This is a genomic window from Acinetobacter lwoffii, assembly GCF_029024105.1.
Taxonomy (GTDB): Bacteria; Pseudomonadota; Gammaproteobacteria; order Pseudomonadales; family Moraxellaceae; genus Acinetobacter; species Acinetobacter lwoffii.
This window is the reverse complement of record NZ_CP118963.1, coordinates 461370-517048: the sequence shown is the minus strand read 5'-3', so window position 1 is coordinate 517048 and position 55679 is coordinate 461370. Positions and strand designations below refer to the sequence as shown.

General features: G+C 44.2%; 65 protein-coding genes, 4 tRNA genes and 2 pseudogenes (2 of these 71 cut by a window edge). 20 read left to right on the top strand and 51 right to left on the bottom strand.

Annotated elements, in window-relative coordinates; genetic code table 11:
• Nucleotides 1-626: the 5' portion of an energy transducer TonB gene (locus PYW33_RS02365; RefSeq protein WP_004645097.1), read on the bottom strand. The gene continues 232 nt to the left of window position 1, outside the view; 626 of the gene's 858 nt are visible here — the first part of the coding sequence; its start codon is at nt 624-626; the stop codon falls past the left edge of the window.
• A gap of 265 nt (nt 627-891) precedes the next feature.
• Between PYW33_RS02365 and PYW33_RS02360 the strand changes: the two genes are divergently transcribed.
• The 3 genes from PYW33_RS02360 (at nt 892) to PYW33_RS02350 (ending at nt 3115) form a co-directional block, all read left to right on the top strand.
• Entirely contained in the window at nt 892-1578 is a 687-nt protein-coding gene (locus tag PYW33_RS02360) for a hypothetical protein (RefSeq protein ID WP_004645096.1), read from the top strand.
• Between the two features lie 159 nt (nt 1579-1737).
• Complete coding sequence (locus tag PYW33_RS02355) at nt 1738-2451, top strand: DUF3108 domain-containing protein (RefSeq protein ID WP_004645094.1); 714 nt, start codon at nt 1738-1740, stop codon at nt 2449-2451.
• A gap of 88 nt (nt 2452-2539) precedes the next feature.
• Entirely contained in the window at nt 2540-3115 is a 576-nt protein-coding gene (locus PYW33_RS02350) for a xanthine phosphoribosyltransferase (protein ID WP_004645093.1), read from the top strand.
• A gap of 312 nt (nt 3116-3427) precedes the next feature.
• On the opposite strand, the gene PYW33_RS02345 is transcribed toward PYW33_RS02350, so the two are convergent.
• The 3 genes from PYW33_RS02345 to PYW33_RS16985 all read right to left on the bottom strand — a co-directional run bounded on the left by PYW33_RS02345 (nt 3428) and on the right by PYW33_RS16985 (nt 5763).
• On the bottom strand, nt 3428-4102 hold the full coding sequence (locus PYW33_RS02345) for a hypothetical protein (RefSeq protein WP_004645092.1): 675 nt from the start codon (nt 4100-4102) through the stop codon (nt 3428-3430).
• A gap of 84 nt (nt 4103-4186) precedes the next feature.
• Entirely contained in the window at nt 4187-5392 is a 1206-nt protein-coding gene (locus tag PYW33_RS02340) for a CsgG/HfaB family protein (protein ID WP_004645091.1), read from the bottom strand.
• Nucleotides 5386-5763: a hypothetical protein gene (locus PYW33_RS16985; RefSeq protein ID WP_004645089.1), complete on the bottom strand. Its 378-nt coding sequence runs from the start codon at nt 5761-5763 to the stop codon at nt 5386-5388. Before PYW33_RS16985 ends, PYW33_RS02340 begins: the two co-directional genes overlap by 7 nt.
• A gap of 847 nt (nt 5764-6610) precedes the next feature.
• On the opposite strand from PYW33_RS16985, the gene PYW33_RS02330 reads away from it, so the two are divergent.
• Nucleotides 6611-7045: a hypothetical protein gene (locus PYW33_RS02330; RefSeq protein WP_016806774.1), complete on the top strand. Its 435-nt coding sequence runs from the start codon at nt 6611-6613 to the stop codon at nt 7043-7045.
• A gap of 47 nt (nt 7046-7092) precedes the next feature.
• Here PYW33_RS02330 and wrbA read toward each other — a convergent pair whose 3' ends face one another.
• On the bottom strand, nt 7093-7689 hold the full coding sequence (gene wrbA, locus PYW33_RS02325; RefSeq protein WP_016806775.1) for an NAD(P)H:quinone oxidoreductase: 597 nt from the start codon (nt 7687-7689) through the stop codon (nt 7093-7095).
• 113 nt (nt 7690-7802) lie between these two features.
• Here wrbA and PYW33_RS02320 point away from each other — a divergent pair, with 113 nt between their 5' ends.
• Nucleotides 7803-9050 (top strand): YihY family inner membrane protein, encoded by a 1248-nt coding sequence (locus PYW33_RS02320; RefSeq protein ID WP_004645086.1) that lies wholly within the window; start codon nt 7803-7805, stop codon nt 9048-9050.
• Nucleotides 9051-9079: 29 nt separating this feature from the next.
• Here the strand turns inward: PYW33_RS02320 and yddG are convergent, their stop codons facing one another.
• Nucleotides 9080-9967, bottom strand: coding sequence for an aromatic amino acid DMT transporter YddG (gene yddG, locus PYW33_RS02315; protein WP_004645085.1), 888 nt, complete (start codon nt 9965-9967; stop codon nt 9080-9082).
• A complete protein-coding gene (locus PYW33_RS02310; RefSeq protein WP_004645084.1) occupies nt 9964-10902 on the bottom strand; it encodes a DMT family transporter in 939 nt (312 codons plus the stop codon). The genes yddG and PYW33_RS02310 overlap by 4 nt, the downstream gene beginning before the upstream one ends.
• Before the next feature lie 104 nt (nt 10903-11006).
• On the opposite strand from PYW33_RS02310, the gene PYW33_RS02305 reads away from it, so the two are divergent.
• Nucleotides 11007-11828 carry an AraC family transcriptional regulator gene (locus tag PYW33_RS02305; protein WP_004645083.1) on the top strand — a complete coding sequence of 274 codons (822 nt, stop codon included), beginning with the start codon at nt 11007-11009 and terminating at the stop codon, nt 11826-11828.
• 52 nt (nt 11829-11880) lie between these two features.
• Here the strand turns inward: PYW33_RS02305 and PYW33_RS02300 are convergent, their stop codons facing one another.
• On the bottom strand, nt 11881-12522 hold the full coding sequence (locus PYW33_RS02300; protein ID WP_004645082.1) for a fumarylacetoacetate hydrolase family protein: 642 nt from the start codon (nt 12520-12522) through the stop codon (nt 11881-11883).
• A gap of 37 nt (nt 12523-12559) precedes the next feature.
• Complete coding sequence (locus PYW33_RS02295) at nt 12560-13057, bottom strand: YcxB family protein (protein ID WP_004645081.1); 498 nt, start codon at nt 13055-13057, stop codon at nt 12560-12562.
• Nucleotides 13058-13215: 158 nt separating this feature from the next.
• Here PYW33_RS02295 and PYW33_RS02290 point away from each other — a divergent pair, with 158 nt between their 5' ends.
• Entirely contained in the window at nt 13216-14514 is a 1299-nt protein-coding gene (locus tag PYW33_RS02290) for a hypothetical protein (protein ID WP_004645079.1), read from the top strand.
• Nucleotides 14515-14619: 105 nt separating this feature from the next.
• On the opposite strand, the gene PYW33_RS02285 is transcribed toward PYW33_RS02290, so the two are convergent.
• From PYW33_RS02285 to PYW33_RS02265, 5 genes are all read right to left on the bottom strand, one after another.
• A tRNA-Arg gene (locus tag PYW33_RS02285) sits at nt 14620-14696 on the bottom strand.
• Nucleotides 14697-14983: 287 nt separating this feature from the next.
• The gene (locus tag PYW33_RS02280) at nt 14984-15589 is read right to left on the bottom strand and encodes a dihydrofolate reductase family protein (RefSeq protein WP_004645078.1); all 606 of its coding nucleotides are present in this window, start codon (nt 15587-15589) and stop codon (nt 14984-14986) included.
• A 118-nt stretch (nt 15590-15707) separates the two neighbouring features.
• Nucleotides 15708-15784: transfer RNA gene (locus PYW33_RS02275), tRNA-Arg, on the bottom strand.
• 49 nt (nt 15785-15833) lie between these two features.
• Nucleotides 15834-15910, bottom strand: a tRNA-Arg gene (locus PYW33_RS02270).
• 16 nt (nt 15911-15926) lie between these two features.
• A tRNA-Ser gene (locus PYW33_RS02265) sits at nt 15927-16016 on the bottom strand.
• 263 nt (nt 16017-16279) lie between these two features.
• Here PYW33_RS02265 and rnr point away from each other — a divergent pair.
• The 6 genes from rnr (at nt 16280) to PYW33_RS02235 (ending at nt 23114) form a co-directional block, all read left to right on the top strand.
• A complete protein-coding gene (gene rnr, locus PYW33_RS02260) occupies nt 16280-18727 on the top strand; it encodes a ribonuclease R (protein WP_016806776.1) in 2448 nt (815 codons plus the stop codon).
• Nucleotides 18728-18811: 84 nt separating this feature from the next.
• The gene (locus PYW33_RS02255; RefSeq protein WP_004645074.1) at nt 18812-19366 is read left to right on the top strand and encodes a hypothetical protein; all 555 of its coding nucleotides are present in this window, start codon (nt 18812-18814) and stop codon (nt 19364-19366) included.
• A gap of 69 nt (nt 19367-19435) precedes the next feature.
• The gene (locus PYW33_RS02250) at nt 19436-21475 is read left to right on the top strand and encodes a M3 family metallopeptidase (RefSeq protein ID WP_004645073.1); all 2040 of its coding nucleotides are present in this window, start codon (nt 19436-19438) and stop codon (nt 21473-21475) included.
• 40 nt (nt 21476-21515) lie between these two features.
• A complete protein-coding gene (locus PYW33_RS02245; RefSeq protein WP_171054337.1) occupies nt 21516-21725 on the top strand; it encodes a YheV family putative zinc ribbon protein in 210 nt (69 codons plus the stop codon).
• A 17-nt stretch (nt 21726-21742) separates the two neighbouring features.
• A complete protein-coding gene (locus PYW33_RS02240) occupies nt 21743-22177 on the top strand; it encodes a restriction endonuclease subunit S domain-containing protein (RefSeq protein ID WP_004645071.1) in 435 nt (144 codons plus the stop codon).
• Between the two features lie 55 nt (nt 22178-22232).
• Nucleotides 22233-23114, top strand: a complete 882-nt coding sequence (locus PYW33_RS02235) for a DMT family transporter (RefSeq protein ID WP_004645070.1) — start codon at nt 22233-22235, stop codon at nt 23112-23114.
• A gap of 61 nt (nt 23115-23175) precedes the next feature.
• Here the strand turns inward: PYW33_RS02235 and PYW33_RS02230 are convergent, their stop codons facing one another.
• The 5 genes from PYW33_RS02230 to PYW33_RS02210 all read right to left on the bottom strand — a co-directional run bounded on the left by PYW33_RS02230 (nt 23176) and on the right by PYW33_RS02210 (nt 28508).
• Nucleotides 23176-25458 (bottom strand): TRAP transporter large permease subunit, encoded by a 2283-nt coding sequence (locus PYW33_RS02230; protein ID WP_004645069.1) that lies wholly within the window; start codon nt 25456-25458, stop codon nt 23176-23178.
• Between the two features lie 197 nt (nt 25459-25655).
• Nucleotides 25656-26228, bottom strand: a complete 573-nt coding sequence (gene rrtA, locus PYW33_RS02225; RefSeq protein ID WP_004281478.1) for a rhombosortase — start codon at nt 26226-26228, stop codon at nt 25656-25658.
• Between the two features lie 67 nt (nt 26229-26295).
• Nucleotides 26296-27336 carry a hypothetical protein gene (locus PYW33_RS02220; RefSeq protein WP_004645068.1) on the bottom strand — a complete coding sequence of 347 codons (1041 nt, stop codon included), beginning with the start codon at nt 27334-27336 and terminating at the stop codon, nt 26296-26298.
• 535 nt (nt 27337-27871) lie between these two features.
• Nucleotides 27872-28258, bottom strand: a complete 387-nt coding sequence (locus PYW33_RS02215; RefSeq protein WP_004645066.1) for a hypothetical protein — start codon at nt 28256-28258, stop codon at nt 27872-27874.
• A complete protein-coding gene (locus tag PYW33_RS02210; protein ID WP_004645065.1) occupies nt 28251-28508 on the bottom strand; it encodes an FAD assembly factor SdhE in 258 nt (85 codons plus the stop codon). The genes PYW33_RS02215 and PYW33_RS02210 overlap by 8 nt, the downstream gene beginning before the upstream one ends.
• 183 nt (nt 28509-28691) lie before the next feature.
• On the opposite strand from PYW33_RS02210, the gene PYW33_RS02205 reads away from it, so the two are divergent.
• Entirely contained in the window at nt 28692-29864 is a 1173-nt protein-coding gene (locus PYW33_RS02205; protein ID WP_004645063.1) for an acyl-CoA dehydrogenase family protein, read from the top strand.
• Between the two features lie 60 nt (nt 29865-29924).
• On the opposite strand, the gene PYW33_RS02200 is transcribed toward PYW33_RS02205, so the two are convergent.
• From PYW33_RS02200 to PYW33_RS02055, 30 genes and pseudogenes are all read right to left on the bottom strand, one after another.
• Nucleotides 29925-31415 carry a flavin-containing monooxygenase gene (locus PYW33_RS02200; RefSeq protein WP_004645062.1) on the bottom strand — a complete coding sequence of 497 codons (1491 nt, stop codon included), beginning with the start codon at nt 31413-31415 and terminating at the stop codon, nt 29925-29927.
• Nucleotides 31416-31635: 220 nt separating this feature from the next.
• A complete protein-coding gene (gene rplQ, locus PYW33_RS02195) occupies nt 31636-32001 on the bottom strand; it encodes a 50S ribosomal protein L17 (RefSeq protein ID WP_004281488.1) in 366 nt (121 codons plus the stop codon).
• 18 nt (nt 32002-32019) lie between these two features.
• Nucleotides 32020-33027 (bottom strand): DNA-directed RNA polymerase subunit alpha, encoded by a 1008-nt coding sequence (locus PYW33_RS02190; RefSeq protein ID WP_004281489.1) that lies wholly within the window; start codon nt 33025-33027, stop codon nt 32020-32022.
• 16 nt (nt 33028-33043) lie between these two features.
• Nucleotides 33044-33670, bottom strand: a complete 627-nt coding sequence (rpsD, locus tag PYW33_RS02185; protein WP_004281490.1) for a 30S ribosomal protein S4 — start codon at nt 33668-33670, stop codon at nt 33044-33046.
• 12 nt (nt 33671-33682) lie between these two features.
• Complete coding sequence (gene rpsK, locus PYW33_RS02180) at nt 33683-34069, bottom strand: 30S ribosomal protein S11 (protein WP_004281491.1); 387 nt, start codon at nt 34067-34069, stop codon at nt 33683-33685.
• A gap of 19 nt (nt 34070-34088) precedes the next feature.
• A complete protein-coding gene (rpsM, locus tag PYW33_RS02175; RefSeq protein WP_004281492.1) occupies nt 34089-34445 on the bottom strand; it encodes a 30S ribosomal protein S13 in 357 nt (118 codons plus the stop codon).
• Between the two features lie 105 nt (nt 34446-34550).
• Nucleotides 34551-34667: a 50S ribosomal protein L36 gene (gene rpmJ / locus PYW33_RS02170; RefSeq protein WP_000867907.1), complete on the bottom strand. Its 117-nt coding sequence runs from the start codon at nt 34665-34667 to the stop codon at nt 34551-34553.
• A gap of 19 nt (nt 34668-34686) precedes the next feature.
• Nucleotides 34687-36006 (bottom strand): preprotein translocase subunit SecY, encoded by a 1320-nt coding sequence (gene secY, locus PYW33_RS02165; RefSeq protein ID WP_171057005.1) that lies wholly within the window; start codon nt 36004-36006, stop codon nt 34687-34689.
• 45 nt (nt 36007-36051) lie between these two features.
• Nucleotides 36052-36492 carry a 50S ribosomal protein L15 gene (gene rplO, locus PYW33_RS02160; protein WP_004281494.1) on the bottom strand — a complete coding sequence of 147 codons (441 nt, stop codon included), beginning with the start codon at nt 36490-36492 and terminating at the stop codon, nt 36052-36054.
• 3 nt (nt 36493-36495) lie between these two features.
• Complete coding sequence (gene rpmD, locus PYW33_RS02155) at nt 36496-36672, bottom strand: 50S ribosomal protein L30 (RefSeq protein ID WP_004281495.1); 177 nt, start codon at nt 36670-36672, stop codon at nt 36496-36498.
• A 6-nt stretch (nt 36673-36678) separates the two neighbouring features.
• Complete coding sequence (gene rpsE, locus PYW33_RS02150; RefSeq protein WP_004281496.1) at nt 36679-37176, bottom strand: 30S ribosomal protein S5; 498 nt, start codon at nt 37174-37176, stop codon at nt 36679-36681.
• A 2-nt stretch (nt 37177-37178) separates the two neighbouring features.
• On the bottom strand, nt 37179-37529 hold the full coding sequence (gene rplR / locus PYW33_RS02145; RefSeq protein WP_004281497.1) for a 50S ribosomal protein L18: 351 nt from the start codon (nt 37527-37529) through the stop codon (nt 37179-37181).
• A 14-nt stretch (nt 37530-37543) separates the two neighbouring features.
• Nucleotides 37544-38077, bottom strand: a complete 534-nt coding sequence (gene rplF, locus PYW33_RS02140; protein WP_004645059.1) for a 50S ribosomal protein L6 — start codon at nt 38075-38077, stop codon at nt 37544-37546.
• A gap of 13 nt (nt 38078-38090) precedes the next feature.
• Nucleotides 38091-38486, bottom strand: coding sequence for a 30S ribosomal protein S8 (rpsH, locus tag PYW33_RS02135; RefSeq protein WP_004281499.1), 396 nt, complete (start codon nt 38484-38486; stop codon nt 38091-38093).
• Between the two features lie 12 nt (nt 38487-38498).
• The gene (gene rpsN / locus PYW33_RS02130; RefSeq protein WP_004645058.1) at nt 38499-38804 is read right to left on the bottom strand and encodes a 30S ribosomal protein S14; all 306 of its coding nucleotides are present in this window, start codon (nt 38802-38804) and stop codon (nt 38499-38501) included.
• Between the two features lie 9 nt (nt 38805-38813).
• Entirely contained in the window at nt 38814-39350 is a 537-nt protein-coding gene (gene rplE, locus PYW33_RS02125; protein ID WP_004645057.1) for a 50S ribosomal protein L5, read from the bottom strand.
• A gap of 16 nt (nt 39351-39366) precedes the next feature.
• Nucleotides 39367-39684 (bottom strand): 50S ribosomal protein L24, encoded by a 318-nt coding sequence (gene rplX, locus PYW33_RS02120; RefSeq protein WP_004281502.1) that lies wholly within the window; start codon nt 39682-39684, stop codon nt 39367-39369.
• 9 nt (nt 39685-39693) lie between these two features.
• The gene (rplN, locus tag PYW33_RS02115) at nt 39694-40062 is read right to left on the bottom strand and encodes a 50S ribosomal protein L14 (RefSeq protein ID WP_004281503.1); all 369 of its coding nucleotides are present in this window, start codon (nt 40060-40062) and stop codon (nt 39694-39696) included.
• A gap of 91 nt (nt 40063-40153) precedes the next feature.
• A complete protein-coding gene (rpsQ, locus tag PYW33_RS02110) occupies nt 40154-40411 on the bottom strand; it encodes a 30S ribosomal protein S17 (protein WP_004281504.1) in 258 nt (85 codons plus the stop codon).
• Nucleotides 40408-40605, bottom strand: coding sequence for a 50S ribosomal protein L29 (gene rpmC, locus PYW33_RS02105; protein ID WP_004281505.1), 198 nt, complete (start codon nt 40603-40605; stop codon nt 40408-40410). Before rpmC ends, rpsQ begins: the two co-directional genes overlap by 4 nt.
• The gene (gene rplP / locus PYW33_RS02100; protein WP_004281506.1) at nt 40605-41018 is read right to left on the bottom strand and encodes a 50S ribosomal protein L16; all 414 of its coding nucleotides are present in this window, start codon (nt 41016-41018) and stop codon (nt 40605-40607) included. Before rplP ends, rpmC begins: the two co-directional genes overlap by 1 nt.
• Nucleotides 40958-41774 (bottom strand): annotated as a pseudogene (rpsC, locus tag PYW33_RS02095) (30S ribosomal protein S3). The gene rplP and the pseudogene rpsC overlap by 61 nt, the downstream one beginning before the upstream one ends.
• Nucleotide 41775: 1 nt before the next feature.
• Nucleotides 41776-42105, bottom strand: a complete 330-nt coding sequence (gene rplV, locus PYW33_RS02090; RefSeq protein WP_001982638.1) for a 50S ribosomal protein L22 — start codon at nt 42103-42105, stop codon at nt 41776-41778.
• A gap of 11 nt (nt 42106-42116) precedes the next feature.
• Nucleotides 42117-42392 carry a 30S ribosomal protein S19 gene (gene rpsS / locus PYW33_RS02085; RefSeq protein ID WP_004281508.1) on the bottom strand — a complete coding sequence of 92 codons (276 nt, stop codon included), beginning with the start codon at nt 42390-42392 and terminating at the stop codon, nt 42117-42119.
• Between the two features lie 19 nt (nt 42393-42411).
• The gene (gene rplB / locus PYW33_RS02080) at nt 42412-43236 is read right to left on the bottom strand and encodes a 50S ribosomal protein L2 (protein ID WP_004281509.1); all 825 of its coding nucleotides are present in this window, start codon (nt 43234-43236) and stop codon (nt 42412-42414) included.
• Between the two features lie 11 nt (nt 43237-43247).
• Nucleotides 43248-43568, bottom strand: a complete 321-nt coding sequence (gene rplW, locus PYW33_RS02075; RefSeq protein WP_004281510.1) for a 50S ribosomal protein L23 — start codon at nt 43566-43568, stop codon at nt 43248-43250.
• Entirely contained in the window at nt 43565-44167 is a 603-nt protein-coding gene (rplD, locus tag PYW33_RS02070; RefSeq protein ID WP_004281511.1) for a 50S ribosomal protein L4, read from the bottom strand. The genes rplW and rplD overlap by 4 nt, the downstream gene beginning before the upstream one ends.
• An 11-nt stretch (nt 44168-44178) precedes the next feature.
• A complete protein-coding gene (gene rplC / locus PYW33_RS02065) occupies nt 44179-44817 on the bottom strand; it encodes a 50S ribosomal protein L3 (protein WP_004645054.1) in 639 nt (212 codons plus the stop codon).
• A 60-nt stretch (nt 44818-44877) separates the two neighbouring features.
• Nucleotides 44878-45189, bottom strand: coding sequence for a 30S ribosomal protein S10 (gene rpsJ, locus PYW33_RS02060; RefSeq protein WP_000070912.1), 312 nt, complete (start codon nt 45187-45189; stop codon nt 44878-44880).
• 272 nt (nt 45190-45461) lie between these two features.
• Nucleotides 45462-46196 (bottom strand): type 1 glutamine amidotransferase, encoded by a 735-nt coding sequence (locus PYW33_RS02055; RefSeq protein ID WP_004645052.1) that lies wholly within the window; start codon nt 46194-46196, stop codon nt 45462-45464.
• Between the two features lie 163 nt (nt 46197-46359).
• Between PYW33_RS02055 and PYW33_RS02050 the strand changes: the two genes are divergently transcribed.
• The 5 genes and pseudogenes from PYW33_RS02050 to yihA all read left to right on the top strand — a co-directional run.
• A complete protein-coding gene (locus PYW33_RS02050) occupies nt 46360-47562 on the top strand; it encodes a PLP-dependent transferase (protein WP_004645051.1) in 1203 nt (400 codons plus the stop codon).
• Nucleotides 47563-47580: 18 nt separating this feature from the next.
• Nucleotides 47581-49131 carry a helicase HerA-like domain-containing protein gene (locus PYW33_RS02045; RefSeq protein WP_004645050.1) on the top strand — a complete coding sequence of 517 codons (1551 nt, stop codon included), beginning with the start codon at nt 47581-47583 and terminating at the stop codon, nt 49129-49131.
• A 153-nt stretch (nt 49132-49284) separates the two neighbouring features.
• The gene (locus PYW33_RS02040) at nt 49285-50046 is read left to right on the top strand and encodes a globin domain-containing protein (protein ID WP_004281516.1); all 762 of its coding nucleotides are present in this window, start codon (nt 49285-49287) and stop codon (nt 50044-50046) included.
• A gap of 97 nt (nt 50047-50143) precedes the next feature.
• The gene (locus PYW33_RS02035; protein WP_016806778.1) at nt 50144-50584 is read left to right on the top strand and encodes an RrF2 family transcriptional regulator; all 441 of its coding nucleotides are present in this window, start codon (nt 50144-50146) and stop codon (nt 50582-50584) included.
• A 105-nt stretch (nt 50585-50689) separates the two neighbouring features.
• Nucleotides 50690-51466, top strand: a pseudogene (yihA, locus tag PYW33_RS02030) (ribosome biogenesis GTP-binding protein YihA/YsxC); the annotation flags it as partial.
• Nucleotides 51467-51753: 287 nt separating this feature from the next.
• On the opposite strand, the gene PYW33_RS02025 reads toward yihA, so the two are convergent.
• The gene (locus tag PYW33_RS02025) at nt 51754-53001 is read right to left on the bottom strand and encodes a dicarboxylate/amino acid:cation symporter (protein WP_016806779.1); all 1248 of its coding nucleotides are present in this window, start codon (nt 52999-53001) and stop codon (nt 51754-51756) included.
• A gap of 174 nt (nt 53002-53175) precedes the next feature.
• Nucleotides 53176-54048, bottom strand: coding sequence for an acyl-CoA thioesterase (locus tag PYW33_RS02020; RefSeq protein ID WP_004645045.1), 873 nt, complete (start codon nt 54046-54048; stop codon nt 53176-53178).
• 282 nt (nt 54049-54330) lie between these two features.
• On the opposite strand from PYW33_RS02020, the gene plsB reads away from it, so the two are divergent.
• Nucleotides 54331-55679, top strand: partial view of a glycerol-3-phosphate 1-O-acyltransferase PlsB gene (gene plsB / locus PYW33_RS02015; RefSeq protein WP_004645044.1) — the 5' portion only. It continues 1219 nt past the right edge of the window; 1349 of the gene's 2568 nt are visible here — the first part of the coding sequence; its start codon is at nt 54331-54333; the stop codon falls past the right edge of the window.

Sequence of the window (55679 nt, the reverse complement as noted above, 5' to 3'; positions counted from 1 at the left end):
TTCTGCTGTTTGGCGGCTTCCGGATAATAGCGGTTACCATAAAATTCCACTTTCTGACGGAACTTTTCCAAATAGGCAGCCGAGACATCCTGCTTGGCCTGGATGCCATCGACTGTTTTAATTTTTTGCTGACGACTGAAGTTTTGCTGGCGCTGTAAATATTGTGCTTCCAGACTCGCCACCATCGCAGCTTTGGCCTGAAACTGGCTTTGCAGCTGTTCCTGCATTTTTTTACGCTGATTTTCTTCTGCCTGCTTTTGCCAGCTCAAGGTAGTCATCAGCACTTTTTCTTCGAAACTCAGCTCCCGTTGCTGTTGCAGCATATCCGGGCTTTCTTTTTGCTCTTCCCCCGCCTGCTGCTCCATTAACGGCGATGGCATATCACTGGACATGCGATGCGCTTCTCGAAACTGACCGGAACCCTGCTGGTTGGTTTGAGCCAGAAAATCAGCATGTTCAATATCTTCATCCGTCTGTCGCAAACTGACGGCGATTTCTTTGGTGCTGGTATCCCGATCTTGCGGCATACCAAATTCCAGGGTCAGCACGATCAAATGCAGAATGCCTGCGGCAAGCATCGCACTGCTAAACACTGGATCTTTCCACCAAGTTCTGACCAGAGGCATGAGTATCATTGTTTTTTCACATTCGCCCAAACTCAGTACTGAGTTCAGTTCCCCAAAAAAAAGTATTTGAAAGCTTAAAAATAAACGGATTCGTCATTTATCTTTTTAAAATGCCAAATCCATCAAATCTTCAACGTTACATAACTAAAACTATAAAAATGGTGCTATTTATTTTGCTAAACTTCAAGCATGAACGCTTGTATTTTTCATACAATTCGACAAGATACATCCCGAGTCAAAAATAAAGTTGCCAGGACGCTTCAGTATGCAAACGCTAATTTCCAATATTTCCAACCGAATCCGCCAAGTGTATCAGAGGGCGGAAGGATTTATTGAAGATGAGCGTGAATTTCCCCTATCGCAAGTCTTCCTGAATGCAACCTTTCAGCGCTTTGTCACAGACAATGTCGATGCATTGAAAGACTTACACGCAGATTTACATGAAGACTGGCTGCGTCTCTACGCAACACTAGATTATAAAGGCTTGATTGTCACTTTATCGGTTGATTTGAAACTGGTACAGATGGAACTGAATAAAACTACCCAGTTGATCGTGTTCGAGCAAATTAGTGATACTCAGCTGATTGAAGCCAAATACCCGAATATGCTGTATAAACTTGGCGTGCGTTTTGGCCTGTTCTTCTATCAACGTGTTTTGAATAAAGATCCTTTGGGAATGATTCTGGAAAAACTGGGCGTAATTAAAGTCATCGATGACTTGCTCTATCTCGATTTAAATCGCTGGTTAGGTAAAAGCCGATCTGTCATTGATACCTTAAGCAAAGTTCATGTGAATCACGCAGTACTTCGTGAAGCCGAACTGGTGGTGATTGGCAACGTCAATCTGGCCGCCCTGTTTAGAAAACTCTCCCAAGATCAGGAAGAGAACTGGGATGAAGACGAGATGGATGATAACCGGGTCACTCCCATCAAACAGAAAGATCCTTCTTAAATCATGCCGAACGTAGTTTTTGAACAAAAGCTCCATAAAACTACATGAAATATACATTTTTGGCAGAAATATCCCTTCAATTTCCATATTTTGCCCAAATAATAAAGGGTGCAATAAGTGATATGTTTTGCCCGTTGAATCAATATAGGAAAATAACTGATGGCGAAGACTGTATTCAAAACTTTAGTGATGACCACGGGTCTGAGCAGCGCGATACTGTTCACTGGTATTTCTAGCCAAGCTTTTGCCATGACTCCTTTCCAGGCCAGTTATCAATTTAGCTATAATGGCAAGAATATGGGTTCTGCAACGCGGACTTTAAGCAAATCTGGCAATAACTGGACTTATGTCTTTGCTGCAAAAGCCGGGGGTATTGCCTCTGCAACCGAAACCAGCCGCTTTACTTTTAATAATGGCAAGATCGGATCAAGCAGTTTCAGTCGCAGCAGTAAAGTACTGGTGCATAACAACACCATGAGTATTAATTTTAATCCTTCCAGCAAAACTATCAGTACCAAGAAAGACGATGAAAAACGTTCTTTTGCCTGGAGAGCAGATGTTCTGGATGAGTTGAATGCAGAATTGCAAATTCGTGAAGACTTAAAAAATTCAGGCCTGAAAACAAATTACTATATCGCTGATGCCAAAGAAATTGAAGGCCGTAAGTTTGTCAAACAGGGTTCAGAGACTATAAGTACCAAATACGGATCTTTTAATACCATTAAAGTGGTGATGAAACATAGCAAACCAGGTCGTGAAACCATTTTCTGGCTGGCACCAAAACTTGATTATCTTCCAGTCAAAGTTTCGCATGTTGACAAGAAAACCTCCTATGGTTTGCTGTTAACTGACTATAAAGGTGCAAGCAACTAAGTTTTTGGCGAATTTCACTTGATTTTTTCCGGGTGCTTTTTACAATACGCTTTTGCTTGAAAAAGCACCTGCTCTTGAGGATTCTCCCGTGCATGCACTAGAACAGAAAATCTTGGCTGAAGGCATCGTTCTCTCTGAAGAAGTTTTGAAAGTAGATTCTTTCTTAAACCATCAGATTGATCCAGTCATGATGCAACTGATTGGTCAAGAATTTGCGCGTCTGTTTAAAGATGCTGGTATTACCAAAATTATTACGATTGAAGCATCAGGTATCGCACCTGCAGTAATGGCCGGCCTAGAGCTTGGCGTACCGGTGATCTTTGCACGTAAATACCAGTCTTTGACCCTGAAAGATGATTTATATCGCTCTAAAGTCTTTTCATTTACCAAACAGACTGAAAGCACGATCGCGATTTCAAATAAACACATCAGCTCAACCGATAAAGTTTTAGTGATCGATGACTTCCTGGCCAATGGTCAAGCCGCTTTAGGTCTTGCAGACCTGATTCACCAGGCAAATGCAGAAGTAGTCGGTATTGGCATTGTGATTGAAAAATCATTCCAGCCAGGCCGTGAGCTGCTGCTTGAAAAAGGCTACCGTGTGGAATCACTGGCACGCGTAAAGTCTTTGACAAATGGCACAGTTGAATTTGTTCGCGACTAAGCTCGCCAATGAATTTTAAAAGAGCGCTGATGCGCTCTTTTTTTATTGTGTTTTTCTGATGATATAAATTTAAAATATCCAGAGCTCGGCTATAGCTCAGCCTAAGTTCTTATTTATTCTTCCAGATTTGCTCCTAGATAAATGGCTTAATCTTAAGCTCCAGGCTATTCAATTTCTGAAATAGAGAGTGTCAAACAAATAAGTACTTTTTTATCCGATGAATAAACAACAATTTATGTGGATGTTATTATAAAATAAAGAGGCCTAACTATCTGCCAATAGTTAGACCTGTGTTCACCTCGAAAAAAGAGTTTATTTAACAGTCACAGTGATACTACCGCTATTCACAGCACCGATAGCGGTAGTTGTGATGCTGTTGTTAATAGCAGTTTGAGTTCCTTCTGTAATAGCACTGACAGATGCATCAATAGCACCCGCATTATAGGCAATATTCGCTACACTATAATTGCTTAAAGTTTCATTGATTTCCTCACTATAGTCAGTACTTAGTGTCGAACTCACAACTTCCGAGATATCTGAACTATCCGCAACCTCTGATAGCTCCTCTAGAGTTTCAGAATTATTAGTTGCACTCGTTACTTCACTGTAGTCGTAGTTATCCGTTGCATCTGATATGTCTGATACCACCTTATTGTAGCTACCCTGCTCAATACTGATACTACCTGTATTCGCGGCACCAATCGCAGTAGTTTCAATTGTACCTTCAATTGAACTAATGGCGTCTGGTGCTTCTCTTGTAGCTTCTGCAATTGCTTCTAAATCGACACTTGCATCAACATCACCTGTATTCACTGCAAGATTCAAAGCAGAACCATTTTCAACCTGCTGAGAAATAGAATCCAGGGTAGCTTGTAAGCCTGTATCTACGGTGACATCAGTAGGTGTTTCACCATCTTGGGCGTATGCCATACCTGCGCTAGACAGAAAGGCGACGGATAAAGCGATTGTTTTGATCGTATTTTTCATCGTTGTTCTTCCTACTTTTGTTTTGAAGTACCTCTCGCTAAGTACTCCTTCTTATAATGGGAGCGAGCCCATTTTTAAATATTCTTAATCACGTTGGGTGCTAGACCAGTAATTTTCGACCACATCAGGATTAACCTCCCATAGCGTTGTGGTTTTTTCATCTTCTTGTTCTTTAGCAGCTTCTTCTTGAGTATCTTTTTCTTCATTCTTTTCATTTGAAGAAGGTTGACGCTGCTTCTTGCTGATATATTTAATCAAGTCCTGTTTACTCATTTCAGGCTCTGCTTCAGGGTTTTGAATCACCTCGGACTCTTTCTGTTTAGGTGGTTTCGTATCTTTGCTTGGGGAGTTGGTTGACTTATTTTTTTCATTAGATGAGTCTGCCTGGCTTGAGACTGACTCCTGAACAGCACTGCTTGAAGCTGTACTATTTTGTTGCTGGTTTTTCTTGTATTTATGCAGTGCAACAGAACTTCGGGTTAAGTTCAATTGACCAAACTCTGGCGGTATCTGCGCACGGCAACTTTCAAATACGGCGGGTGGGACAACCTGACTCAGCAATTCAAAAGTGGCCAGATTCAACATTTGCCGCAAGGCAAAGTTAGTTGCCTCTCGTTCTCCTTTTCCAATCTGAATATTTAAGAGTGTACGACCAGCGAATCTGCCTGCACTTAAGCCATAATCCTGTGCAGCAATTTGCTTCTGCAATGAAACATTGCCCACGACTTTACTGCTGCGGGTATCAGTCAAAGATAAATCCAGACCGACCATAATCCGGGTTTGACTATAATTCGGACCGACACCAGCGATCTGCATGTCAAAACCACCACCCGGAATAAAATCCAGACTGTTAATACTGCCTGTCACATAATAATCAGAAGCTTGGATTTGTCTTGGATCACGAATGCCCCACTTGGCTTCGCTTTCGATAATCCGGGGATCACGCCGGTTCATTAAGCTTACCCCCGCCTGAAACAAGGCAGATTGCACCATATCTCCCGCACCTTGGGTCACCATTTTTCCGCTACCACCATTGGTAACTACATCCTTACCGGTTTGATCCAGAATTGCCCCCACGGAGAAACTCACATCACTACGTAATTGTCCTTTTAGGCAGGATAAAGCCATATCAAAAGGGGTAAAAATATCGGTAATTGGGGGGCCTTGTACCAGGCTAACTGGCTTCTTGTTTGAGGGCGCTAAACCCGTGCAGCCTGTTAAAAAAGAGCTGAAAAGGACAGTGGCACTCACGAAAGATATATGTCTTCTGGTCGAGGAGAAATTCAACATTGTGATTCTCCTGGTCTGTTACTTAAATTAAAACAGCGCTGAGGATTTTGGTTGGTATTTGAATTGACTGGTGCTTCATTCAGCAACTCACTCGTAATATCGATACTGTTGTCTGTACCCTCTACATTGATATTGTTGGTCGGGGTATTTACCGTCCCGATGGAAGTAGTTGAGGTGCTATGAACGGTGGTTTTACCTAATCCGGAATAATAGTCTGACTCCTTAAGTTCGATCAGATTGGCTTGAACTAGATTCTCATTGGAACGGGCACTGGATGATTTCCAACGCTGAGTCCACTCATCAGAGGTGGCATAAGCGTTACTCAGAAAACATAAACCTAATAAACCCAGATTGATAACTAATATTCTCATAATCTTAATATCCTCTGACTTAAGATATTTATTTAATTTTTCATTTAAGTAAGATTAAATTTATCTGAAAAATATTAAATCACATAAAATTATAAAATGTAAAACTTATCCCTATTCACTTATTTTTTTTGTTTTATTTAAAAATATAAATTATTGTTTTTATTAAATTAATATATATTTGTTTATTATTTTTGATTTGTAAGAAATCATTATATAAATTTTTTTTGAATATAAAATTCATCCAAAAAACTTGATTAAGATAATATATTTTTTATATTATCAATAATCAAAAATTTATCTAATAAAGATTAGAATTATTATACTTTTTATATTTTAAAAGTCGTAAATTTTTATTTTATTAGAACTTCTATTTAATAAGGATAAATGTCACGATTTATTTAAAATATAATTAATCAATTACAATGAAGGTGACTTATAAAGAAACGCCAATATTCAGGTGTATTTTGGCTGAAAACTTGAATAGACCTGATAAGAACTCGTTTACATATTTTTCGACTTCCCTTCCTTTTTCATTTCGAATCCAGAAATGGCCTACCTAAGATCGCAATATTTAGACTGATGAGAGAAGAACATTTCTGATGATCTTGAGATTTGCCATTTCCTCAATGACAGGTTAAGAATTGCGTTAATCAACCAAGAAGGCATATATTTACAGCTGAAATACAATGTTTTAGCGTGAACTCAACTAGAATCAAGTGAGTATGCAATGTTTCTGATTTGCGAATTCAAAACTTATCTAGTGTGTTGTTGTATGTTATGAATAAGTGCTGATCAGGGCACACATCCTATTCCCGACAAACCTAAAACAAGCACATCTCAATCCTTGATGGAACAATCTATGCAATGTCCTAAATGTGGCTCAGCTGATATCGAACAGCGCGATCATGAACAGAATTTAAAGAAAATTGGCGGCATTCTCATGAGTTCAGCGGGTGCAACTGCAGGGACTGTGGGTGGCGCTGCTTCAGGTGCATCGATTGGCGCTGCAATTGGTACAGTAGCCGGACCTTTAGGTGTGATTGTCGGCGGAACCGTAGGCACTTTTGTCGGTGCAATCAGTGTCGGGATTACCGGCGGTGTGGTCGGTAATTTTCTGGGGAAAAAAGCCGGGGTTTCTGTCGACCGTAATCTGTTTCAGGATTATCAATGTCTGAAATGCAAATACAGATTTAGTCAAAAAGATCAAAAAGATCAAAAAGATCAAAAAGATCAAAAAGATCAAAAAGATCAAAAAGATCAAAAAGATCAAAAAGAAGCCTAATAAAATTCAGGAAATGAAGTTCATTCTTCATTTCCTGTAAGTGCTTGTCAGACTCGATTGAGTTTCAGTACCACTTCACCTAAACGCTTGCCTTGTACTTCACACAGAATTTTTTCATCCTGACTCAGGCCCTGATCATGCCGTGGGCCGCTGACATGACTAGCGCCATAAGGCGTACCACCAGTTTTGGTATTCGAGAGTGCCGGTGTTGAGTTACTAAGCCCCATGATCATCATGCCATGATGAAATAACGGCGGCAGCATGGTGAGTAAAGTACTTTCCTGTCCGCCATGCATGGAACCTGATGCCGTAAACACGCAAGCCGGTTTACCGTGTAGCGCTCCATTCAGCCACAGACTCGTGGTCTGATCCCAAAAATATTTCATTTCAGAGGACATATTGCCAAAACGGGTCGGTGAACCGAGCGCCAGGCCGGCACACTGCGCCAGATCATCCAGAGTACAGTAAATATCCCCTTCTGCCGGAATACTCGGTTCAGCAACTTTTACCATACTGGAAATATTTGGAACTGTCCTGATTTTTACTGCCACGCCTGCCGCTTCAATTCCATTGGCAATCAGATGCGCCATTTCTTTGGTTGAGCCATATTTGCTGTAATATAAAACAAGGACATAAGGTTGCATCATGGTTCTTATTCATTACTTAAAAAAATAAAACTATACGATACTTTGCAAGTTTTTTGGTTAAGCTGATGATGAAAATTCATGATGATTAAAAAAATTGAGATTGGATGCAGATGATTGTTAAGTATTTAAAGAAATTACCTTTCTATGAAAAACACTGGTTTCAATTTGTTTTATTTGTACTTCGACGCTTTGAAGCAGACCGCTGTCGCGAACAGGCAGGTTCCCTAACCTACACTACCTTGTTTGCGGTGGTGCCGATGCTGACGGTTTTTCTGGTAATTATCTCTTCCATTAAAGCGCTGGAACCTGCGCGGCAGCAATTACAGCAACTCATCTATAGTAATTTTTTGCCCAAAACCACCATTGCCTTTGATAAAGCCTTGAATGCCTTTACCGATAAATCAAGCAATCTCACCATCATTGGTATTCTGTTCTTGTTTGTGACGACAGTATTGATGCTCAGCAGTATCGAAACGGTGTTTAACCGCATTTGGCGTGTGACTGAAACGCGAGGCGGGATTATGGGCTTTATGCGTTACTGGACCATCATTTCGCTAGGGCCGATTTTACTCGGCAGTGCGTTTGTGATTTCCTCGACCGTGGCATCCATGAGCATTCTCAGCAATAACTTTGCCGGTTATGAGCTGGATGGTGCCTTTGTTCTCTGGGCAATTTCCTTTTCTTTGACTGTACTCGGATTTTTCATTTTGAACTGGACTATCCCGAATCGCAGTGTACCGCTTAAATCTGCCTTTATTGCCGGTCTGTTTAGTGCCGTGGTGTTTGAGCTACTGAAAAACCTGTTCGGCTATATCATGTCGAACTTCACCAGTTATGAAATTGTCTATGGTGCCTTCGCCGCCGTGCCGATTTTCCTGCTCTGGATTTATCTGTCGTGGATTATTGTGTTATTGGGGGTTGAAATCAGTTATGCCCTGACAGCGTTTGAATCTGGTCAGGACAATAAACGCCATCCCATCGTCATGCTGCTAGATCTGTTAGAACTCTTTTATAAAAAACAGAAAACCGGTGAAAGCATCAGTGAAGCACAAGCGCTTGAAGTGCTGGGCCGAGATGAAATTGGCCGCTGGCCGAGCTATGTCGCCATGTTTGAAAAGCAGAATCTAATCAAACGCACCGATGAGAATGAATATGTGCTGGTTCGCGATCTGGATCAGGTCAGCTTCTGGAATTTTTATCTGCAATTGCCTTATCCACTGCCACGCAAAAACCATCTCACCAATGCCCAAACTGATGATATCTGGATGCAAAATTTCTCACCTAGATTACAGGAAACCGATCAATATCTGGAAGAAAAACTCAATTTTCCATTATCCGAACTGTTCCGACATAAATAAAAAAATCCTCTCGCTTGAGAGGATTTTTTTTAACTGATAGCGGTAGATTTCCAGCAAACAATCGCACCTACGCTTACCAAGGCTGTCCCGATCCAGAAACTGAGTTCGGGCCTGACATCCAGAATCAGCATCGACATGACTGAAGAAAAAATCGGCATAAAATAGGTGGCTAAAATCAGCACCTTGATATTGCCGAATTGCATGCTCTGATTCCAGTTACTATAGGCGATACCAATCAGACTGCCTACCACCGTAATTCCCAGCCATAGCTTGAATGTGGGCATGATAAAAGGTTCATTTAATCCTAAATGTAAGAGCCATAAGCTGATTACAGCGACCAAAAAGAAAATCGGTACACCATTTTGTCCGCGGCCGTAGGTTCTGGTCAGAACGCAATAGCAAGGCCATAACAAAGCGCCGAGAAAGGCAAAGCCATAAGCCCAAGGATTTTCAGCTAAAACCTGCATAAACTTCGGCAGATTAGTGATTTCTGGATTGACCACCAGCATCAGTCCCATCACAGCGAGCAGAAAGCCTGGAATCACCCAGAGGCGGGCCTGCAACTGTCGGGCAAAAATCGAAAAAACAATCATCAAGGGTGGCCACAGATAATTGATCATGGCAATCAGCATCACCTGTTCACGATTATCCGACCATGCCACAGCAACCAGAAATAGAATCTCATAAGCCACAAATAAAGCGCCACAACCGAGCAGATAACGCTTGGACATTTGCGTGATTTTTGGAAAGCCGGTGAACGCAAAAATCGCCAGACTGCTAAAACTATAAATTAAAGCAATCCCCTGCACTGCACTTGTAAATTCAGTAATCAGTTTCACTACGGCGACCAGACTGGCCCAGATCAGAATAGAAGACAGACCAATCCAGGTCGCTAAATTTACAGACCAGATTTTCATGCTTGCTCTTGAATGCTTTTATTGATATTCGGTTTTTTCAGCCATCCCTGCAAACTCACTAGAATCACACCCAGCATGACCATACAGGTGCCGATAATAAAATTGATTTCGATATGTTCATCCAGAATCAGTACGCCGAACAGCATGCCGAATACAGGGGTCAAAAAGGAAAATACCCCTAGACGCGATGCCAGATAATGCTTCAGCATCCAGAACCAGATCAGATAACTGGCAAAGGAAATCAGCACGGTATGAAAAACCAGACTGGAAATAGACAACACCGTCCATTGAATGGCTGCTTGTCCAGTCAGAACAGCCAGAGGCAATAACAGCATTCCACCTATCAATAATTGATAGAACAAAGTCTGGGTTGCAGGTGCTTCAGCCAGTCGGCTCAGACGTACACTGACTGTAGTGGCTGCCCAGAATACGCCGCCAAGCAAAGCCAGAAAATCTCCCCACAAGGCATCAGTTTGTAAAGTTGATTCTGTCTGTGGACGTAACAGAAAGCTGACTACAATTCCGCTAAAGGCAAAAAATATTCCGCCCCATTGCACAGAAGACAAACGCTCTGCCGGCAATTTCCAGTGTAAACCCAAAGCCACAAAAATCGGCGCGGTATAAAGTAAAACAATCGTATGCGAGGCTGAGGTATAACGCAGTGCCTCACCAATCAGATAGAATTCGGTTGCAAACAACACACCGACTAGTAATCCTGCAGGTAAATAGCGTGCATTCCAGAGTTGACGGCGCACGCTCTGCTGAATCAGGGGATAAACCATCAGCGCAGATAAGGCTGAACGCAAGGCAATTTGCATCAGGGCTGAAATATCACTGGCGGCCCATTTCAATACCACCTGTTGTAAACCCCACAACATACACAATACAAACATGATGGCAGATGCTTTGGCATCTAATGCCTGACGCTGGCTCACATACGGTCCTGTTGCTCATTTGGAAGGTACACTATAAAAGTGTCAGAAATAAAAGATATACTTCAAAGTAGACAAATGATGGTGTTATTCAGGCAATTTCGGTGATGCATAAAAAAATCCAAGCAGATTCAGCTTCGCTCAAGCAACTTCCGACCCATGATCTGATTCAAGCACCGCTCTGGCTCAGTTTCAGGGAGGATCCCGCGCAATCTGTTTATCCGCTGCATGGCCATGCCTGGGGAGAATTTGTCTATGCTTTTCATGGCGTGATGGAAGTGAATATTAATCATATAAATTATGTGACACCTTCACCTCACGGCATCTGGCTCCCGCCAAATTTAGAACATCGTGGTCTGAACCGTACCGCAGTTTCTCATGGCACCCTGTATGTGCATGAATCACTATGCAGCCAACTGCCCACCCAACCCGGCATCCTGCTCAGTGCACCTCTGGTCACCGCTTTATTCACCCACCTGAAACAACTGCATCAGCAAGACCATCCAGCACTCGAGAATTCAGTTGAATATCAGCGTCTGCTACAGGTGCTGCTCGATCAGCTGCAGCAAGCCCAACTGGTCAGCAGTTATTTACCACATTCAGAACATGCATTGCTGAAACAGATTTTAGATTATTTACATCAGCATCCGGCAGATCAGAGCTCGCTGCAGCAACTGGCAGAACGCGTCAATTTAACCGAGCGGACGCTAGCGCGATATAGCCAGAAAGAACTGGGAATGTCACTACATGAATGGCGGCAACGCCTGAAAGTGATGCAGGCCATGTCTTTATTAAATTCAGGTCATAGCGTTGAAAGCATTGCCTTTGATCTGGGCTATGCCAATGCCTCGGCATTTATCAACATGTTTAAACGCTGGATGGGAAGCACCCCTGATCAGTTTCGCAAGCGTTATACTGTTAATGATTAAAATTATGCATATGAAAAAGGAGCCAATAGGCTCCTTTGATTCAAAGTTTTGGTTATTTCACAAAAGTCGTCCAGACATAATCCTGAGACTGACCCTTCAGCGTCATTTTCAGTTGATCACCGGAATGTAATGCTGCAACACCTGCCGGTGTACCAGTCATCACCACATCCCCTTCTTCCAGAGTAAAGACCTGACTGATGTCAGCCAGCAAGGTCGCAATATCAAAAATCAATAAAGCGGTATCGCCTTTTTGACGTAGCTCATCATTGACTTCGAGTGTGTAATGCACATCTTTCCAGTCAGTGACTACATCGGCGACAGGCACCCAGTCCGACAACAAACAAGAACCATCAAAGGCTTTGGCACGTTCCCAAGACTGGCCTTTTTTCTTGAGATCATCCTGTAAATCACGCAAAGTTAAGTCCAGACCTAAAGTCACCGCACCCACAGCTTCAAGTGATTTCACAGGATCGCTTTCTTTGCTTAAAGTCCGGTCAATGCGCAAGCTGAGTTCACATTCATAATGACAATTGCCCCATTCCGGATTCCATTCAATGCCTGCTTCGAGCGAACTTAAGGCACTCGGTGGCTTGATAAACAATACCGGACGATCAGGGATCGCATTGCCGAGTTCTTTGGCATGATCGGCATAACTGCGACCCACGCAAACGATTTTGGATGGACGTGTGCTCATGATCAAAACTTCCCTTTTCCTTTTATAGATATCTGAATTATTTTTTAAATGTATGCTCGAACATACTCTGTTCAGTGCCGTCCTTAAATGCACGCTTCGGCACAATAACCACGGTACGGTTTTTTAATTCCAGCATATAAGTGAGTTTACCGACAGCAAAATTCTGCACTTCGCTATATGGCACCAACTTACTACGATCATTATTAAAAATTTCCGCATAGTCCTGATACAAATCAATACCCTGTTCGCTTTTACCAAACTGATATTTAACAAACTGACGTTTAAACATCATCGGCAGGAACCAGTAACGCATAATACCTTGCAGGAGCAGAAAGAATGCGCCCAAAGCCACGTAATAACGTCCGACGCCATCAAAACCCATCGAGAAACCCCAGATGATGATCCCGATACTGACCAGAGGCGTCAGAAAACGTGAAATCTGCTTTTTACCAAACGTCGCCAGGGCAAAACCATCCTGAGATTCTTCTAAAGTCAGAAAATAACGGGTCGATAAAGTCGGTGCTGACTCAGTCATAGCATCACATCAAAAATAAAATCTTGCCCAATACTATACCAAAATATCCATAGCGCTTATGGCCTGTCGCATCAATTACATAACTTTGCTTTGGAAATACGTGCATTTGGTTTTAAATAAACAGCAATTAAAACAAAAAATACGCAACAGGATGTTGAATGAAAGGATTAAAGCAATGCATGCTCATCGGTGTTTGTTTGGCAGTTTCTGTCCCAGCACTGGCCAAGATTATTCCTTGGAATGCCGAATTGCCGAGCAGTCTGAGTGCTTATCAGGGCAATGCCCAGCAACTGGCAGAATTAACCGGCGAGCGGATTCTGATTTATGCGCATCCAACCAGTAAAACCCAGCTCCCCACCTTAAACAATAATGCAGCCAGCAAGACACAGTTTTATAGTGCAGCTGTGGTATTGCCTGTGGCTGAAGCTCAAGTTGAAAAATTGCTGCGCCATTATCCAAATTATGTGGGTCTGTTTCCAACTTTAAAGTCAGCCAAAGTGCTAGAGCAGCAGGGTTCGATTCAGCAGATTAAATATCAGGTTCATATCCCGACCCCGATTCCGGTGTTAAACTTTAAAGAAACTGTAGTGATGCAGCATCATCTGGGCGAAAATAGCATCAGCACCTTAATTATTGATGCGCCGATTCCCTATGGTGCGGGAAAACTGGAATGGTTTGCACTGGGTCCGCATAGAACGCTGGTGACTGTCACCCAATGGGGCGACCTGAACCAGCCCAAAGGCTTTTTATTCAGTAAAATCCTGAATGCGCTGCCTGAAGCCAAACTCGGCATTCCGCCGAGCACCAATGCATTTCTGCTGGAAGCACTACAACAACGCTTTAAAACCGAGCATACAGCAGCACTAGCAACTCCGATTCCGCAACTGAGATTCAACCCTCAACAGCTACAAAAAATTGCCCAGATCAGCCAGAAGTCTGGTCAACCGGTCAGTTTCATTTTGCCGAGCTATCAGGTCAAAGAAGGAAAAGTCTCAGAAAATTTAAGATTTAGTAGCACCTATCAATATTTTGCGCATCCGGTCGAAAAATTGCGGCCGTGGTTAGCAGCTGAAGCAACCCAGCAGCTTTTCCCCCGGCAGATCAAGAAGGTCGAACTTAATCCGGTCAATACCCAGAATATAGATGCCAACTATAAGGTGTCGGTCGGTTTAGGGGTGATTCAGATCCTGTTTAATTTCAAGATGCGTTTTTACCAGCCTGATGCCCTGCAAAACCAGTTTAATGCCAATGGTGGCGACTTGAAGTTTGTGAAAGGTGGCATGCGCTTATTACCGCAGTCACAAGGTACCTTATTTCAAATTACCAGCAGCATGAAGATTCACGATCAGGCGCCATTCTTATTAAGAGCCATGCGCAGCATGCCCTATCACGATGTTTTACCTGCGGTAGGTGGCAATACCGTTTATGCACTGAAAGTGCAGCAGAAATTAAGATGAGCAGGAAGCAGAGAGTTATTGGTTTTTTATATGAAAAATAGTTAAAAATCACAGACGTAAAAAAACCGCATCAACGTGCGGTTTTTTCAGAATTCTTATCAAGATTGGTGCGCTCAGAGAGATTCGAACTCCCGACCCCTTAGTTCGTAGCCAAGTGCTCTATCCAGCTGAGCTATGAGCGCGACGTCTTGATGGGGTGCATTATACGAGCTTTTTCAGTCTTGTTAAGTGTTTTTTAATAAAATCACAACTGAATGTACAGTAATTAAACGATGCATCAAAATTTATAGTTTTCTGCTGAAAACTTCTACGGATTTAGAGCTAAAAGCACTTAATTAATTCAACCAAGAAGCCGGATTTTCCAAAAAATTCCAGCACTACGCAATGGGTCAACCTTAAGTATTCTCAACCAGGTATCCAGCCAGAATAGAATTCGAATATAAAACAATCGTCACCCTTGTACGCTTTATCACTCGCCTATTGTTCCAGTCTTTACTGCTCCTGCTCTTTGATAATGCGTAAACACAATACCATTTGAGCTGGCCAAGTGATCTATCAATTGAAAAGCGGCGGGTATTGATTCATGGCTAAACAGGCGTTTGCCAACACCCAGAATGATTGGAAAAGTCAGCAGACGAAGTTCATCCACAAGCTCATATTTAAAAAGCGCCTGTACCACTGCAGCACTGCCATAAACTCGAATATCCCCCTCTCCTGATGCTTTAAGCTTGATTACCTCATCAATGCTTTTCAGAAAAAGGGTATTTTGCCAGTCGGAATCCTCCAGACTGGTAGAAAGGACATATTTATTGACGTCATTAATTCCCAGCCAGTCTTCAGTATGTGTGGGCCAGTAAGATTCAAAAATCTGAAAAGTATGTTTCCCTAAAAGAATATCGGAGGGCTGCATCCATTTTTGCATAATGAAATCAAATGCCGGATCAGGTTCCCCGTTAAAATACGGTGCCACCCAGCCACCATATTGAAAACCACCAGATAGATCTTCTTCCGGGCCGCCGGGCCCCTGCATCACGCCATCGAGGGTCAAAAATTCCTGGACAATGATTTTTCTCATCACGATTGCCTTTATTTTTATTCACTCGCCTGAGACTTATTTTTAGCACGTGCTGTCTGGTGTTTCTGTAAATTTTAGGCACAAAAAAACCGCAACATGTGCGGTTAATTGTTCAAGTTGGTGCGCTCAGAGAGATTCGAACTCCCGACCCCTTAGTTCGTAGCCAAGTGCTCTATCCAGCTGAGCTATGAGCGCGTAACTTGTGTGCCTAGGTTGGCAATACGTTTTTTCTGCTTAACTTACTTGGTGCGCTCAGAGAGATTCGAACTCCCGACCCCTTAGTTCGTAGCCAAGTGCTCTATCCAGCTGAGCTATGAGCGCGCGACGTAAGTAAGCGTGGCGGTGAGAGAGGGATTCGAACCCTCGATACAGTTACCCGTATGCGTCCTTAGCAGGGACGTGGTTTCAGCCACTCACCCATCTCACCGTAACGTGCGGCCATAATACAAATTTCGGCATGGCACTGCAAGCGCAGCATCAAAAAAAAGTGCATATTTTTGCTCGTTTAAATACTTTTTAAGCAATTCCTCGATTTTTCGTGCATTTTGATAGTAAAAAAACTGCATAAATTTCCAGTTATCGAAAATTAACAGAAAATTGAAAACTTAAATGGATTATTGCAATCATTTACGTGCAGTCTGCGCACACATGTTTTATGCTAAACCTATCTCCTAAGATAAATTTAAAGACATGATGAAAAACTGGGTCGATCCTGAAGCAAAAGCTGAAGCCGAACGTTATGACAACCCTATCCCTAGCCGCACGCTCATTTTAGAAACCATCGAAAAGAACAATGCCCAGTCCCATGCAGACCTGGTCGAACATTTTGAAATTGCAGATCAAAAAAGTATTGATGCCCTGAGCCATCGTTTAATTGCGATGGTGCGTGACGGGCAACTGATGAAAGACGGCTACAAGTTTCAGATTGCCGTCGAGCAACCTGAATCCGAAGCGACGGTTTATATCAATTCCCGGGGGATGGGAACTGCCAACATTTCCGGCCAGGACGACCTATTACTGGCTGAGCGTGAACTGCGCCTGGTCTTTAATGGTGACCGCGTTAAAGTGCGTCAGACTTCGGTAGACCGTAAAGGTAAGGCCTGGGGCTATATTACTGAAGTTGTGCAGCATCGTGTCAAACAGATCATTGGTAAAGTGTCAGAGTATGATGGTGAATACTTTATCCAGCCAGCCAACCCGAATGCACATCAGCCAATTACCCTTGAAAAAGAACTGATTGAACATGCCCAAGTCAATCTGGGTGACTCGATTCGTGTGGCGATTGATACCTATCCGACCCGTGAAGAATTCGCGACTGGGCATATTGTGCAGTCCATGGCAGACAAGGCCGATACTGAAATCATCATTCCACAAACCATTTTAGAATATGGTTTGCCTTATGAATTCCCGGAAGAAGTTGTTAAAGAAGCCGAGAGCTTTAAAGAACCAACGGCCAAAGACCATGAGGGTCGTGTGGATCTGCGTGATTTAGCCTTAGTTACTATTGACGGTGAAGATGCACGTGACTTTGATGATGCCGTTTATGCCGAAAAACGTCCCGGCGGTGGTTATCGTGTAGTCGTAGCCATTGCCGATGTCAGCCATTATGTGCGTCCAGGCAAACCGCTGGATGATGAAGCGCAGGAACGCGGGACGTCAGTCTACTTCCCGCACTTTGTTTTACCGATGCTGCCTGAAGCATTGTCGAATGGCCTGTGTTCGTTAAATCCGAATGTTGACCGCCTATGTATGGTCTGTGATTTAAAACTGTCACGTGCTGGCCGTGTTACCGGTTTTGAGTTCTATCCATCTGTTATGCATTCCAAGGCACGTTTGACCTATGATCAGGTCGCACAGTATCTGGAAGGTGACAGTCAAGCCATTACCGAAGACCGTGAAGTTCGCAAGTCGATCAACACCCTGTTCCAGCTTTATCAAGTTCTTAAAAGTTTACGTGCTGAACGCCATGCCATGGAATTTGAAACCGTCGAAACTTACATGACCTTCGACGAACTGGGCGGAATTAAAGAAATTTTGCCGCGTAGCCGTAATGATGCGCATAAGCTGATTGAAGAATGTATGTTGCTGGCCAACGTGGCAGCCGCAGAATATGCATTGAAAAATGAAATGCCAATGTTGTACCGTGTGCATGAGCCACCAGAGTTCTCACGTATCCAGAAAGTCCGTGACTTCGTCAAGCTGCTGGGTTTGAATTTCCCGGAACAGCCGACTCAGAAAGATTATCAGGCGGTGATTGAAGCGACCAAAGAACGGATTGATGCACCAAGTATTCATGCCGTGTTATTACGCTCCATGATGCAGGCTTACTATGGTGCGAGTAATGCAGGCCATTATGGTCTGGCTTATGAAGCCTATACACATTTCACTTCACCAATTCGCCGTTATCCGGATTTGTTATTGCATCGTGCAATCAAAGCACATTTAAATAACAAGCCATCTCCGCTTTCAGGCGGTGCTTTAGATGAAGCTGGTGACCATTTCTCTGCCACAGAACGTCGTGCAGATGAAGCGTCGCGCTCGGTGACGACCTGGTTGAAATGTCATTATATGCAGCAGCATCTGGGCGAAGAATTTGTCGGCATTATTAGTGCAACGGCAGAATTTGGCCTGTTTGTCACGTTAAAAGATCTGTATGTCGATGGTATGGTGCATGTCAGCCAGCTAGGTGATGACTTCTTTGTCTTTGATCAAAGCAGCCAGAATCTGATCGGCCAGAACCGTGGTCAGGTCTTTGGTCTGGGTGATGAAGTCAAAATCAAGGTTGCCGGTGTCAATCTGGAAGAACGTAAGATCGATTTTGAACTGGTGCAACAACTCAGTCATGCCGGCCGTGCAGTTCGTGCCCGTGCACCGCGCGTGAGTGAGAAAAAACCAGTATCACGTCCAGCAGCGACAGAAGAAGTGTTTGGCAATAATGAACGTGAATCTAAATCCAACTTGAGCGCCGATGGAGAACAACCCATACGACGCAAAAAAGGAAAAGGAAAACCCAGCTCTTACAGTAAAAAGTCTGCTAAACCATCTGCAGGAAAGTCTGAAGCAAAGGTTAAAGATAAAGTAAAGAAAAAGGCCAAGGTCAAAAAGAAAAAGTCGAATGCAAAAGCCAAGACTGAATAATTTTTGATGGTTTAAAAAGAGCGCTATGGCGCTCTTTTTTATTCATAATCAAAATACTAACTAGAAATAAAAAGGAATTATAAATTGGAAGTTATTAATATTCTAACATTAATCATTTCTCTTATGGCTCTGCTCGTAACCTACGCAGTATTTAAATCCGATCAGCAACCACAAATTATTATTTTTGCTACGCCTCATTATGGGAAAGAATCCGTAATCCAACTTCATGTTAAAAATATTGGAAAATCCATCGCTCATAATGTAAAAATATCTAGTGATCGACCGATCCCTCGCGCGGCATTTGGAATTGAAAAATTAAATTCTGAAAAACAAGATTTTGAAACTGGTATTTTTAAAAATGGAGTCAAAGTATTCCCACCCAATCAGAGCTATATATACGATTGGGGGCAATATGGGGGCTTAAAAGATTCATTAGATAATTCCCCTATAACATTCACTATTACATATTTGTATAAACACCCTTTGAATCTTTGGAAAACAAAAATCACTGACATCTCTACAATTGATATAAATGAATTAGAATCACTTCCAGCATCCAATGGAGGATTATTAGAACAATTAAAAAATATCAATAAATCATTAACAACCTTAAATCAAAAGATCGAGAAAAAACTGTAGATAGCTTGATTTCCTAGCTCATAACCCCTACATCTAGATTTAACATAGGAAATAAATCGGCAGACCGACATGACTTTAGAAAAGGCAACTTTGCCTGTTCCACAATTTGATCAGATTACGCTGGCTGAGCTAAAACAAAAAATTGAAAGCTGTATCTCTGAAGGGCAAAAGTTCCTGAATGACCTCACCGAAACGCCTACTACAGTACAGGAGCAGCTGACTACTCTGGAACATGTCGACACGCTTGAAAACAATATGAGTGAGTCTTGGGGCATCTTGTCACATTTAAATGCCGTGATGAACAATGCCGAAACCCGTGATGTCTACCAAGCACTTTTACCGGGTCTTAGCGAATATTATACGCAACTGGGTCAACATACGGCGCTGTATCAGACCTATCAGCATATTTATGATGCGTCGATTTATAGTGAACTGCCGGCAGCGCAGCAAAGCGCTATTAAACTGGCCTTACGTGACTTTAAATTATCTGGGGTGGCGTTAGAGGGTGAAGCGAAAAAACGTTATGCGGAAATTTCGGCACGTCTGTCCCAATTATCTTCCGACTTCTCCAACCATGTGCTAGATGCGACTCAGGCCTATTTCAGACCGCTGAATGAAGATGAGTTAGCGGGTCTATCTTCAAATAATATTGAGCTGTTAAAACAATATGGTCAGCAACGTGAGCTGGATCAACCGGTGGCTACGCTGGATTTCCCGTCTTATCTGGCGATCATGACCCATTCAGAAAATCGCCCTCTGCGTGAAGAACTCTATAAAGCTTATACCACGCGTGCGTCAGATCAGGCTGAACAGAGCGAGTTTGACAATACTGCACTGATCGAAGAAATTCTCAGTTTGCGTCTGGAAATGGCAAAACTGCTTGGCTTTAATAATTATGCGGAATTGTCCTTAGCCAGCAAAATGGCACCAAGTGTAGAGGCCGTAGACGAATTCTTGCGTGATCTGGCAGAGCATGCCCGCGCGCCAGCAGAGAAAGAAATTGCAGAACTGAAAGCGATTGCTGCTGAAGATGGCATCCGTGACCTGCAACCGTGGGACAGTGGCTATTATTCTGAAAAGCTGAAAATGCAGCAATTTAACCTGTCACAGGAAGCGCTTAAACCTTACTTCCCTGCACCGAAAATCCTGCAAGGCCTGTTCAGTATTGTTAATCGTCTGTATGGCATTCAGGTGATTGAACGTGAAGCGCCTGTATGGCATCCGGATGCACGTTATTTTGAATTAGAAGATCAGGGTCAGGTGATTGGCGGTTTCTATTTTGATCTATATGCACGTCAGGGCAAACGTGGCGGTGCATGGATGAGCGGTTTCCGTTCCCGTATGCAGACCAGTGATGGCTTGCAAAAACCGATTTGTTATATGGTCGGTAACTTTACTCCACCCGTCGGCAATCGCCCTGCACTCTTGACCCATGATGAAGTCATCACCTTGTTCCATGAATTTGGTCATGGCCTGCATCATATGCTGACAGAAGTGGACAATATTGCGGTAGCAGGTACCCATGGCGTGGCTTGGGATGCGGTCGAACTGCCAAGCCAGTTTATGGAATTCTGGGCCTGGGATCAGGAAAGTCTGGATCTGCTCAGCGAGCACATTGAAACTCAAGAATCCTTGCCGGCAGAGTTGCTGAAAGCCCTGCTCGATGCACGTTTCTTCCAGTCTGGCATGCAAACCCTGCGTCAGCTTGAATTTGCCCTGTTTGACCTGAGTATTCACCGAGCCAATCCGGCTTTAAATGCAACACAGGTTCAGGCTACTCTGAATGAGATCCGTGAAAAGTATGCGGTCCTACCGACCACCGACTATAACCGTTTCCAGCACAGCTTCAGTCACATTTTTGCCGGTGGTTATGCAGCAGGATATTATTCCTATAAATGGGCCGAAGTTTTGGCCAGTGATGCCTTCGACCGCTTTGAAGATGAAGGTATTTTTAATACCACTACCGGAAAGCAGTTTCGGGAAAATATCCTCGCAGTTGGCGGAAAAGACACAGCACTTGACGCATTTATCAATTTCCGCGGACGCGAGCCAAAAATAGATGCGTTGCTGCGTCATCAAGGTTGGACGAACCCCTCTAAAAACGCTTAAACTAGCTTTTTAAGTTGATCACAAGGTGAGTATGATGACCATTAAACGTCGTTTCATTGCAGGCGCAAAATGTCCAAAATGTCAGGCGTTAGATCGCGTCGTCATGCTGACCTCTGGTGAAGATGAATGGATCGAATGTATTGAATGTGGTTATGAAGAAAATCGTCCCACACATGTTGATCAACCAGAAACACCAGCTGTTCCAGATGAAGTTGGCGTGATTCAGTTTAAACCTCGTTCAGTAAAATAAAAATCAAGGTTCAAGCTATGTCAGTAGAACAAAGAAATAACCCCAAACTTTTAATGGGGATTATGGGGGCTTTAGTTACTGTCGTTGCATTGGTATTGCTATATCAGTGGTTGAATGCCTCTTCCGGTGAAGCGGAACGCATACATCAGGAAGATATCGCGGCTGTTCCGGCAGCAAAACCTGCGGCGAAAACTGAAGAAGATACGGCGGCAGCGAAAGCACCTGAGACGATCGAAGCTAAAGCACTGGTATCAAATCAGCTGTTAGATGCACCAGTGCCGGAGAATGCCAGTTTGGTCAAAGAAGAAGTGGCTAAATTAGATGACATCCAAGTTCAGCTCAATGAACAAAAAGCCACACTGGATGCGCAGCATAGCGATGCCGACCAGTTGGTCCAACTGAAAGAGGAACAGATCAAGTTACTTGAAGCACAACTTGCTCAAAGCCAGTAAATCTCGACAGCATTTCAGCTAGAATATCGTCAGATCTTCTAGCTCAGTTGTTTCCATGTCTGCCCCAGCCGCTCCGCATCTGCTTAAAGCCATTCTGTTACTGACCTGCTCTGCTTTTCTCTTTTCAGTCATGGGCGTCTGTATCCGTTATGCCTCAACAACAATTGATAATGCTACCGTGGTCTTCTTTCGCAATTTTGTTGGGCTGTTTATTTTCCTGCCTTTCATTTTCAATAAAGGCATTGGTTTTTTCAAAACTGAAAAACTATGGATGCACACTTGGCGCGCAGTGGTCGGCCTGACTGCCATGTACGGCTTTTTCTATGCCATTGCTCATTTAAAACTCTCCAATGCCATGGTCTTCACCTACTCTTCCCCGATTTTTATTCCTTTGATTGCCTGGCTATTTCTCAAGGAAAAAATCACCACAAGCATGTTAGCCGCAGCTCTGATTGGTTTCATCGGCGTACTCTGTGTTGCCAAACCGGATTCGGGTTTAATTAACCTGATGTCGGTCATTGGTTTGGGTGCAAGTTTTCTGGCGGCGATGGCGTTTGTCACGGTTCGAGCGCTGACCAAAACCGAGTCTCCGGAAAAAATCGTATTTTATTTCTGCTTTATTGGCACCCTGATTTCAGTAATTCCGATGTTCTGGCTATGGCGACCTTATACTCTGACAGAACTCAGCTATCTGATTACTGCTGGCATCCTGGCCAATTTCAGCCAACTGTTCATGTCAAATGCCTACAAGCTGGCTCCGGCAGGACAAATTGGACCGGTCAACTATGTGGCGATTTTCTTTGCCGGCATGTGGGGCTTTCTGTTCTGGCATGAGGTTCCAGACCTTTATAGCCTGATTGGGCTGGGGCTGATTTTCTGTGCGATTCTACTGTGTAGCCCGATTCTACAAAAGCGCCTGAATTCATCCAAGATTTGATCAAGATTCGAAATCAAAGCAATAAAAAAGCACCCGTAGGTGCTTTTTTATTGCTTTTTTCTTATTGATACCAGCCGAACAGTTTAAAGATATAAGGCACATAGGCAATGATCAGCATCGCAGGCAGCAATACTATCACTGGTAAAATCCAGCGTTCATAACGATAGTAAAAAGACAGATGGCGAACTTCCGCATCCGCTTCAGCCACCTCAGCATCGCCAATCGACTGTCTGGCCAGCAGATGATTCAGCGCAACCGGTGGCGTCACATAACCCAGCTCAAAACCAATCAGGGTAATCATCCAGAAATGAACTGGATGAATGCCATATTGGTAAGCCACTGGAGCCACGGTTGCCGAAATCAGAATCACCGCGCCAAATGGATCCATGATCATCCCGACAAAAATCATCAAGCCGACAATCAGTGAAATCACCAAAATAGTACTACTGATATCGGTCGGGAAGGCTTCCATAATTTCAATACGTTCCAGCAAGCCACCGACACTCACCGAGAGTGCCATCAGAATGACCAAGGCACCAATATGGCCCACGGTCTCACTGGTCGAAATATGCATGGACTTCCAGAAACCGACTTGACGTAAAATTTCGGTCGCCTTTGAGCGCTGCACAGCATGATCAACCACCAGTTCTTTGCCTGATTGTTCGCTATGTTCAGCTTCACGATATTCTGCATTGGCCGCAGCACCGGCTGTTGCCAGTTCAGGTGTCGATCTTGAGTTTAAAGTTGCGGTCAAAGTTTCATCCCAATGCCCCACTGCCGGCAACGGCGCAGGTTCATGACGCAACTTGTCGAACAAGACAATCATCAGCAGAATGACTGGCATCATCACCGGTGCGGTAAATTCATTCAGGTCAGTCGACAAGGCATATTTATAGAATAACCAGATCAGAATGAAAATCACGATATATGGAATAATCGCAATGAAGGCGCGACCGGATTGAGGAGCAGCCACAATAGGTGCAGCAATCCGGAATTTGTTTTCTGCAAAGAACAGGGAAATTACCAGGAATAAAGTCGAACTGAGCAGGAAGACATAAATCCCGTAGTGATAGAGTAAGTCGGTGGTCACTTCTTTATTCAGTGATGCCACAACGACAATCAGCAAGCAAGGACGTAAAACCACGCCCAGTGAACCAGACATTGCAGTGGCGGCCAATGCAAACTGACGGCGTCCGCCCGCATTCCAGACTTCCTTGTAAATAATCGCACCTGCGGCAATTACGAAAATCCCTGATGCTCCGGTATAGGCGGTCGGTAATGCAGCTGCCAGCAAGATTAACCAGGTCAGGGTTTCAGGGGCCAGATTCCATGGACGCAGAATATTCAGGAACATGTCCACGACACGGGTCTGTTTCAGCAACATACCGGCCCAGATAAACAAGGCCAGATTTAGGAAAATACTGGAAAACTCTACCAATTGACCGAGGTAAATCCCCTGTCCCATTGGATAGTCCATAAAAAAGGTGAAATTTATTCCGGTAGTAATGGCCATATAGGCATACAGCGGCACACTCAAAAAGGCCAGACCAAAACTGCCACCTTCGCGCGTTGGTTTTGGCTGTTTGATCACCTGATACAGGCTGATCAAGGTGAGTGTGCTGAACAGAATCATCCACAACCAGTAGATGTACTTCATCTCCCCCATCGGCACGCCCGAGTTCAATACGGACTGATATTGGCTATAGGATGAAAATGCCAGGAAAGCATTAGCGACCAGCATGGCGACCGAATAAACTTTAAAGTCGATACGCGTGCTCGGGCTACGTAAGCCAATATGATGGGTTTTTAGAGTGGCACTGATCGCAGCAAAGACCACCATGATGACCAGAAGCAAAGCCCGGTTTTCCGTACCAAACTTGAAGATTCCAAAAAAAGAGGTTTCAAACGTCCGATAAGCCCGAATACTTGGATGAGCTTGCACATGTTGAATGGCTTTATCATAAAACAGGTAGGATTCTTCACAGACCTGCTGTGCCTGTAACACCGCAGCACGGACATCCGCTTCCGAACGCACCCCGAAGAAGTCGGCATATTCATCGGCTGCATCGGCTTTTATCTGCTGCTGAACGCGTTGATCAACATTAATATTGCGTTCACATTGTGGACGCGTCGGCTCAGCCCTTAAAAATGAATATTGCATTCCTGTTGCCGGATCGCCGTAAATACGCTCCCCCATACGCAGCAACTGACCGTGAATCATTTCCCCGGTGCCAATAATCAAAGTGAGCAAAAGTAAAACCAGCACGACGAAGGTCGAGATCCACTCTGTCCATATATAACGCAACAGACCTAATCCTGATCTGTTTTGATCATTATTTTGCATGTGTATTCCTATTTTTATTTTAGCGGCCTGATGCTTGGTCTAGGACGCTGATCTTCCCTTCTGCCTAGAAAATTCCTTTTCAAAGGTCAGGATCTTTATTCTATGTTTTGACTTTGCATGAAAATTGGCACAATAAAAATGACAATTTATATTTTCTTTTTGTATTTTCTGCCAAGTAAATTATTTATCTCTGCACTTTAATTATCCCGAAAATAATTGCTCACAATATAGATCAGCGCCAGAATCACGCCCCAAATCACCCCAAGTAAATGTGCCTCAACCAAAACCGGACTACCGATCAGCTGCGCCGTTCCGACATTGCCAATGGTGTTTTCCCAGACCAGTTTGGCAAAAATCAAAAATAATACCAGCGCCGCAAAGCCGCGTTCCCGCTTATACAGCAAATGTACACAGGCTACGGCGACATAGGCACCATGCAGCACGCCCGACAGGCCAGCATAGGCTTCAATATTGGGTAAGAAAAAATAAAAGCTTAAACTGATCAACGGTGGCAAGATCAGCAAAATGGCACAGAAATGCCAGACGGTAGCGCGTGGAAAAATGAAAGGTAAACAGATAAAGGCGAGAATGTTTAGAAAGTAATGAATCCAGCTCACATGTACCCAGTGCGCTGTCCAGAGTCGCCAGAATTCACCCAGCAGACTCTCTTGCCAGTAGATAAAATGATCCTGAAAAATTTGCAGACATGCAGAGAGAGAGACAAAAGCCGCTAGAAAAATAATTTTTCGTCGAAAATGTTGATCTAGCATCGGCCTGTTGTCCTCCCTGACCATCTAATTTGACTTCATCCCTGAAGCTTCATGCATAGTATCTGCATTACAGATCCGCACTGAACAGATCATCGAGCTCGGAAGAACTGTCGGATTCATCCCAGAAACGTTGCATGCCATCATCGCCACTACGTATACCAGTATTTTCTGTCCAGTAACGATCTGATATGCCACTGACCATAATCGCGGCCATGCTGTCAATCAGCTTGAATTGCGGATTTACCGGTTTTTCCTCCGTACGGGCCTGAGCAAAGGTTTTCAAGGCATCCCGAACTTTGGCATCATCGCCACTGGCCTGAGCCGCTACGGCATACAAGGCATGAGATAAACGTACACCTTTTTGCTCACCAATTTGTGTAGATTGTTTTAATGTTTGGTAAGGGTCAGGCTTGCCTTCCCCTGCGCCTGGCAACAAAGTCCAGATCACCGCACGGGTGGCATTCGGCGCACCCCAGAATTTCGCGTTATCCAGACACACCATGCCACGCTCGACCACGGCAGCAATATCTTTCGGTACATGCACTGCACCACCCGAGTTAATATCATTGGTCATGGCCTGCAAGCCACTGAGCATACCCAACAGATAAACCGTTTGCTCGATATCACTGTTCATGCGTGGGCATTCTTCACCCAGGGCTTTTTGGTATTTCTTTTCATAACGGCTCTGGAACAGTTGATAACCGGTATATTGACGCTGTGCTGCCAGTGTCGCCCAGCGCTTCTGCTCGATTCGGGCATCTTGAGCTTCTGCCACCTGATTGGTTTTTGAAGCACGTAAATAGCGTAACTCGGCTTCCAGCGCTTTTTGCTCGGCACAAATACCGGCAGCCGAATACATCAGCACGGCCACCCGTGTTGGATCCGCCCCCATTTCTTTGGTCGCCATAATGGCCGGCGTTAAAGAATTCCCTGAATTACACACCATTTCAGCATCATCCATCGCTAAAATCGGCGGTACAATATGGTTTTCGGTGAAACCCAGTGCAACATTGGCACCGGTTTTAATGACCTGAGAACACCCCGTCAAAACTGTTGTTGTTATTGCAATGGTCGCCATACCTTGGCATATTTTACGGACGCCTGACATTTTCCTGTCCTCTATAATTGTGATTATGTCCATCTTTCTGCTAAAGATATCAGAAGCATTTTGTGAATAAAAGAGTATTTACTCTAATTTAGACGAGACACTTTGCCATTAAATAGCCACGCTGCAATTGACTGTATTCAGGAGAATCCCAAATTTTGGGCAAAAAAAAGTAGCATTGCGACGGTTCAGCACATGCTACTTATTAACTGTACAAGCAGAAAAATGATAAAACCCTGCTTGGTTAAGATGAAAACTTATCCTTCAGCACCGTCCCGATTCGTCCTACTACCAAGGCTAAAACAATCGCGACGATCAAATACATCCACACTGGAAATTCCATCAAGGTCTCCCGTAGTTGCTGTTGGTGAGTTAAATGTACAGGCTAAAAATAAAACATAGGGAATAAATTGTCAGACAATTTCTCTAAGTTATGCATTAACCGTAATTTTTGTCTGACAATAAAAATAGAAAGTTGATCTAAATATTTGTTTTATGAACATTTTAATTAAATCATTAAAATGTGTTTGTCTTATAACTAAACTAATTTAGTCAGTACTTTTAAAGACTTCCATTGTTTGAACGGCAATTGATCACACCAGATCAGTAAAGGTCGCGCCTTGGCATGCTGGAAATACACCACAATATACGCCTGATGATCAATGACATGACTGATGAATACCCGACGGGTCGGTCGTGCTTTGGTAGTCAAGGACCATTCACGTCCATCGAGATATTCAAACTGCTCTATCTGTGGCGTCTTACGATAAAACAGCTGATAAATTACCAAGCCTATGACAACACATACTGCCCAAATTGCAATCGGTAATAACTGATACAACAGATACATCAGCAGTGCAAAAATAAACAGCTGAAACGCCAATGCACACAGACTGCGTTTCAGCTTGAAGCAACGATTATCCATGAACGTAAAATTTAAGCTTCTTGATAAAATCTTTTAGTTCAGGGCGTGGCGGCTCGGACACTTCCATAAACCAGTCCAGCAAATCCGGGTCTTCCTGCTCAACCAGTTCTGCGAACATCTGCTTTTCGAAAGGCTCAGCATTCAGGTAGTAGTTTTTGACGTAGGGATCAAAATATACATCCAGTTCTTTTAGACCACGACGCGCACGATAAATCACCTTGCGCTCTTCCAAGCTAATGTCATCAGTCATCGAATTTCCCCAACTCGTTATAAACCCGAATAGTTTACCTGAAGCGCTGGCTGAATTTCGAGGGATTTCATAGAAATGACCAAAAGCATCAACAGATTTAAGTCATTTGAACATTCCGCTCATTGCTGCTGATCTTGGCATGGCCTAAGTTAAACCAAACAGATCAAAATAAGGAATAACAAGATGCAATCTGCAGCCATTCGCCCACTTGCTCCGATGCTGCCGCGCCAACTCTTTACTACCGAACATGAGGCTTTTCGCGAGACGGTACGTAAATTTTATGAGAAAGAAGTCATTCCACATACCGAGCGTTATGAAAGTCAGCAGCATGTAGATCGAGAGCTGTGGAATAAAGCCGGTGAGCTTGGATTGCTCTGCGCTACCATGCCTGAGGAATATGGCGGTTCTGGCGTAGACCGGCTGTATAGCATGATTTTGATTGAGGAACAGGCCTATGCCGGAGATTCAGCGACTGGGTTTTCGCTACATTCGGATATCGTCGCCAATTATCTGCTGAATTTTGGCAATGATCGCCAAAAACAATATTGGCTACCCAAAATGGCGTCTGGAGAGGTCGTCACCGCGATTGCCATGACCGAACCGGGAACTGGCTCTGACCTGCAAGCAGTCCGTACCTCTGCTGTATTGGATGGCGATGACTATGTGATTAATGGTTCCAAGATCTTCATTACCAATGGCTATCTCTGTGAGATGGCGATTGTGGTCTGTAAAACGGGGAATAGTGACAAAGGCTCGGCCAATCTCTCATTAATTATGGTCGAAGCCGACCGAGCCGGATTTAGCAAAGGTAAACCGCTGAATAAAATCGGCATGAAAGGCCAGGATACTTGCGAGCTGTTCTTTGATAATGTCCGTGTCCCCAAAGAAAATCTGCTGGGAATGCAAGGCATGGGTTTTATGATGCTAATGAAAGAACTGGCCTGGGAGCGCCTGATTGTGGCGATTATCTGTCAGGCAGGCGCTGAAGCCGCTTTCGCACATACAGTGAAATATACCAAGGAGCGTCAGGCATTTGGCAAGAGCATCAGCCATTTTCAAAATACCCGTTTTAAACTGGCAGAACTACGTACCGAGATCGATGTGTGCCGCACTTATCTGGATCGCTGTATGCAGCTGCAACTCAATCACGAACTGGGCGTAGATGCCGCTGCTGCGGCCAAATACAAGATTTCAGAAATGTACAGCAAAGTCGTAGATGAATGTCTGCAATTGCATGGCGGCTATGGTTATATGCTGGAATATCCGATTGCCCGTGCCTATATCGACAACCGTGCCAATCGGATTTACGCGGGTACCAATGAAATCATGAAAGAACTCATCGCCCGTTCACTTTAAAATGGATTCATAAAAAAGGAGTCTCTTAGGACTCCTTTTTCTGTATGCAAAAATATAACTTTAAGAAACCAGACGCGGTTTATGCTTTAAAGCATTGCTGTTTTTTCTAAATTTCAGCACCCCATCTTCAAAGGAAGCCTGTTTGAGTTCCTTGCGGTCTGCGAGATAATTATTGCTGACTTTCCACGGAGCATGTTTACCCTGCTTTGGCATCACATCCGCAGCACGGGCAATATAACCCGAACTGAGACTGCCCATGACGGTATCCTGAAGCAATTCGCTCTGATCTCCCTGAGGAATCACCTGCGCATAACCTTGCTGATCCATATAGTTCAACAAACGGCAAATATACTCAGCTGCAATATCGACTTTAAGCGTCCAGGAGGCATTAATATAGCCAATAATCAGCGCCATATTTGGTATATCACTGACCATGATGCCTCTATACAGCATATGCTGTGAGGTATCGATAGGCTGACCATCCATCGTCGCCTGAATCCCGCCGAGGATTTGAATATTCAGACCCGTTGCAGAAACAATAATATCAGCATCCAGATGTTGACCTGATTTCAGCTGAATTCCAGTTTCGGTCAAGGTTTCTATCTGATCCGTTGCAACCGATGCCTGCCCTTCACGTAAAATTTCAAACAGATCCCCATCCGGCACCACACAGAGACGCTGATCCCAAGGTTCATAATTCGGGGTAAAGTGCTTCATGTCCACTTTACCTTTCAGCTGGAATTGCACCGATTTAAGCAAAAGTGATTTTAATAATTTTGGCTGTTTCTGTGCCAAAGCATAAATCCCGCGCTGCATGCCGATATTACGCGCACGTGTCAGCTTGTAGGCGACCTCCTCAGGCAGATATTTACGCATTTTTGAATAAATAAAATCGACCGAAGGCACAGAGGCAATATAAGTCGGTGAACGCTGCAACATGGTCACATGACCTGCTCCACCTTTGACCATCGCAGGAACCAAGGTAATCGCGGTCGCACCACTACCAATAATGACCACCTTTTTGCCTTTATAGTTTAAATTTTCCGGCCAATGTTGCGGATGAATAAACTCACCTTTGAATGCAGTTTGATTTGGAAACTCCGGCTGAAAACCCTGATCATAATTATAATAACCGGTACAACCCAGTATAAAGTTGGCGATCCAGATCTGCGTCTTACCCTGTGCGTCCACAATCTCTACTGACCATTTGCAGGTGGCAGAATCATAATTAGCACTCAGAACCCGATGCTGGAAATAGATTTTTGGCTGAAGTTTAAACTCTTCTACCACTTCAGCAAGATAATTTTTGATGGATGCGCCATCGGCAAGCACGCTTTCTTTCTTCCAGGGTTTGAAATTAAAACCAAAAGTCGACATATCCGAATCAGAACGGATTCCCGGATATTTAAACAGATCCCAAGTTCCACCAATACTTTCGCGGCGTTCAATAATCTCAAAAGAGCGTTGCGGACAATGTTTAGAAAGATGCGCTGCCAGACCAATCCCCGAGATCCCCGCACCCACAATTAAAATATCTACCTGCTTTTCCATGTTGTTTTTTTACCTAAGCGATGCTATCTGTTTTTATTAAATCACAAAACTGACAATACACAATGTCAAGTTTATTAAAAAGACGTTATTTTTTTATCTTTTGAGGCCAGATCCAGTTATACGAGATTAAAAGTCAGACTAAATTAAAATATACAGACAATAAAAAAGGCCGGTTTATTCAACCGACCTTTTCGAACAACTTGCGTTATTCTTCACGAAATTAGTTAACTTCGCGATCTACTAGCTCAACGTAAGCCATCGGTGCAGCATCACCTGCACGGAAGCCCGCTTTAAGAACACGTAGATAACCGCCGTTACGCTCTTTGTAACGAGGGCCAAGAACGGTAAATAATTTACCAACAGTTGCTGCTGAACGAGTACGAGCAAACGCCAAACGACGGTTTGCTACTGTATCGTTTTTAGCTAAAGTGATTAAAGGCTCAGCTACACGACGTAACTCTTTTGCTTTAGGCACAGTTGTTTTGATCAACTCGTGCTCGAACAAAGAGTTAGCCATGTTTTGGAACATCGCTTTACGATGACTGCTTGTACGGCCTAATTTCACACCACTATTACGATGACGCATGGTGATAGTCCTACTTAATTAACGGCTACGATAGGCGAAACGATCGTCCATACGGAGACTAGCCGGTGGCCAGTTCTCTAAACGCATGCCGAGTTGTAAGCCTTTAGAAGCCAGAACATCTTTGATCTCAGTAAGCGATTTTTTACCCAAGTTAGGAGTTTTAAGCAACTCAACTTCGGTACGCTGTACAAGATCACCAATGTAGTAAATGTTTTCTGCTTTCAAACAGTTAGCAGAACGAACAGTTAGCTCTAGATCATCTACTGGGCGAAGCAAGATTGGGTCAACTTCTTCACGAGGCTCTTGAGCAACAGGTGCTTGATCTTTCTGAAGGTCAACGAAGATCGCAATTTGTTGCTGCAAAATAGTTGCAGCTTTGCGGATCGCTTCTTCAGGATCTACAGTACCATTGGTTTCAAGATCAATGATCAGTTTATCAAGGTCAGTACGTTGTTCTACACGCGCGTTTTCCACGGTGTATGAAACACGTTTGATTGGGCTGTAAGAAGCATCTAACTGCAAGCGACCCACTGGGCGAGTTTCGCCTTCTGGGAAGCGTGAATCAGAAGTCTCGTAGCCACGACCTTGAGCCACTTTCAGACGCATTTTCAATGAGCCTGAGGCACTTAAAGTACCGATCAAATGTTCAGGGTTAACCACTTCAACATTATGAGGTAAACGAAGGTCAGCCGCAGTTACGTCGCCTGCACCTTGTTTCTCTAATGTCAAATATGCTTCATTTTGATCGAACAGCTTAATCGACAATCCTTTTAGGTTCAGCAAGAGCTCGACGATGTCCTGCTGCAAGCCTTCCAAAGTACTGTACTCGTGCTCGACCCCTTCAATCTCAACTTCTACCACAGCTGCGCCAGGTAGAGAAGAAAGAAGGATGCGACGTAAAGCATTACCAAGAGTATGACCAAAGCCACGCTCTAATGGTTCTAGAATAACTTTTGCCGAGGTCCCGCTTGCCGCTTCGACCTTGATCGCTTGCGGAGTTAGAAACTCATTTGCAGTACGCGTCATATTGCTTCCTCAAGGATTATTTAGAATACAATTCTACAATCAAGCTTTCGTTGATTTCAGCAGGTAAATCAGAACGATCCGGTGCAGCTTTGAACGTACCTTCTAATTTAGAATGGTCAATTTCCATCCAAGAAGGCATACCACGTTGAGTAGCTAATTCAATTGCGTTTTTGATACGTAATTGTTGCTTAGCGCCTTCGTGAACTGCGATCACATCACCTGCTTTAACTTGGATAGACGCAATGTTAACACGACGGCCATTCAAAGTGATGCTACGGTGAGATACTAACTGACGAGCTTCTGCACGAGTAGAACCGAAACCCATACGATAAACAACGTTATCAAGACGGCTTTCAAGTAGCTTCAACAGGTTTTCACCAGTTGCGCCTTTAACACGAGCAGCTTCTTTATAGTAGTTACTAAATTGACGCTCTAAAACACCGTACATGCGACGTACTTTTTGTTTTTCACGTAATTGTAGTGAGTACTCAGATTGTTTACCACCACGAGCCCCGCCGTGTTGGCCAGGAACTTTCGCATGTTTTTTTGTCTTAACATCAAACGGTTTAACGCCTGATTTAAGTTGCAGGTCTGTCCCTTCGCGACGAGAGAGTTTGCATTTTGGACCAATATAACGAGCCATGAATGTTTCTCCTTACACGCGACGTTTTTTAGGTGGACGGCAACCGTTGTGCGGGATTGGCGTCACATCGGTAATGCTGTTAATTTTATAACCCACTGCACCTAAAGCACGAACCGCAGATTCACGACCAGGACCAGGACCTTTTACAAGGACGTCCAAGTTTTTCAAACCGTAGTCTAAAGCAGCTTTACCAGCAACTTCAGCAGCTACCTGAGCAGCGAACGGAGTTGATTTACGTGATCCACGGAAGCCTTGTCCACCTGAAGTGGCCCAAGCCAGTGCATTACCTTGACGATCGGTAATAGTCACAATGGTGTTATTAAAAGAAGCGTGAATGTGTGCGACACCTTCAGAGACGGTACGAGTGACCTTCTTGCGTGCGCGAGTATCTTTAGCCATCTTTTAGCTTCCAGAAATCTTATTTCTTAATAGGTTTGCGCGGACCTTTACGGGTACGAGCGTTAGTTTTGGTGCGTTGACCGCGGACAGGCAAGCTGCGACGATGACGAAGACCGCGGTAGCAGCCTAGATCCATTAAACGTTTAATGTTCATGGAAATTTCGCGACGTAAATCACCTTCGGTCGGAACCTTAGCAACTTCTGCACGAATCGCATCAAGCTGAGCGTCATCTAATTCACGGATCTTAGTAGTTGGAGCAATACCAGCAGCAGCTAAGATAGCTTTTGAAGTATGGCGACCAATACCAAAGATATACGTTAGAGAGATAACAGCGTGCTTGTTATCCGGAATGTTTACACCGGCAATACGAGCCATTCAATTTTCTCCAAAAAGGCAGTAGATAATCAACCGCCCCACAAAAATCTTGAGGGGCGGATAATAACCTAATTCGCCTACAGAAATCAACAGGTCTTAATCAGATTAACCTTGACGCTGCTTATGACGAGGTTCTGCGCTACAAATTACGCGGATAACCCCATTACGACGGATAACTTTACAGCTACCACAAATTTTCTTAACAGAAGCTTGTACTTTCATGATGAAACCTCAAGTGCGCTTATCCCTTAGGATGAGCAGTCGTTTTTCTCATTAACGTTTGATTATCGTATTGGTGCGAAGTGAGGTGTGATTGCAGCTGAGCCATAAAGTCCATCACTACTACCACAACAATCAGCAAAGAGGTACCACCCAAATAGAATGGAATACCAAATGAACTTTGCAATACCATCGGCATCAAACAAATGACTGCGATATAAATCGCGCCAATAAACGTCAAACGATTGAGAATATGATCTAAGTAACGAGCAGTTTGCTCACCTGGACGTATACCAGGCACGTAAGCTCCGCTGCGTTTCAAGTTCTCTGACACTTCTTTAGGACTAAATACCAGTGCTGTATAGAAGTAACAGAAAAAGATAATTAACGCACCAAAGAGCACCAAATACAACGGCTGACCAGGCGACAACACCAATGCTACATCTTGCAGGCTACGCTTAATAAATCCAGCATTTGGATCTGCACTACCCACCCACTGACCTAAGCTCGCAGGGAACAAAAGCAATGAGCTGGCAAAAATTGCCGGAATCACACCCGCCATATTAATTTTTAATGGCAAATGTGTCTGCTGTGCAGTAAATACACGACGACCTTGTTGTTTTTGAGCATAGTTTACCGGAATACGACGTTGCGCTTTCTCGATAAACACGATCGCTGCCAAAACACCCAGAGATAACAAACCAAAAATTACCAAGCCAATCAGGCTGGTCTGGCCATTATCTACAGATGAGAAAGATTGCATAATCAGATTAGGCAATCCGGCAACAATACCCGCGAAGATGATCATGGAAATACCATTCCCCACCCCACGCTCGGTAATCTGTTCACCCAACCACATCAAGAACATGGTCCCCGCAACCAATGAGGTTACTGCAGGAACATAAAAAGCCAAACCAGTATTCAGGGTAATCCCCTGACTGATCAGGCCTGCACACATACCTACCGCCTGTACTAGCGCTAAGAATAATGTGCCTTGTCGTGTGTATTGATTAATTTTACGTTTGCCTTGCTCGCCTTCTTTCTTTAAAGCTTCCAGCGAAGGAACCACAGTTGACATCAACTGCACGATAATCGATGCAGAGATGTATGGCATGATCCCGAGAGCAAGAATAGACATTCGTTCTAATGCCCCACCAGAGAACATGTTAAACAAACCAAGGATGGTACCTTGGTTTGCATTAAACAAGTTTTCTAACGCAGCATTATTGATGCCTGGTACTGGAATATGCGCTCCTAGTCGAAACACCAACAACGCACCAATGAGAAACATCATTCGACGAATAATTTCACGGTATTTCACATGAAATGGTTGGCCTTTCATCATGTTGACATGACCTGAAGAACTAGGAGTCATAGACACTGGGGATTACTCCTCGACTTTGCCGCCAGCAGCTTCAACAGCAGCTTTAGCGCCTTTAGTCAATGCAACACCTTGAACAGTGAATGCACGAGTAATTTCACCAGAAAGTACGATACGAGCACGGATCATGTCTTTACGTACAACGTTCGCAGCTTTTAAAGTTTCAAGAGACACGATGTCGCCTTCAACTTTAGCAAGCTCAGATAAACGTACTTCAGCAGTTTTCAAAGCCAATTGGCTAGTGAAGCCGAATTTAGGCAAACGACGATAAAGTGCTGTTTGACCGCCTTCGAAACCTGGACGAGTACCACCGCTCTTACGTGAGTTTTGACCTTTGACACCACGGCCACCGGTCTTACCAACGCCAGAACCGATACCACGGCCTAAACGAAGGTTGTCACGTTTAGCACCTTCTGCAGGTGCAATTGTATTTAAACGCAGAGTCATGGCTTATTCCTCTACACTAACCATATAGTAGACTTGGTTGATCATACCACGGTTAGAAGGTGTGTCTAACACTTCTACAGTATGACCAATACGACGCAGACCTAAACCTTGCAGGCTAAGCTTGTGATTTTTCAAGCGGTGCGATGCAGATTTAGTCTGGGTAACTTTAATCGTTTTCATGATTGATTACCCTTGAATTTGTTCTACTGAAAGACCACGTTTCGCAGCAACCTTTTCAGGAGTAGTCATATCACGCAAACCATTGAAAGTTGCGTTTACTACGTTAGCAGCGTTAGTAGAACCACGGCATTTAGTCAACACGTTACGTACGCCTACAGCTTCTAGAACTGCACGCATAGCGCCACCAGCAATTACACCTGTACCTTCAGAGGCAGGCTGCATGAATACGCGGCTAGCGCCGTGACGTGCATGAATTGGGTGCTGTAACGTACCATCAACAAGGTCAACAGTAATCATATTGCGACGAGCAGCTTCAAGTGCTTTAGAGATAGCAGCTGGAACTTCACGTGCTTTACCACGACCAAAACCTACGCGACCATTACCATCACCCACAACAGTTAATGCTGTGAAAGAGAAGATACGACCACCCTTAACAACTTTGGCTACACGATCAACGGCAACCAGCTTTTCAACAAGACCTTCGTTTTGTTCAACTTTAGCCATGATTAGAACTCCAAGCCGTTTTCACGAGCAGCATCAGCCAAGGCTTTGATACGACCATGATATTTAAAACCAGAACGGTCAAATGCAACTTTAGTAACACCAGCTGCTTTAGCGCGTTCTGCGATTAAAGCACCTACTTTTTGAGCTGCTTCAACGTTACCAGTTGTACCCGCACGTAGAGTAGCGTCTAAAGTAGAAGCTTGCGCTAATACTTTGCCACCATCTGCAGAGATAACTTGAGCATAGATGTGACGCGGAGTGCGGTTTACACACAAACGAGTCGCACCCAATGCACGGATGTGCAAGCGTGTGCTTTTCGCACGACGCAAACGGGATTGTTTCTTTTCGTTCATAAGAACCTCGCGCCTTATTTCTTCTTAGCTTCTTTACGAAGTACAACTTCGTCAGAATAACGAACACCTTTGCCTTTATATGGCTCTGGTGGACGGTAACCACGGATATCTGCAGCAACCTGTCCTAAAGCTGCTTTATCAGCAGATTTAAGAATGATTTCAGTTGCAGTTGGAGTTTCAGCAGTTACACCTGCAGGAAGTGCATAATCGATCGGATGAGAGAAACCAAGGTTAAGATGAACAACGTCACCTTTAACCGCAGCTTTATAACCAACACCGATAAGCTGTAACTTACGTTCGAAACCTTCGCTAACACCTTTTACAAGGTTGTTAAGCACAGCGCGAGCAGTACCAGCTTGCATCCAAGCGTCTTTCGACTCTTGTACTGGAGCAATAGCTAGAATACCGTCTTCCTGTTTAAGCTCGACCAGCGCATGCAGGTTGAAAGACAATGTACCTTTAGTGCCTTTCACTTCGACCTGCCGGCCGTTCTGAGTAACTGTTACACCGTTAGGTACAGTTACTGGGGCTTTAGCCACACGAGACATGAGGAATCACCTATTAAGAAACAAAAGCAATAACTTCACCACCAACGCCTGCAGCACGTGCAGCGCGATCAGTCATGATGCCTTTGCTTGTAGAAACAATTGCAATACCTAAACCTTGCTTAACGCTAGGAAGTGCATCTTTACCGCGATACTGACGTAGACCTGGACGGCTTACGCGCTTCACAGTTTCGATAACTGGTTTGCCTTCGAAATACTTTAAAGTCAAAGTAAGAGTTGGTTTGCCTTCAGCATCCGCAACTTCTACGTTTGAAATATAACCTTCTTGTTGAAGTAAGTTAGCAATTGCTACTTTCAACTTAGAATTAGGCATAGAAACAGTTTGTTTCTTTGCCATTTGTGCGTTACGAACACGTGTTAGCATGTCGGCAACGGTATCTTGCATACTCATCTATAGTGCTCCTTACCAGCTTGCCTTAACAACGCCAGGTACATCACCTTGCATTACTGTTTCACGTAATTTGTTACGGCTTAAACCGAACTTACGGAAGTAACCATGAGGACGACCAGTTAAACCACAACGGTTACGTAGACGTACTGGAGATGCATTACGTGGTAATGCTTGTAATTTCATCATCGCTTCGAAACGTTCTTCGTCTGATGCATTTACGTTTGCAATAACAGCTTTTAATTCAGCACGTTTTACAGCGTATTTAGCAACAGTAGCTTCGCGTTTCAATTCGCGATTAATCATACCTTTCTTAGCCATATCGACCTCTTATTTGAACGGGAAGCCGAATGCACGCATAAGCGCACGGCCTTCGTCATCGGTGCGAGCAGTCGTAGTAATGGTAATATCCATACCACGAATACGATCAATCTTGTCAAAATCGATTTCAGGGAACATGATTTGTTCCTTAAGACCCATTGAGTAGTTACCACGACCGTCGAATGATTTCGCAGAGAAACCACGGAAGTCACGGATACGAGGGATCGCAATCGAGATCAAACGGTCCAAGAATTCGTACATACGTTCGCCGCGTAAAGTAACTTTACAACCGATCGGCCAACCATCACGGATTTTAAAACCAGCGATTGATTTACGAGCTAACGTAAGTACTGGTTTTTGACCAGCGATAGCTTGCATATCTGAAAGAGCACCATCAAGGAGTTTTTTGTCAGCAGCAGCTGCGCCAACACCCATGTTGATCGTGATTTTAGTGATGCGAGGAATCTCCATCACATTCTTAACGCCCAATACTTCTTGTAATTGAGCTTTAAGTTCGTCGTTGTAACGTGTTTTAAGTCTGGCCATGGCCTATATCAACCTATTACTTCGCTACCGCCACTGATTCACCATTTGATTTGAATACGCGAGTTTTCACGCCATCAATCACTTGGTAACCAACACGGTCAGCCTTTTGGGTTGTAGCATTAAAAACTGCCACGTTTGAAATATGAAGCGAAGCTTCCTGAGTTACAACGCTACCTTCAGCGCCTGTAGCACGGTTTGGCTTCTGATGCTTCTTCACCAAGTTAAGGCCTTCAACCTTAACACGGTCATTAGAAACAGACAGAACAGTACCCTGTTTGCCTTTTTCTTTACCTGCGATCACAATTACTTGATCGCCTTTTTTAATCTTAGCCATGATCGCCTCTTATAGAACTTCAGGAGCCAATGAAATAATTTTCATGAACTGTTCAGTACGAAGTTCACGAGTCACTGGTCCGAAAATACGAGTTGCAATCGGCGCTTTGTTGTTGTTCAAAATAACAGCAGCGTTATCATCGAAACGAATCACTGAACCGTCTGCACGACGGATACCGAATTTTGTACGAACCACAACCGCATTCATCACGTCACCTTTTTTAACACGTGCGCGTGGAATTGCTTCTTTTACAGTAACTTTAATAATGTCGCCAACAGAAGCATAACGACGATGCGAGCCACCAAGTACTTTAATACATTGTACGCGGCGTGCACCACTGTTGTCTGCTACGTCGAGCATAGTTTCGGTCTGAATCATTGCCCTACTCCAAAACCGAGCAACACCGGTCGAAATTTCGAAAGGCTCAAAGAGTACTCGAAATTGACCGATGATGCAACAAGAACGTTAATTACTCAGCAGCTGCTTCAACAACTTCAACTAAAGTCCAAGACTTAGTTTTAGAAATTGGGCGGCTTTCTTTAATGGTTACAACATCACCAGCTTTCGCTGTGTTGTTCTCATCATGAGCATGTAATTTTGTTGAACGGCGGATTAATTTGCCATACAACGGGTGTTGAACTTGGCGTTCAATAAGAACAACGATAGATTTATCCATCTTGTCGCTTACAACTTTGCCAGTTAACGTGCGGACTGTTTTATCACTCATTGTCCGTTCCCCTGTTTTTCGGTAAGGAGGGTCTTAATACGAGCAATAGTCTGACGAGTAAGTGCAACTTCATGCGATTTACCCAATTGACCAGTTGCTTTCGCCATACGAAGACGGAATTGGTTAAGCTGTTGCTCATCAAGCAAAGCTGTCAACTCTTCTACCGACTTTTCACGTAGATCTTTAGTTTTCATTACATTACCGTCCGAGTCACGATAGCGGTTTTAAACGGAAGCTTAGCTGCTGCAAGCGTAAACGCTTCGCGAGCCAATTCTTCGTTAACACCATCAATTTCGTACAAGACTTTACCTGGTTTGATTTGGCAAACCCAATATTCCACAGAACCTTTACCTTTACCCATACGCACTTCAAGAGGCTTAGAAGTAATCGGCTTGTCCGGGAATACACGGATAAAGATCTTACCACCACGCTTAATACGACGGCTAATTGTACGACGCGCTGCTTCAATTTGACGCGCAGTCATTTGACCACGTTCAACTGATTTAAGTGCAATAGTACCGAAAGATACTGTGCTACCGCGGTGTGCTAGACCAGTGTTACGGCCTTTCTGCACTTTACGGAATTTAGTACGCTTAGGTTGCAACATGGATTATTCTCCTTTTTCAGCAGAACGATCATTGCGACGACCACGACGCTCTTGACCTTCACCACGACCACGACCGCGTTTAGCTGGACGCTCTTCTGCTGGAGCTGGGTTCATGACTTGTTTCATGCCGCCCAAGATCTCACCACGGAAGATCCAAACTTTAACACCGATCGTACCGTAAGTAGTCTCAGCACGCATAGTCGCATAGTCGATATCTGCACGAAGCGTATGTAGAGGTACACGACCTTCACGATACCACTCAGTACGAGCAATCTCAGCACCACCTAAACGGCCTGAAACTTCTACTTTGATACCTTTAGCACCAGCACGCATGGTGTTTTGTACCGCACGCTTCATAGCACGACGGAACATTACACGTTTTTCCAATTGAGAAGCGATAGCTTCAGCAACTAGACGCGCGTCTAAGTCTGGACGATCAATTTCATTGATACTTACTTGCGCAGGAACACCCATAATAGATGTCAATTCGCGTTGTAGTTTCTCAATATCTTCGCCTTTTTTACCGATCACGATACCTGGACGAGCAGTGCTAATAGTTACTTTAGCAGCGCCTGTAGGGCGTTCGATAAGAATATTGCTGATCATCGCGTTTTTAAGTTTTTTGATCAAAAACTCACGAACTTGAAGATCTTTAAGCAAGTATTCAGCGTATTGTTTCGGATTCGCATACCAGTTAGCGTTATGACGTTTCACAACACCTAGGCGGATACCGATTGGATGAACCTTCTGACCCATATCAAACCCCTACCTTAACGGTGATGTGACAAGTACGCTTAGTAATACGATCTGCACGGCCTTTAGCACGTGGCATAATACGTTTCAGGCTCATGCCTTCATCAACGTAGATCGTAGAAACTTTAAGGTCGTCTACATCTAAACTGTTATTGTGTTCAGCATTTGCAATCGCAGATTCCAACGCTTTCTTAACTAGAACTGCAGCTTTTTTGTTGCTGAAGTTAAGGATGTTAAGAGCGTGCGCAACAGATTTGCCGCGGATAAGATCTGCAACCAAACGAGCTTTTTGTGCCGAGATAGCGGCACCGCGTAATTTAGCAGTTACTTCCATCATAGCACCCATTAACGTTTAGATTTCTTGTCAACACCGTGACCGCGATAGGTACGAGTTGGTGCAAATTCACCAAGCTTGTGACCAACCATGTGCTCAGAAACGATCACAGGAACGTGGTTACGGCCATTGTGTACAGAAATTGTTAAACCAACAAAATCCGGGAGGATCATCGAACGACGCGACCAAGTTTTGATCGGCTTACGGTTATTAGCCGCGATAGCCGCTTCAACCTTAGCGAACAAGTGCGCATCGACGAATGGGCCTTTTTTCAGAGAACGAGGCATTGTCAGATTCCTTTACTTGTTACTTAACGCGACGGTCGCGAATAATCATCTTAGTCGTACGCTTATTGGTACGTGTCTTGTACCCTTTAGCTTTTTGACCCCATGGGCTTACAGGTTGAATACCTTTGTTACGCCCTTCACCACCACCATGTGGATGGTCAACTGGGTTCATCGCCATACCACGAACGGTAGGACGAACACCACGCCAGCGTGATGCACCAGCTTTACCTAGTGAACGAAGGTTGCTTTCTGAGTTAGATACTTCACCTAACACAGCACGGCATTCAACGTGAATTTTACGCATCTCGCCTGAACGCAGACGAACGATAGCGTAAGAACCGTCACGACCCAACAGCTGAACTGAAGTACCAGCTGAACGAGCTAACTGCGCGCCTTTACCGATTTTAAGTTCGATGTTGTGAAGAGTAGAACCGATAGGCATGTTGCGAAGCGGCAAGCAGTTACCTGGACGAATTGGAGCATCGTTACCAGACTGTACTTTATCGCCAGCGCGAAGGCCTTTAGGAGCGATGATATAACGACGCTCACCATCAGCATACAATACAAGTGCAATGTGTGCAGTACGGTTAGGATCGTATTCGATACGCTCTACAGTTGCAGGAATACCATCTTTGTTACGTTTAAAATCAACTAGACGGTAGTGCTGCTTGTGACCGCCACCAACGTGACGAGTCGTGATGTGACCGTTATTATTACGGCCGCCAGTACGTTTTTTAGCTTCAACCAACGGAGAGTATGGTGCGCCTTTGTGAAGGTGATCGTGAACCACTTTCTCTACAAAGCGACGTCCTGGAGACGTTGGCTTACATTTTTGAATAGGCATAATTCTCGTCCTTATTCCGCTGTGCTTTCAGCGGTATCGCCCAAGTCAGCCATTTCAACATCTTGGCCAGCTTTCAGGGTGACGTATGCTTTTTTAACATCAGAACGACGTCCTAATGTTTTACCAAAGCGTTTAGACTTACCTTTAGTGATAGTCGTGTTAACTTTAACAACTTCCACACCAAAGAGTTGTTCCACTGCTTTTTTGATTTCAAGCTTGTTTGCATTTAATGCAACTTTAAACACTTGAACACCAGCAGTTTCACCTAAAACTTGTGCTTTTTCTGAGAATACAGGTCCTTGCAGGACTTGATAGATACGTTCGTTGTTCATCCGAGTTCTACCTCAATTTTCTTAGCAGCAGCTACAGACATAACAACTTTGTCGAACGCAATCAAGCTAACCGGATCGATTGCAGCAGCATCAACCACATCAACGTGTGGAATGTTGCGCGCAGCAAGATACAGGTTCTCATCAACAGCATCAGTAACGATCAATGCGCGAGTCGCATTCAAGTCGTTAAGTTTTGCAAGCAATTCTTTAGTTTTTGGAGCTGCAACAGCAAACTCTTCAACTAAAACTAAGCGATCTTGACGAACAAGTTCAGCTAGGATGCATTGCATAGCACCGCGGTACATTTTACGGTTTACTTTTTGAGACCAGTCTTGTGGACGAGCAGCAAAAGTTTTACCACCGCCAACCCAGATTGGGCTACGAATAGAACCAGCACGAGCGCGGCCAGTACCTTTTTGACGGAATGGCTTGCGACCACCGCCAGAAACGTCTGCACGTGATTTCTGAGCTTTTGAACCTTGACGGCCACCAGCTAAATAAGCTGTAACCACTTGGTGAACAAGAGCTTCATTAAATTCACGACCGAACGCAACTTCTGATAATTCAACAGCAGAGCCGGAAACAGTATTTAAATTCACGTTATTTCCCCTCAGGCCTTGATCGTAGGACGAACGATTACGTCGCCACCAGTAGCACCAGGAACCGCGCCTTTAACAACTAGAACTGAACGTTCTGTGTCGATAGCAACGATCTCAAGACCCTGTGTAGTTACGCGTTCAGCACCTAAATGGCCAGCCATTTTTTTGCCTTTGAATACGCGACCAGGAGTCTGGTTTTGACCAGTAGAACCTAAAACACGGTGAGAAACTGAGTTACCGTGAGTTGCATCTTGCGTACGGAAGTTCCAACGCTTAACACCACCTTGGAAACCTTTACCTTTAGATTGACCAGTTACGTCAACAACTTGACCAACTTGGAACAATTCAACGGTAAGCGTACCACCAACCTCACGACCTTCAAGATCAGCTTCTGTAGCACGGAATTCTTGAACTAGACGACCAGCTGCAACACCCGCTTTCGCGAAGTGGCCTTTCTGAGCGTTAGTTACGCGAGATTCGCGACGTTCACCAGTAGTGATTTGAATCGCTTGATAACCATCAGTTTCAAGCGTTTTGATTTGAGTGATGCGGTTAGGATCAACCTCAATCACTGTAACAGGCACAGAAACACCAGCATCTGTAAAGATACGTGTCATACCGCACTTGCGACCGACTAAACCAATAGCCATGTGCATAAACCTCTAAAAAAGCGGCCTAATTAACTTAGAGTGTTAATTAACCCGAAAGCCTTAACCCAATGCGATCTGAACATCAACACCAGCTGCAAGATCTAACTTCATCAATGCATCTACAGTTTTGTCTGTAGGTTGAACGATGTCGATCAAACGCTTGTAAGTACGGATTTCGTACTGGTCACGCGCGTCTTTGTTTACGTGTGGTGATGTTAAAACGTTAAAACGTTCAATGCGTGTTGGCATTGGAATTGGACCACACACTTGTGCGCCAGTACGTTTTGCGGTTTCTACGATTTCTTGAGCTGATTGATCAATCAGGCGATGATCAAAAGACTTAAGACGGATACGAATTCTCTGGTTAGACATACCAGTAAACTCCAAGCCAAATATATAAAGAATCACTCTTGACGCATCTCACCCCACTTTATGTGGGCAAGTGTCAAGAGCAGTGAAATATCACTAAGGTCATGATCGATGCCACGACTGTAACGATAGTTAACTACTTTATTCGCAGTTAACCCCCTTCCTATTGAAGGGTCGCTTATTATAGCCATTGTTTAATGCATAAGCAAATCTCTTTTATGGTTTTATCCAAGTTTTCAATTTATGACTTAAAACAATAGTTTATTGTGTAAATATTAGGCAGTTTTTGCCAGAACATATTCTATAGCACGATTTAATATCTGATTTCCTTCAATAAATTTTTGCTTCGTGGTTTTTTTTAATTCAAATAAATTTTGCACATATTTTCCTGAAAATTGCACAAGCTCTTCTTCATTTTCCAAAAACAATGCCAGGGTTTCCGGCGTGATTTCAGGATGAAACTGGAAGCCCAATACATTTCTGCCCAACTGGTACATCTGATTACGACAGGCTTCATTTTCTGCCAGATGGACTGCACCTTTGGGCAATTCAAATGTTTCATTGTGCCATTGCAGAATATTAAACTGCTCCGGCAGGCTAAAACACGTCTCTGGTAGATTCGCCACTCTGTGCACCGTGGTCCACCCCAATTCTTGTTCTGGATTGCGACTAACACCTGCACCCAAAGCATTTGCAATCAACTGCCCACCCAGACACAGGCCAATTGCCGGTTTACCATGCGAAAGATAGCGACGCAACCAGCGTTTTTCTATTTTTAACCAAGGGAAATTTGCTTCATCATTCACACTCATGGTTCCCCCCATAATGATCAGCAAATCCACCTCTTCCACTGCAGGCAGCGCCTCGATCTCCAGCGGCCGATCCACGGGTAAAGCAAAAAATTCAGTCGCGGTAATGTGCGCCTGATGCTGCTTTAAAAATTCATAACAACTACCAAAACCTTCACCAGCAATATGCTGAAAATAATGCACTTTTAAATGCGACTTCATGCTCCTCAACCTATTTTTTTAGCTATATAGATTTAGGTTTTGCAAAAATGAAGCCAACTTTTTATAAGACTTGTTGTTTTTAAACAATTCACAACGTAACTGGCAGTGAGTCACAGATTCTCTTAAGCTAGAGTAATATTTGATTACATTTGAGCGCATTCACGTGAAACAAGACTCTCAAACTCGCCTGATTCATGCACCACGAAAGGCTCCTCAAGCGATTTCCACCATTCAACCTCCCCTCTATCGTGCATCGACCATTATCTTTAACAATACCGATGCCCTGTTTAATCGCCATTGGACCGATGACTATGATTATAGTTATGGCACGCATGGCACGCCTACGACCTTTACGCTGGGCGATAACATCGCACAACTCGAAGGTGGTTTATATCACCTGCTCGCACCGAGTGGTTTATCCGCGATTAATCTCGTGAATTCTTGCTTTTTAAGCCAGGGCGATGAGGTTTGGGTAGCTGACAATATCTATGGTCCAAACATGGAGCATTTACGCAATATGGAAAAGCGTTATGGAATTACGGTTAAGGTCTACAATCCCATAGAGCTTGATACATTTCAGCCTACAGATAAAGCCAAACTGATCTGGCTCGAGGCTGCTGGCTCAGTCACCTTGGAATTTCCGGATCTGGCTGGTTTAGTGAAAAAAGCTCAGGCACACAATATTCTTACTGCGCTGGATAATACCTGGGGCGCAGGTCTGGCTTTTGATGCCTTTGATTTTAGTGAAGAGCATTTAAGTGTAGATATGACGGTACATGCACTGACCAAATATCCAAGCGGCGGTGGTGATATCCTGATGGGCTCAGTGGTTACGCGAGATAAGACCCTGCATCACAAACTGTTCCGTGCGCATGCCATTCAGGGCATTAGTGTTTCTGGTGATGATGTGGCACAGATACAACGTAGTCTGGCTTCGATGCAACTGCGATATCAACATCAATCCAGCAGTGCGCTTACATTAATGACATGGCTTAAACAGCAAACCGAGTTTGTGCAAGTACTTCATCCTTCAGATCCGGACAGTGCAGGCCATCAGTACTGGAAAGAAATTTGCAAGCAAGGTGATAGTGCCGGCCTGGTCAGCGTGATCTTTGACAGCACATACGTAATGCAGGATATCCGGAATTTCTGTGATAGCTTAAAACTGTTTAAGCTTGGCTTTAGTTGGGGTGGCCCTGTCAGTCTGGTCATGCTATATAACTTAAAAGACATGCGTGTGCTGGAACATTCACACTTAAAAGACGGCTTGCTGGTTCGTTTCTGTATTGGACTGGAATATCCGGAAGATTTGATTCAAGATATTCAGCATGCACTAGAACAAATGAAAAAACTTAAAAACGAATAATAAATAACAGGAAAAGCTATGGGTAGACCAATTGTTATTGCTAAAAAAACTGCGGATACCACACAGGATATTGTGCTGCATTCCCAACTTGCCAATCGACATGGCTTGATTGCAGGTGCCACTGGTACCGGAAAGACTGTGACTTTAAAAGTATTGGCGGAGAGCTTTTCTCGAATTGGTGTACCTGTATTCCTCGCCGATGCCAAAGGCGATGTGTCCAGCCTGGCCAAAGCAGGTGAAAGCAGCCCCAAGTTTGATGAACGGATTAAAAGTCTCAATATCGAGTCCATTCCTTTTGCAGCCTCACCAGTGGTGTTTTGGGATTTATTTGGCGAACAGGGTCATCCGATTCGCACTACCATTTCTGAAATTGGCCCGCTGCTGCTGGCGCAAATACTGAATCTGAATGACACCCAGGAAGGCGTTTTATCTGCCGTGTTTCGGATTGCCGATGATCAGGGTTTATTGCTGATCGACTTTAAAGACCTGAAAGCGATGCTGAGTTATGTCTCTGAGCATGCGGCTGACTTTAAAGCTGAATATGGCAATCTTTCACCCGCCAGTCTCGGTGCGATTCAACGTAATTTGTTAGCACTGGCTGACCAAGGCGGTGACCAGTTTTTTGGCGAGCCGGCGCTGGATCTGATGGACTTTTTGCAGACGGATAGTCAAGGACGTGGCAATATCAATTTGTTGGCGGCTGACAAGCTGATGAATACGCCTAAGCTATATGCCACGTTCTTACTCTGGATGCTCTCCGAGCTGTTTGAACAGCTTCCCGAAGTCGGCGATCTGGACAAACCTAAACTGGTGTTTTTCTTTGATGAAGCCCATCTCTTATTTGATAATGCCAGCCCTGCCCTGCAAGAAAAAATTGAGCAGGTGGTGCGTCTAATTCGCTCGAAAGGTGTAGGGATTTATTTTGTCACGCAAAATCCGTTGGACTTACCTGAAAGTGTCTTAGGCCAGCTCGGCAATCGGGTTCAACATGCTTTGCGGGCTTTCACTCCCAAAGATCAAAAAGCAGTGAAAACCGCAGCAGAGACTTTCCGAGCCAATCCTGAATTTAAAGTCGATCAGGTGATTACCGAGTTAGCAGTAGGTGAGGCTCTAATTAGCTGCCTGGATGAAAAGGGCATTCCACAAATTGTAGAGCGTGGCTGGGTCATGCCGCCGCATTCATCCTTTACACCGATCTCGCTTGAAGAACGCAAGGCTCTCATGCAGCAAAGTATTGTCGCCGGTATTTATGAGCAGCCAGTCGATCGGGACAGCGCCCACGAAATGCTGCAAAACAAGGTCGCAGAACGCCAGCAACAGGCTCAGGCCGCCGAATTTGCCAAACAACAAAGCAAGGAACAAGAAGCTCTTGCCAAGCAGCAAATTAAAGAACAGGAACGTCTGGCACGAGAACAGCAAAAAGAAGCTGAACGCGCAGCCAAGCAACGAGAAAAACTGACTCAGGATATTGTCGGCACCTTTGCCAAAAGTGCTGCCCGCAGCCTGGGCGGGAGTACTGGGCAGAAAATTGTGCGCGGCTTACTGGGTTCGCTGTTTGGCCGCAAATAATCCCGCTCTTTTTCCGATCATCATCACACTTTTTATGGGATATTCTTATATCCCATAATTTTTTTATGGTTCTATGACTATGTGCTATTGTAAAGCCATTTTAAAAGATGTAATTTAAATATATCTTTTAAAAAACACCTGTAGACGGCTCTCATGACTCCACAACATATTGAACTTGTACAAGCGACTGTTCCTGTTTTACGTGAAAACGGCGTAGCACTTACCACGTATTTCTATAACCGCATGCTGAAAAACCATCCAGAGTTGAAAAACACCTTCAACATGGATCATCAAAGTACTGGCCGTCAACCACGTGCCTTGGCTGCCGCAGTACTTGCCTATGCCGAAAACATTACCAATCCGGGCGTTTTGGCCAAAGCCATCGAACGCATTACCACTAAACATGTCAGCCTGGATATTCAACCGGATCAATATGCGATTGTCGGTGAGAATCTGTTGCACTCGATCAGCGAAGTTTTAGATGTACCCATGGACTCAGACCTGATTGCAGCCTGGAAAGAAGCGTATATGCAACTGGCAGATATTTTGATTGGTGTGGAAAAATCTAAATATGCCACCCTAGCTTCTGAAAATGGTGGCTGGGCGGGCTGGCGCGAATTTGAAGTAGCAGCAGTCAATGATACCGACGCAGGTAAAATCTTTACACTTAAAGCTAAAGATGGTGCAGCGATTGCAAGTGCTGAAGCCGGTGAACATATTTCAGTACGTGTACAGGTGCCTGAACAGCACATTCGTCAACCACAACAGTTTAGCTTTGATCAGGCGCAAAACGAGCAATATCAAATTACTGTGAAAGCGGAAGAAAATCCAACCGCATTCTCGGTTGCACAGACACTGATCGACCACTACAAAGTTGGTGATGTAGTTGAAGTGTCTGCCCCGCTCAAGCTTTAATTGCAAAAACGGTTTAGACTAGCTTCAGATTCTGATTAAAAGCTCCATTCGTGGAGCTTTTAGCATTCAATTCTTTCATTTTCTAGCTGTTGATCTTATGCAACTCAATAAATTCACTGACTATGCGCTTCGGATCCTGATGTATGTCGCACAGCCACGTGATCTCCCCTATACCATTGCAGAGCTTGCCGAGCGCTTGCAGGTTTCACAAAATCATGCCATGAAAATCGTGCACTTTATGGCGAAACAGGACTGGCTGATCACCACACGTGGCAAAGGTGGCGGCATACGTTTAAATCCGGCAAGCCTGAACCTTCGACTGGGACAGATTGTGCGGATCCTGCAACGCGACAGCAATGTAGTGGAATGCAATAGCCCACCCTGCGTATTACGTCCAACCTGTGGTTTAAAAGGCATTCTAGATGATGCGGTGGAACAGTTTTATAGCAGTCTGGACCAATATGTGCTTAAAGATGTGATTACGCCAAAAAATGCACGTTTCAGTACAAATTCTCCGATCGGCCTGATTAATCTTTAAAGTCTTCCGGGTCAGGTCTTGTGACTTATTCTTGCGGCAAAGTTCGCTTGCCTGTGCGACTTCCTTTATAATGTTTCATTGTAGATCATTTATTGAAGTTGAGTTATGCACCACAGCAGAGGAAAATCCAAAAACAGTAAGACAGCCCATGCGCCTAAGCAAAAGATCAGCTATGAGAAAAAAGTTGATTCTGCCATTACTGAATATTCTGTGCGCGCACTCAACTGGCTACGCAAAGCCGAATTTTTAATGAGTGCACCCAAACTCAGTCTTTGTGTAGAAGATACAGGCTATGAAATTGCTTTTGCCGGCCGCTCGAATGCAGGTAAGTCTAGTGCGATTAATGCCCTGACTAACCAGAAACAGCTGGCACGTGCATCGAAAAAACCTGGCCGCACCCAGATGATCAACTTTTTCAGTCTGGGTAATCCGGATCAGCGTCTGGTCGACTTACCCGGTTATGGTTATGCGGCTGTGCCTGAAAAAATGAAACTGGTCTGGCAAAAAGAACTGGAAAACTACCTGATTCATCGCCAGAGCTTACAAGGCCTGGTATTGTTGATGGATATCCGTCATCCCCTGCAACACTTCGATGTGATGATGCTGGAATGGGCTTATTCCCGCCAGTTGTTCGTGCATGTCTTGTTAACCAAGTCAGATAAACTAAACCGTGGTCCTGCATCCAAAGCCTTGCAGGAAGTCAAAGCGGCATTGAAAAAGATGAAGCTGGATTTCTCGATTCAACTGTTTTCCTCCATGAACAAACAAGGTTTAGAAGAACTGGCCAGTGTCATGGGTGGACGTTTGAACTTTACCTTAGATCAAGCTTCTGAATATGATCTGGACAGTATTCCGGAAGCATCAGTGCATGATTTGAATGAATCCGATGAACCGCTTGAAGAACTTGAACTTAGTGAAGCTGATTCTGAGCATGCTGAAGTATCGATGCATGCTTTAAATGAAGCTGAAGAACCACTTGAATTGCTTGATCAGGATCAATCCGAGCTTAAGGCTGCAGATGAGCTGAATCAGAATAAGCATTCAGCGGATTAAGATCCATATCACCGGAATGGTCTGGGATCGTTCTTGATTTATTTAAAATCAGCTAAAACTCACCTTATAAAAAAGCAGGTTAAATACCTGCTTTTTTTATTTGTCTTTTGACTATTTTAACTGTCCGTAACTTGTGGTTCTGGTTCACGCGTATGCCGGTCCACCACCACGCTGATCATCATATCCCCTTGAACATTTACCACTGTACGTACGGTATCCAGTAAACGGTCGATCGGTAAAAGAATGGCAATCGCCTCGGCAGGTAAACCGACCGATTGCAAGACCATAATCATGGTCACCATACCGGCACTCGGAATTCCTGGTGCACCTAAGGATGCAATCATCGCCGTGGCGCAGACGACCAGTTGCTGCCCCAGACTCAGATCCAGTCCCATTAAATTGGCAATAAATAATGCTGCTGCCGCTTCATACAGTGCTGTGCCATCCATATTCAACTGTGTACCAAGTGGAATCACAAAGCCTGCGGTATGTGGACGTACTCCTAAATTTTCCTGTGCGCATTTCATTGACAAGGGCATGGTGGCCGAACTGGAACTGGTAGCAAAGGCAGTAATCAGAGCAGCTCGTGTGCCTTTAAAGAACGTGACCGGATCCATCTTGCCGAAAACCCATAGCAATAAAGGCAAGACCACGATGCCATGAAAAATCGTCGTGCCGGTAACCACCGCAGCGAATTCAGCCAGACGACTGAGGACTGAAACATCTTCAGTGGCAATTAATTTAGCCAATAAGGCAAAAATACCAAGCGGTGCCAGTTTCATCACCCAGCCAATCATCAACATCATGATTTCGAAAAACTGGTGACTCAGCTTGCGCACAGTACGAAACTTATCCCCACCTGCCACCAGTGCCACACCAACAAATAAGGCAAAGACTACCACCGCCAAGACATTGCCATCGGCAAAAGCTTTAAACGGATTGATCAGGGTATTCTGAATAAAATTGGTAAAGAAAGATGAAGGTGTCAGGGTATCTGGCGTTTGATGTTGCGCCATGGCATCCTGGAACATCAGCACATCAACACCCTTACCGACATCAAACAAATGCGCACACGCCAGACCTAAAATGAGCGCCAAGGTGGTGGTGGTCACACAGCACATCAGGGTGATTTTCCAGGTGCGGCTTAGCTGCCCACCCGCCTGCAGATTGGATACGCCGACCACGATCGAGCTAAAAATCAGCGGCACTAACAGCATTTTTAACAAGCCAATAAAAATGCTGCTGACGATACCGATGCCATATAAGCTGACATCAAAAAATGAGGTCTGCGGAAATATCGTCAATAGAAATCCAAACAGCACCCCCAATACGGCGGCAATTAGAATTTGCGTATTTAAGCTCATCTTTTCATGCATTTTTAATATTGATCTTAAGCCGCACTATGCCATGCGAATTCTACAGAATCGAGTAATATTTTATAAACGCGGCGTGAGGACATGATATCAAATGGCCATTTTCATCCGGCTTAAAAACAAAAAGCCGAATCAGGGATTCGACTTTTTGAGCAGGAAGAAAAATTACTGTGTTTCGATTTCACGTAAACGGATCAAGCCTTCCTGAGAGGTACTGCAGACCAGCTCACCGTTCTGCCACATCCGGCCAAAATTCAGGCCACGCGAACTGGCGCTTTGGGTGGCATCCATATCGTAAAGCATCCACTCATCCGCACGGAACGGTTTATGGAAGTACATGGCATGGTCAATACTGGCACATTGCAAACTTGGCGAGATATAGCTCAGACCATGTGGACGAAGCGCTGTGGTCATCAAGGTAAAATCAGAATAGAAAGCAGCAATAGCCTGATGCAAGGAGATCTGATCGACTTCTGCAGCAATACGGTCATGCGTACGGATATAGTGCGCATAAGACGGTGCTTCAGGTTGAGGCTGGAATGGATTTTGCGGATTGACCGGACGAATTTCCACATGACGATCACGAGTGAAAGATGCACGGACATTTTCCGGAATAAACTCAATAATCTGTTTGATCAGTTCCGCTTCATTTTTCAGGCTTTCTGCCGGTGGATATTCAGGCTCTGAAATCTGGTAATTTAGCCCTTCTTCCTGATGCGCGAAAGACACCATACACATGAAAATGGTACGGCCATGCTGAATAGCGCGCACCTGACGGCTGACAAAGCTCTTGCCGTCACGGATACGATCCACTTCATAAATAATCGGTGCATTGACATCCCCGCCAAACAGAAAATAGGCATGTAATGAATGTGCTGGACGATCTGTGGTATAAGACGCGGCGCGTAGTGCCTGCCCTAAAACCTGCCCACCGAACACGCGCTTGCCCACCAGATTCCGGCTGATTCCCCGGAAAATGTTTTCTTCTAACTTTTCTAAGCTAAGCAGCTCGACCAGTTCCTGTGTTAAGGCATTCATAAGCAACCTATCTAATATTGGAGATATCCAAAATGGAAAAACGGATCTAAATAATTGATCTGGAATATTCTGCCACAAAATCAGACCGAAACTCTAAAGTTTGCATGACTGTTCTGTCATACTGATGTCATAAGTGACTAGGAAAAGCACCTGCTTTCACGCTAAAATTGAAGCACTTCTGTTGAAGTTGTTAAAAAAAGATATATTGTTTCGCTTTAGAAACCCGCAAAATAAATTCCCTCAGAAGTCCTGTGGTTTTGGTCAGTAAAATTAGGAGCAGCTATGTCCAAGAATGGCTTTGGTCAAATGTATCGCAAGCTTTCAAGTAAGTTACTTGATCTTGTGGTTACCCCTCATGTTCTTGGGGAAGTACCAAGTGAAGTGACAGCGCCTGAATCTGATCAGACTGCAGCAGAATCGCAGAAACTGGTCTGCTACGTTTTACAGAACCATTCGCGTAGTAATGCACTGGTTGTCGATGCAGAAACGCGACGCTTAAAATTGCCGGCTGCACTTGATCCAATGCAACTGGGCAATAATAAGGAAAAAGCATCGGTACTGTTTTTACAGCATCATGATGAAAATAACCTGTTGAGTTCTCCCCCGCATGCTTTCCCGCCGCGCCTGTTACGTCTGATTGAAATCCTGGAACAGCATCCTGAGCTGGATGTCGAACTGGTTCCGGTAACAGTACTTTGGGGACGTGAACCTGAGAAAGAAGATTCCTGGTTTAAGCTTTTATTTACCGATACTTGGTCTACGCCAAGCCGGGTCAAACAACTGGTCAATATCGGCCTGCATGGTCGCCAGTCTTATTTAGAGTTTCATGAACCGCAATCTTTACGCACCTTGATTAACTTTGCCAAAGAGACGCATCCAAATTCAGCGCCAGCAACTTATATTGTCAGCACTTTAAATGATTACCTGGATGGTCAGCGTGAAGTCATTCTCGGGCCGGATCTGTCCGACCGCCGTAATGTGATGCATGGTCTGATCAAGTCGCCAGATGTACAGGCGGCGATTCGCAATGACAGTATTCGCAGCAAAATCTCGATGCTGGAGTCTGAACGTCGCGCCATCGGTTATCTGAACGAAATCGTTTCCGACTATTCTCATTCTACCGTACGTTTTGCCGACAAGGCCCTGACCCGCTTATGGACCCAGCTTTATGACGGCGTGGAAGTGCATAATTTCAGTACCGTGCGTGAATTGGCCAAGGATTATGAAATTGTCTATACCCCATGTCACCGCAGTCACATTGACTATTTATTATTGTCTTATGTGATCTATCGCCGTGGCTTGATGGTGCCGTATATTGCCGCGGGCGATAACCTCAATATGCCTTTTGTCGGTCAGATTTTACGTGGTGGTGGCGCTTTCTTTATTCGCCGTACTTTCCGCGGCAACGCGCTCTATACTACGGTGTTTAAAGAATATCTGTATAGCGTCCTGTCACGTAATACCCCGCTAGAATATTTTATTGAAGGTGGCCGTTCACGTACCGGTCGTTTGCTACCGCCAAAAACCGGGATGCTGGCAATGACCGTGCATGGTCATTTACGTGGCAAGTCCAAACCGATTGTATTTGTACCGACCTATATCGGCTATGAACGCCTAATGGAAGGTGGTAC

What these genes read in the sequence shown, in the direction of transcription:
- rplV (WP_001982638.1), bottom strand. Translation starts at nt 42,105, where the DNA reads ATGGAAGTAACTGCTAAATTACGCGGTGCCGCTATCTCGGCACAAAAA.
- PYW33_RS02190 (WP_004281489.1), bottom strand. Translation starts at nt 33,027, where the DNA reads ATGACGCGTACTGCAAATGAGTTTCTAACTCCGCAAGCGATCAAGGTC.
- PYW33_RS02055 (WP_004645052.1), bottom strand. Translation starts at nt 46,196, where the DNA reads ATGAAGTCGCATTTAAAAGTGCATTATTTTCAGCATATTGCTGGTGAA.
- PYW33_RS02240 (WP_004645071.1), top strand. Translation starts at nt 21,743, where the DNA reads ATGTCAGTAGAACAAAGAAATAACCCCAAACTTTTAATGGGGATTATG.
- rpsN (WP_004645058.1), bottom strand. Translation starts at nt 38,804, where the DNA reads ATGGCTAAGAAAGGTATGATTAATCGCGAATTGAAACGCGAAGCTACT.
- rplF (WP_004645059.1), bottom strand. Translation starts at nt 38,077, where the DNA reads ATGTCTCGTGTGGCTAAAGCCCCAGTAACTGTACCTAACGGTGTAACA.
- rpmC (WP_004281505.1), bottom strand. Translation starts at nt 40,605, where the DNA reads ATGAAAACTAAAGATCTACGTGAAAAGTCGGTAGAAGAGTTGACAGCT.
- PYW33_RS02235 (WP_004645070.1), top strand. Translation starts at nt 22,233, where the DNA reads ATGTCTGCCCCAGCCGCTCCGCATCTGCTTAAAGCCATTCTGTTACTG.
- rpsM (WP_004281492.1), bottom strand. Translation starts at nt 34,445, where the DNA reads ATGGCTCGTATTGCCGGTGTAAACATTCCGGATAACAAGCACGCTGTT.
- rrtA (WP_004281478.1), bottom strand. Translation starts at nt 26,228, where the DNA reads ATGCTAGATCAACATTTTCGACGAAAAATTATTTTTCTAGCGGCTTTT.
- PYW33_RS02290 (WP_004645079.1), top strand. Translation starts at nt 13,216, where the DNA reads ATGAAAGGATTAAAGCAATGCATGCTCATCGGTGTTTGTTTGGCAGTT.
- rplP (WP_004281506.1), bottom strand. Translation starts at nt 41,018, where the DNA reads ATGTTGCAACCTAAGCGTACTAAATTCCGTAAAGTGCAGAAAGGCCGT.
- rplX (WP_004281502.1), bottom strand. Translation starts at nt 39,684, where the DNA reads ATGGCTAAGATTAAAAAAGGCGATCAAGTAATTGTGATCGCAGGTAAA.
- PYW33_RS02280 (WP_004645078.1), bottom strand. Translation starts at nt 15,589, where the DNA reads ATGAGAAAAATCATTGTCCAGGAATTTTTGACCCTCGATGGCGTGATG.
- rnr (WP_016806776.1), top strand. Translation starts at nt 16,280, where the DNA reads ATGATGAAAAACTGGGTCGATCCTGAAGCAAAAGCTGAAGCCGAACGT.
- rpmD (WP_004281495.1), bottom strand. Translation starts at nt 36,672, where the DNA reads ATGAAAACGATTAAAGTTACCCAGACTAAATCTGCATCGCACCGCTTG.
- PYW33_RS02215 (WP_004645066.1), bottom strand. Translation starts at nt 28,258, where the DNA reads ATGGATAATCGTTGCTTCAAGCTGAAACGCAGTCTGTGTGCATTGGCG.
- PYW33_RS02360 (WP_004645096.1), top strand. Translation starts at nt 892, where the DNA reads ATGCAAACGCTAATTTCCAATATTTCCAACCGAATCCGCCAAGTGTAT.
- PYW33_RS02295 (WP_004645081.1), bottom strand. Translation starts at nt 13,057, where the DNA reads ATGACTGAGTCAGCACCGACTTTATCGACCCGTTATTTTCTGACTTTA.
- wrbA (WP_016806775.1), bottom strand. Translation starts at nt 7,689, where the DNA reads ATGCAACCTTATGTCCTTGTTTTATATTACAGCAAATATGGCTCAACC.
- rpsQ (WP_004281504.1), bottom strand. Translation starts at nt 40,411, where the DNA reads ATGAGTGATAAAACAGTCCGCACGTTAACTGGCAAAGTTGTAAGCGAC.
- secY (WP_171057005.1), bottom strand. Translation starts at nt 36,006, where the DNA reads ATGAAAGGCCAACCATTTCATGTGAAATACCGTGAAATTATTCGTCGA.
- PYW33_RS02210 (WP_004645065.1), bottom strand. Translation starts at nt 28,508, where the DNA reads ATGACTGATGACATTAGCTTGGAAGAGCGCAAGGTGATTTATCGTGCG.
- PYW33_RS02330 (WP_016806774.1), top strand. Translation starts at nt 6,611, where the DNA reads ATGGAACAATCTATGCAATGTCCTAAATGTGGCTCAGCTGATATCGAA.
- PYW33_RS02220 (WP_004645068.1), bottom strand. Translation starts at nt 27,336, where the DNA reads ATGTCAGGCGTCCGTAAAATATGCCAAGGTATGGCGACCATTGCAATA.
- rplB (WP_004281509.1), bottom strand. Translation starts at nt 43,236, where the DNA reads ATGCCTATTCAAAAATGTAAGCCAACGTCTCCAGGACGTCGCTTTGTA.
- PYW33_RS02205 (WP_004645063.1), top strand. Translation starts at nt 28,692, where the DNA reads ATGCAATCTGCAGCCATTCGCCCACTTGCTCCGATGCTGCCGCGCCAA.
- PYW33_RS02230 (WP_004645069.1), bottom strand. Translation starts at nt 25,458, where the DNA reads ATGCAAAATAATGATCAAAACAGATCAGGATTAGGTCTGTTGCGTTAT.
- PYW33_RS16985 (WP_004645089.1), bottom strand. Translation starts at nt 5,763, where the DNA reads ATGAGAATATTAGTTATCAATCTGGGTTTATTAGGTTTATGTTTTCTG.
- rpsD (WP_004281490.1), bottom strand. Translation starts at nt 33,670, where the DNA reads ATGGCTCGTTATATTGGTCCAAAATGCAAACTCTCTCGTCGCGAAGGG.
- yddG (WP_004645085.1), bottom strand. Translation starts at nt 9,967, where the DNA reads ATGAAAATCTGGTCTGTAAATTTAGCGACCTGGATTGGTCTGTCTTCT.
- PYW33_RS02045 (WP_004645050.1), top strand. Translation starts at nt 47,581, where the DNA reads ATGGGTAGACCAATTGTTATTGCTAAAAAAACTGCGGATACCACACAG.
- PYW33_RS02035 (WP_016806778.1), top strand. Translation starts at nt 50,144, where the DNA reads ATGCAACTCAATAAATTCACTGACTATGCGCTTCGGATCCTGATGTAT.
- rplQ (WP_004281488.1), bottom strand. Translation starts at nt 32,001, where the DNA reads ATGCGTCATCGTAATAGTGGTGTGAAATTAGGCCGTACAAGCAGTCAT.
- PYW33_RS02340 (WP_004645091.1), bottom strand. Translation starts at nt 5,392, where the DNA reads ATGTTGAATTTCTCCTCGACCAGAAGACATATATCTTTCGTGAGTGCC.
- rpsK (WP_004281491.1), bottom strand. Translation starts at nt 34,069, where the DNA reads ATGGCTAAAGATACTCGCGCACGCAAGAAGGTCACTCGTACCGTCTCT.
- rplO (WP_004281494.1), bottom strand. Translation starts at nt 36,492, where the DNA reads ATGACTCTGCGTTTAAATACAATTGCACCTGCAGAAGGTGCTAAACGT.
- PYW33_RS02040 (WP_004281516.1), top strand. Translation starts at nt 49,285, where the DNA reads ATGACTCCACAACATATTGAACTTGTACAAGCGACTGTTCCTGTTTTA.
- rplN (WP_004281503.1), bottom strand. Translation starts at nt 40,062, where the DNA reads ATGATTCAGACCGAAACTATGCTCGACGTAGCAGACAACAGTGGTGCA.
- PYW33_RS02020 (WP_004645045.1), bottom strand. Translation starts at nt 54,048, where the DNA reads ATGAATGCCTTAACACAGGAACTGGTCGAGCTGCTTAGCTTAGAAAAG.
- PYW33_RS02305 (WP_004645083.1), top strand. Translation starts at nt 11,007, where the DNA reads ATGCATAAAAAAATCCAAGCAGATTCAGCTTCGCTCAAGCAACTTCCG.
- rplW (WP_004281510.1), bottom strand. Translation starts at nt 43,568, where the DNA reads ATGAACAACGAACGTATCTATCAAGTCCTGCAAGGACCTGTATTCTCA.
- rpsJ (WP_000070912.1), bottom strand. Translation starts at nt 45,189, where the DNA reads ATGTCTAACCAGAGAATTCGTATCCGTCTTAAGTCTTTTGATCATCGC.
- PYW33_RS02025 (WP_016806779.1), bottom strand. Translation starts at nt 53,001, where the DNA reads ATGAGCTTAAATACGCAAATTCTAATTGCCGCCGTATTGGGGGTGCTG.
- rpsH (WP_004281499.1), bottom strand. Translation starts at nt 38,486, where the DNA reads ATGAGTATGCAAGATACCGTTGCCGACATGCTAACACGTGTTCGTAAC.
- PYW33_RS02345 (WP_004645092.1), bottom strand. Translation starts at nt 4,102, where the DNA reads ATGAAAAATACGATCAAAACAATCGCTTTATCCGTCGCCTTTCTGTCT.
- rpmJ (WP_000867907.1), bottom strand. Translation starts at nt 34,667, where the DNA reads ATGAAAGTACAAGCTTCTGTTAAGAAAATTTGTGGTAGCTGTAAAGTT.
- rpsE (WP_004281496.1), bottom strand. Translation starts at nt 37,176, where the DNA reads ATGGCTAAAGTTGAACAAAACGAAGGTCTTGTTGAAAAGCTGGTTGCC.
- PYW33_RS02320 (WP_004645086.1), top strand. Translation starts at nt 7,803, where the DNA reads ATGATTGTTAAGTATTTAAAGAAATTACCTTTCTATGAAAAACACTGG.
- rplR (WP_004281497.1), bottom strand. Translation starts at nt 37,529, where the DNA reads ATGAACGAAAAGAAACAATCCCGTTTGCGTCGTGCGAAAAGCACACGC.
- PYW33_RS02300 (WP_004645082.1), bottom strand. Translation starts at nt 12,522, where the DNA reads ATGAGCACACGTCCATCCAAAATCGTTTGCGTGGGTCGCAGTTATGCC.
- rplC (WP_004645054.1), bottom strand. Translation starts at nt 44,817, where the DNA reads ATGGCTATTGGTTTAGTCGGTCGCAAGTGCGGTATGACACGTATCTTT.
- rplE (WP_004645057.1), bottom strand. Translation starts at nt 39,350, where the DNA reads ATGGCCAGACTTAAAACACGTTACAACGACGAACTTAAAGCTCAATTA.
- rpsS (WP_004281508.1), bottom strand. Translation starts at nt 42,392, where the DNA reads ATGCCTCGTTCTCTGAAAAAAGGCCCATTCGTCGATGCGCACTTGTTC.
- PYW33_RS02200 (WP_004645062.1), bottom strand. Translation starts at nt 31,415, where the DNA reads ATGGAAAAGCAGGTAGATATTTTAATTGTGGGTGCGGGGATCTCGGGG.
- PYW33_RS02250 (WP_004645073.1), top strand. Translation starts at nt 19,436, where the DNA reads ATGACTTTAGAAAAGGCAACTTTGCCTGTTCCACAATTTGATCAGATT.
- PYW33_RS02355 (WP_004645094.1), top strand. Translation starts at nt 1,738, where the DNA reads ATGGCGAAGACTGTATTCAAAACTTTAGTGATGACCACGGGTCTGAGC.